Consider the following 57,671-nt stretch of genomic DNA (forward strand, 5'->3'; position numbering starts at 1 on the left):
CGATATAGTACCGTTTTGCTGTCATTGAGCGGCCCCGAAAAGTCGAAAGCACCCCTGTAGGAATTCAAGTTTCCCGCAGATGCTTCTAACGAGTAGTAAGGCTCTCTCAGTGGCTGTTTAGTCACATAGTTGACTACTCCTCCTAACGAACCTTGACCAAAGAGAACAGAGGCAGGCCCTTTAAGTACTTCAATCCGTTCGAGTCCTGCCGCTTCAAAACCGATGTACTGATTTGTGGGATCTTTCAACCCGTTTCTCAAGATATCGCTACCAGCACTAAAGCCTCGAATAACGGGTAAATCAAATGCTCCACGACCTGATGGATTCGAGCCTTGAGATACACCAGGGACATTTCTGAGCGCTTCGCGCAAGTTTGTCACCTGTTGATCTGTTAGTACTTGTCGGGGAACTACCTGAATTGATTGAGGAATATCGCGCAGGGGAGTATCGGTTTTAGTGGCACTTGACGAATCTCTAACGCGATAACCATCTTGCTCACCCGTCACCACCAACTCAATCGGCTCATCTTGTTGCGCTGTTGGCTCCTCTTGCGGTGTATCACTCGTCGGTTGCTCTGGTTTTGGCTGCTGTGGTGGCTGCATTGCCGTTGCCGCAGATGTCAAACCAAAAATCAAACCCTCATCACTGTCAAATAACTCAACTGTTGGTAATCCTGGTTCACCTACCACCGTCACCCGAATAGTATTGGCATCCAGATTTGTAACCGTTATCTCAGTAATCCCCTCAAGTGGGTTTTGGGAACTAAATGTAAACGCATCGCCATTGGGTAAACGCAATTGTGCATTAGGAATATCAGCAATAAAATTCTTATCAGCACTGCGATTGGTGATTTGCAGTTGTTCTCCTTGAGTAGTCTGTAAAATCAGCTCCACACCTTTTTCTGTGGGATTAGCTTTCACCGCAGTCACCTGGACAACTTGTGAGATGGGTGCTGCTTCTGGTATTGGCGACTGTACTAGCATGATTGCGCTAGTGCTGGGACGCTCAACCTCACTCAATTGCCGAATTTTTCGAGTTAGCAGAGGTTTGAAATTGCCCTGACTTTGGACTTCCTGGTTCTGATTCCCTGATTTAACTTCTGCCCATCCTGGGCTAATAGCAATAGCACTCAAACATCCCGATAGACTCAGTAAAAACCACACTCGCACACTACCAGACAAACACGAACGCTTCATCACAACTCCTAATACACCAGCTTCTTGCAGAACTTTACTGAATTAATCTGCTAGTAATGACCCTTTGATCACCAGGGAAGACAAAAATTAGTTCTCTCCTTGTTGAAGAAGAGTTCTAGAGTCAAATTCATCCAGAATTTGTGACTAAAACTGGATTATTGCAAATAGTTTCTAATTCAATGAAGCTGAGTATAGAGAATTATTAGCAACTGAGTCTACCCAAAAACCGCATCACTATCCCGAAAACGACTTTTTACCAATTAAACTTTGACTCGGCGTAATCCCGAACCTGCGCTTGAAAGCAGATGCAAAGTGTCCCAGATGAGAATAGCCGATTTTGTTACCAACCTCAGCAATAGTCATGTTTCCCTGACGCAATAACTGTTCTGCCCATTCCATTCGTTTGTTTGTCAGGTAGCTAAATGCTGTTGTACCAAAGAGTTCCTGAAATCCACGTTGCAGAGTGCGATCGCTTATTCCCACAATTTGCGCCAACTCCAGCAATGACGGGGGATTCTCCAAACGTGCCAGTAAAATTTCCCTAGCTAAATGAATCCGAGCGATGGTTTCTGGCTTCAGTCGCGGTGATGGTTGTAATCCATCCTCAGCAGATAATATGGGAGCTAACTGCAATGTCATTAGTTCCAACACTTTCGTTTGTAAATACATCTGCTTCGTGATTCTCTGGAAAGGACAGTTGATAATTTGTTGTGCTATTCCCTGAATAGCAGTTGTAGTTTCCGGGTAGAGCAAAGTCTGGGAATCATTACCCTTTCTCAAAAAATGCAACTGGTGGGGAATGTCTCCTGCTTCATCGGGGAAAAAGGTTGCTAGCAAGTCAGCAGATAAATGGATGTCAACGCCCACATATCGAGTTTTGGATAATTCCAGAGTGATTTGGCGCTGAACACCGCTACCAGAAATGCAAGTATATCCTTCCCCTAACTGTCCTCCGTATTCGTCTACGATCCTGCCTGAAAGTAGGATGCAAAATTGCAGTGGGTGATCCCATTCAGGAATTTTATATAAGAAATCATTGTGATATTCATAGTCCAAAATCGAAAGCCAGAGATGAGGATGCACCTCAATATGCCGTACATAGCCTTTGCCGAGTCGCGTAGGTAGTTCAGAGAGGATTTCAAATGGCTCTGCTTCTGCTTGTTGTGAACTGTTATAATTAGCTTCTGCCCACAGTTCCCGATTTTCTTTCTGCGTCAAGGTGATGGTCATGACTGATAGATATTGGAGAATTAATAATATTTATTCTCATTAGAGTTTAAACTAGTTAGCAGTACAAAACTCCAAACCACCTCATGATCCTGCAATTTGCTGTATTAAAACTTCAGGTTACTGAGGGTACTAAAAATCTGCCGTCGCTGGTCATTAAATTCTCTGCGACCATGCATGAATCTTGAATTATCAATCATTGCCAAATCGCCAGCTTGCCAGGATATATGCTCCATTAATCTGTCTGTGGTTTTCTCGATTTCTTCAATAACTTCATCAGGGATAATTGAACCATCTTCAAAAGCTACTTTTTCCATGATTGCGTGCAATGCCAAGACGCTGTTAGCAAACGCATCCTGATTACCATACTTGGTTTTAACTACAGCTGAATTAACATATTCCATCGAGACGGATTCATCTTCTTTAATCTGATATTTCACACCCTCAAGACCGTCGAGCATTCGCTTAACATCATCTGTACTAGCAGCCTCTGTGCTAGCCAATCTCTTTAATACAACAACAGGGATATCTTCATAATAAAACTTTAATTTTTTGGAAATAAATAACTGTCTCGTTTCTTCACTCAGTTCCTCCCACACTCGAATCCCATCACAGAATGTAGTTTCACCGCCCTCTGCTGCTGGAAAAGCACAGCAGAACCAAATAGCATCAGGGCGAAAAGGAGAATATGCATGTTCGCTATGAGGAACACAATTATCCATTCCTGCATCTACAAAATGGATAAATTTATCCGAATCAACTTGGGGCCTTTTATAATCTTGAATGAATTTAGAACTGAATATTGCTGCAAACTCTTTCATTTGCTCATGTGTAACTCCAAATCCACGAAAAATAATAACCCCAGATGGTTTGAATACATCTATAATTTTCGTTACAGGAAGGCGAAGAATATCTTGGCAATCGTCACTACTATAAATTATCTTGCCAGTGCTGGTGTTACCTATTGACTCGATTTTATTCGTCATGGCTGTAGTCCAAAAATTTTTAATTGAATTGAATTGAAATAGTTGCAAATTTGGATCATTCGATTGTGATTATTTGAAACAAACTCAGAAGAAAACGTAGTTTATGAGCTTTGGTTGTGTTGCAAAGACAGGCAATGCTCTGGTAGAAGTTGAAATACAGAGTATCAATTTATCCAAAGATTTATCAAACGTAGAATGTCATTTGCCTAATTCAACACTGCGTGTCGTCACACAAGCAATGTTTTTTTTTGAATTGCCGTTGGCAAATCTAAGTCATTAGTCTAGGGCTAGCCCTTTCAAGGTGCGTAAAAATTTTGGTAAATAGATTCCTCTTTAAGCTCTATACTCTGTGTCCTCTGCGCGGCAGTCGCTCATGGGGGAAACTCCCAAGACCGCGCTGCCTTGCCTCTGTGGTTAGAAAAAATACTTTTAAACCGCAGAGACACAGAGATCGCTGAGAAAAAATAAGAGATTTTACGAGTCACCTTGAAAGGGCTAAGTCTAGGGCTTACGGATTGACAGGAAAGACCAAGTATGGATGTTTTGAAAAACCACATTTGCCGTAGAGGCAATTCATGAATTGCCCCTATGGCGCTGATTTATTTATTATCAAAGAATAATTAATCATTGGTCATTGGTACTAATGATTTTGGAGACAGGCGGCTATCCCGGACAAACTTTGACTAAACGACTAACGCGATACTGTTTTACTGCTTTTAACTCCATTTCTTTCCCTGAATTCAATGTACTCATTACCTCACTATTGACCTCAACTCTCGCTTCATAGGCACCTGATACACTGCCATCTGAAGCCGCGAAATTAATGCGTACATCAGCCCAGTTGACATCCTGTTCTTCATTAATTTCCTCTTTTGCCAGCACTTCACCAGCTTTCAAATAGTCGAGCCAAGTCCAACCCAACTGCATCCAAATTTCGCGTTCAACAATTTGCTCAAACTTTCTTAAACCAACACATCCTCGGTAAAACTTACGCAACCCAGAGACTGAACCATCTCGCAATACTAGTAAATCGAGCATTTCTGGTTCTAAATGTCCCCATAAACATCCTTGGGGAAAATCGGCTAGAGTTGGAGCAAATTGATGACCGCCAAAGTGGGTTGTTTGCCACACTCTTAACTCTCCATTGGAAGCAGGAGCATATTCTTTGCGTAACCGACGATATATAGGAGTGCCAAATCTGCCGCAGGCAAGGTCAACTTGAGCATGGGTGCAAACCATGAGTTCGCGGATGTGATTAGTTTGTTGTTGATACTGCTGAAACGCTGATAAATCGTTAGGCTGTTGCATCAACTGCTGGAGTATTGCCGTTACCAAAGCAGTTGCTTTCTCCTCTGGGACAACAAACTCTTGCTTTTCAAACTGAGAAAACATCTCGGTTGAACGATAGTAGTACATTAAACGGGTGAAGCCAGGGTGGGAGTACTCGCGGTCAGGAGCAATTAACATTGGTCGCAACTGGACTCCATGCTTAACTGCTAACTCTTGGAACAGACCCAACAGCGGCTTTATTCTCGGATCTTCCTGAAAGATGTTTTGCGGCCAAGGTTGTGGAAGCTCCATAATTAACCAATGGTTGCAAGTTCCTGCTGTACCAATTGGATCTTCTCCGTTAGCTTTAGAAACCAATGAGCAAAAACGACAATCTATTGAAGGAAGTTGATCAGTTTGTTGGGTTTGCATATTTATGAGGCATTCTATTTACAAAAGTCAACATATTTGACCTTGATAGCAGCAACCTACTTAGCAGGAAAATAATTGATACCTCAAACTTGGGATTTTTCTACTCTTGTTTAATTGCTTCAATGATGCTTACTTCCAATTGTGTTTGGATAATTTTGGTGAGTTTGAATCCTGTAGATGTAAACAAATCTTGAAACTCAGCTTCAGTTCGTTCGCGTCCTCCAGGGCACATTACTAACATATTTATGTCCATAAATTTACTTAGATAAAAATCGTTACCAGCAGGAATTACGGAGTCTATTACCAACAGTCGTCCTTGTTCTTTCATAGCTTGATGGCAGTGCCTAAGAATCTCTTTTGCTCGCACATCATTCCAGTTATGAAGAACATTCTTAAGCAAATAAGTATCTCCTCCTGCTGGGACAGCCTCAAAAAAATCTCCTCCTACTAATTGACAGCGATCGCTGATACCTACTAATTCTAGTGAATCCTTGGCTCTATCAATCACATCTGGGTGGTCAAACAATACTCCTTTCATAGTGGGATAGGCTTGGAGAATAGCAGCGAGTAAGCGACCTTTACCACCACCAATATCAACTAGTTTGTCAATTGATGAAAAATCATAAGCCTCTATGAATTGGGCATGTGCGTATGCGTTTTTTGACGAAGATATAGCCTCATCAAAGATTTTTCCTCGGATAGGATTTTGCTCGTTGTACTCAAATAAATCCATGCCATACAAATCCTCAAAGGCATTTTCTCCCGTCTCTACGCTGTACATCAAATTTCCCCAGGATTTGTAGTAATGCTCTTCGCCACGTAAGATTGTCATGGCTCGTATTGAGCCAGGAATATCGCTTTGCAAACAATCAGCTAGTGGAGTTAGCTCAAAGTATCGGGATTGCGTCTCAGCAAAAATTCCGATACTAGCAAGAGCTCGTAATACGCGATAAAGAGAATCACTGTGGGTATTTGTTGCAGCAGCTAAAGCATCGCAGTGCTGGGAGCCGTCTTTGAGTAAATCAGCAATACCAAGTTTAGCGACGACATAGATCAATCGTGAAACCCAGTAGGCGTGTACCCATTGTGTCACAGTCATCGGAGACTCTATTTTGCTAGGCTTAAGGTCTGATAAAACCATAATTTTTAATGAAATTCGTTGAGTGTTGATAATCTGAAAGTGGGCTAACGGTAAGATTTCTTTAACCTTGTGCTAAGTAGAACTAGTAACAAGCTGTTGCGATCGCTCTGGAGGTGGACTTACTTCGAGCATCAACATTTTCAAGCCGCTAGCAGGCGGATAGTTAACACCTCTAGCCTTGGGTTTTTCTACTTTTTTTTCATCCGCTAGTGCCAGTTGATAGCGCCGGAGTATGGTTGCTAAGACTAGCTTCATTTCAAAAAATGCTAATACCTCGCCCGGACAGCGACGAGCACCACCACCAAATGGTAAAAATTCGTAGGGAGAGTATTGTCGCTCCAAAAAGCGTTCTGGCTGGAATTGCTTTGGCTCTGGGTATAAATCCTCACGCTGATGTGTTAGATAAATACAGCCTATGACTATTGTCCCTGGACTCAATTCGTAGTCCATCACCTGAATTGGTGATTCTACTAGTCGGGGAAATGTGACTACCTGAGTCGGATAAATTCGTAGCGATTCATTACAAACAGCACTGAGGTAGGGTAGTGCAACAATCCTCATCGGATCTGGGGATTCCCCAAGGGCATTGAGTTCTTCTAACAATCGTTCCCGAACAGCAGGTAAACGGTGAATCCAGTATAATGCCCAAGTTATGGCAGTGGCTGAGGCATCTTGACCACCCAATAGCAATGATGGGAAGATGCCCCGGATATCCTCATTGGACATTGGTTGACCAGTTTCATCTTGAGCAAATACTAGTTCAGAGAGTACATCGCTGCGTGTGGGGTCTGCTTGTGTTCGTCGTTCTGCAATTTCGGTGTAAAGTAGTTGGTCAAATTGTCGCTGCAAATCAAGCCAATATCCCCAAGGACTCCACCGACCTAAATCTCGTCTGAGAAAAGTATAGGACAAACATAACCTCAACCAACGAGACCGGGTAAAACTTAATAAATTAGAAAGGAGTTGCCTAAATTGTTCATAACGCTCTCCCTCATGCAAACCAAATAAAGCTTGCAATATCACCTCTAAGGTAATTTTTTGCACAGTCGGGTAGGCATAAAAAGATTTACCGTAGGCGTAGCCCAACCCAGGCATCGCCAGATCGTTCATAACTTGCTCTGTAACTTGACAGATACGCTGCCCGTATGATTTTACTCTAGTTCCATGCAGAGGAGGCATCAACAACTGCCGTCGATGTTTGTGGCGCAAGCCATCAAGCATGAGCAATCCGTTGTTTCCCAGTAATAAAGCGCTACCTTGGTTCAATTTACCAGAAGCTGTAATTTCTTTGGTACTCGTAAAAATCTGCTTTATCCCTTGTGGGTTACTGACGTACACTATCGGGGTAGAATCAGCCATAACAGTGAAAATATCACCATAGCGATCGCCCATAGCATCCAATAAGCGGAGGGGATCGGTCTTAAATTGACGACTCAGCAACCGGGTAGAAGTTTTTGGCCCTTCAGGTAGTTTCATTAGGATTTTTTATTGCTAATTGTTTAATAATCGATAGCTGTTAAATTGAACTCACAACCAATGGCTGCGACTGTGTGTGACGCCGACTATGTATGAGCATTTTCACGCCACTAGATGGATAACAAATTAGACCTTCAAATTTTGGTTTCTCTGGTCGTTTATTAACTAGTGCTAATTGATAATGTGAAAGAATCGTTGCTAGTATAAGCTTCATTTCAAACAAAGCAAAAGCTCCACCAATACAATTACGAGCGCCGCCACCGAATGGGAGAAATTCATAGCTCGAAAATTGTTTTCCTAGAAAGCGCTCTGGCTGAAATTGCTTTGGTTGTGGATATAAATCTTCACGTTGATGGGTTGAATAAATATTACCAATGAGTATTGTACCTGGACTCAATTCATAACCCATCACTTCAACTGGTGATTCTACCAATCGGGGAAATGTGAATAACTGAGTCGGGTAAATTCGCAAAGCTTCATTACACACGGCACTGAGATAAGGCAATGCCGCAATACTCATTGGATCTGGAGAATTACCCAGGCTATCGAGTTCTTGAAGCAATCGTTCGTAAACAATAGGTAAACTGTGAACCCAGTATAGTGACCAAGCGATCGCAGTTGCTGAAGCATCACCAGATGCGAATATGGGTGACAATAAGAGGTCACGCACCTCTTCATCACTTAGTAGTTCGCCTGTTTCATCATGAGCAAATAACAGGTCAGAGAGGATATCAGTGCGAGAGCGATCTGCCTGCTGACGGCGTTCTTGGACTTGAGCGTACAGCATTTGAAAAAGTTCTCGTCGGAGGTGAAGACGGTATCCCCACGGACTCCAGCGACCTAAATCCCGTTGCCCAAAGGGGAGTTTTGTCGTGAGTTTAAATAGAAGAGATTGGGTTTGTTTGTTGGCACAAGCAAATAGATGCTTAATTTTCTCATAGCGATCGCCTTCATTTAAACCCAAGACAACTTCTATACCCACCCGCAGAGTGATATCTTCGATAGTAGGGTAGGCAATGAAAGGTTTTGCAATTGCCTGTTGACTCATGATTTTTTCTGTGAGTTCGCAGATACGTTGTCCACAAGCTTGCATCCGCGCACCATGAAAAGCAGGCATTAAAAGTTTGCGCCGATGTTTGTGAGGTAAACCATCGAGTTGAAGTACTCCTTGCTTTCCTGTCATAAAAGCAAAATTTTGGTTCAATGCACCCCTAGCTGTAATTTCTTTGGTATTGGTAAAAATCTGCTTGATCGCCGAGGGATTGCTGACATACACTATTGGGTTAGAATCAGACATTAAGGTAACTAAATCACCATAGCGTTGGCTAATAGCATCCATATAGCCAAAAGGGTCAGTTTGGAATTGCTGATTCAGTAGCCAAGTGGGGGTTTGTGGCCCTGGAGGTAGTTTCATCGGTCTTTTTCACTCGCGTTCTTTAATATAAGAGTGAGCATCGTCAATACAAATTTTTAACTGATTTGCCAATTCCTGAATATGAGGTTCAACGAACATTGAGAAATGATCCCCTGGAAGTTCAATGACCTGTATAGATTGGCTGGAATATTTGCCCCAACCTAGTAAGGGGTCATCAGTATGAAATTCTGGACTTTGAAAGTCATGAATAATTGCCTCATTAGCTCGAAAGAGATTCATTTGATCAGGATAAACTTGTGGGACATAATCTCGCATAGCTTGGACATGAACTTTGAAAAGTTTGTAATAGCGGAGAAAATCCTTAATTTCTGTGTCACTAAAAATAAAGTTTGTTTTTTTATTTATCAAGTGAAATTGCTCATCTAGTGACAAATTTTGCAGTTCTTCAAAAGGAACTGAAAAGTCTATACTATTGTTAGTTTTAATCGATTCTGCCATGCGGAGTAAGAATTTTGCATCATCATCCTCTCCTGGTTTAATGGTAGTTTCAGGTAATATGGCGTCGATGACAACTAATAAACCTACCATTTGACCTTGCCTTTGTAATTGTTGTGCCATTTCAAAAGCAATCACACCACCGTAACAAAAACCACCTAAAAGATAAGGGCCATTTGGTTGTCGCTGACGAATTTCCTGGATGTAGCGAGCTGCTGTTTTCTCTACTGAAATTATTTCAGGTTCCTCTTGGTCAGGGATATGTTCTAAAGCATAAAATGGATAGTCTTCACCCAGTCTTCTAGACAAGTTGAAATAGTTACGAATACCTCCACCGGCACCATGTATACAAAAGAAAGGTATCCTAGAACCAGAAGACTGAATTGCTACTAGAGGAGAACTGGAGCTATCACGGAATGGCTGACTAACAATAGTCGCTAGTTTTTCAATAGTCGGGTTTTCAAAAAGATTAGATAGGGGAAGATTGTGCCCAAATCGATCGTAAATTTGAGCCATTAAGCGAACTGCTAAAAATGAGTGACCACCCACATCAAAAAAGTTATCTGTTACCCCAATCGGCTGAGTATTCAGAAGATTTTCCCAAATCTTCACCAAGCCTAATTCTGTAAAATTCCGGGGAGCAACAAAGGATTGAGTGACGTTTTGTCGGATAACCTGGTCGGTTGCAAGGGTAGACGCACTCAGAGATCGTTTATCTACTTTCCCATTAGGTGTTAGGGGTATTGCATCCAATACTACGAAAGCAGATGGAATCATATAATTTGGCAGCTTCTGTTGCAATTTGGGCAACAGTTCTGTCACTATGTCTTGCTTATCTGTCACTATATATGCAATCAGACGGCTTGAGTCTTGAGCCTGATCTTGGTTAATAACAACAGATTCTCGCACATCTGGATGTTGTGCGATCGCTGCAACAATTTCCCCCAGTTCCACCCGAAAGCCGCGAATTTTTACTTGGTCATCACGGCGACCCAAATACTCAAGATTGCCATCGTTGAGATAACGCGCTAAATCACCAGTTTTGTAAAGTTTAGTTCCTGGAACAAAGGGATTATTAATAAAGCGTTCCTGAGTTAATTCCAGACGGTTTAAATATCCCCTGGCTAATCCCTCACCACCAACATAAAGTTCGCCAATCACTCCTACAGGACTTGGTTTCAAATGACCATTCAATACATATATTTGGGTATTATCAACAGGGCGACCAATGGGAACACTAGTTGATTTATCTGTCAGTAAACTAGTGTCGTAGTAAGTGACATTCGCAGAAACTTCCGATGATCCATAAAGGTTGATTAGTTTTGCCGATGGCATTATTTTTCGGAAAGTTTGAGCTAAATCAATAGATAGTGCTTCGCCACTAGTTATCCAAAGTTTTAGATGTGATAAGTTTTTGATCAGATGACTATAGCTATTAAAAAATAAGCGCAGCAGTGAAGGAACAAGTACTATCCGCGTCACTTTGTAATTTGCCAGAGTTTCTATAAATAATTGTGGGTCTAGCACAATTGCATCAGGAATAATTGCAGTGGGAATTCCCTGAAGTAATGGTGCAAAAATCTCCCATACTGAATCTACAAAACTAATAGCTGTTTTTTGACAACAAACCTCCTCTGCTGCAAAGGGATAAGTTTTCCACAGCCAATGCAAACCATTGACTGTACCGCGATGAGTACCAAGAACACCTTTAGGAGTGCCTGTAGAACCAGAAGTGTAGATAATATAGGCGAGATGATCAGCTTTTGAGGTGTTGACAGGATTTTCCTGACTTTCTTGAATAATTTCGTCTTTGTGGATGTCTAAGCAAACAATTTTAGCTGAAGATACAGGTAGTTTTTCTAATATCTCTTGTTGGGTAATTAACACCGATACCTGAGAATCAGACAGCATGAATCCAAGGCGTTCTACTGGATAATTAGGATCGAGAGGAATGTAAGCACCACCAGCTTTGAGAATAGCCAGAATCCCCACAACCATTTCTACTGAACGTTCGAGGCAAATAGCAACAAGAGTTTTTTCTCCTACACCTTGTTTTTGTAAATAATGGGTAAGCTGATTAACCCTCTGGTTAAGTTGGGAATAAGTCAGTTCTTGGGTTTGATTAATTAATGCTAATTTATCAGGCGATCGCTCGACTTGCTGCTCAAATAATTGATGTAGAGAGGCATTTTGTGGATAATCTGCCTCGGTCTTGTTCCATTCAAATAATAGTTGCTCTCGCTCCTGAGCAGTTAGTAGTGATAATTGGGAGATGTGCTGTTCTTGATTAACAACAATGCTTTCCAATAAAGTTTGAAAATTACTAATGAATCGGGTAATTGTTGCATCCTCAAAAATGTCTGTGTTGTACTCCAAAAACCCTGTTAAACCTTGTTGAGATTCGGACATGGATAGAAAAATATCCAACTGAGCTGTACCGTTATCCAACTGCAAAGGACGCAAGGTTAAACCAAAAACTTCCTGGATAGATGTTGGCGTATTTTGCAGGACAAACATAACTTCATAAAGTGGATTCCGGCTTAAGTCTCGCTCTGGTTGCAATTGTTCTACGAGCTTCTCAAAAGGCAAATCTTGGTGTGCATAAGCGTCGAGAGTCACCTCACGGACTCGATGTAGAAGTTCGCAAAAGCGAGGATTACCACTGAGATTATTACGCAACACCAAAGTATTGACAAATAAACCCAGCATCCCTTCTAATTCGGCTCGGTTACGGTTCGCAATTGGCGAACCAACTAAGATATCTTCTTGATCTGTATAACAGTATAGTAATGTATTAAATGCTGCCAGCAAAGTCATAAATAAAGTGACATCTTCGCGCTGGCTTAATTGGTTAAGTGCATCTGTTAAGGTTTTAGAGAACGTAAAGTATTGCTTTGCACCAGTAAAAGTAGCAACAGCAGGACGCGGATTATCTGTAGGTAACTGGAGTAAGGGTAGTTCGCCACCCAGTTGTTGCTTCCAGTAATTGAATTGGGTTTCTAGTACTTTACCTTGTAAGCGATCGCGCTGCCAAATCGCAAAATCTGCATACTGAATGGGAAGTTTGGGTAAGGGAGAATGCTGATTTGTAGAAAATGCTGCATATAGCGTTGACAATTCCCCTAAAAACACACCAATAGACCATCCATCCGTAATAATGTGATGCATAGTCAAAAGGAAAATGTGTTCTTCCTCACCTAAGCGCAGTAAAGTTGCTCTAACTAGAGGCCCTTTAGCTAAATTGAAGGGTTTCTTTGCTGACTCAATTGCAAGTTTTTTAACATTAGGCTCCCAATTTTTACCAGATAAATGCTCAAAGTTAATAATGGGTAATTCCCAAGTTAATTCCGGTGCTATTTCCTGCACTGGTTGTCCATTAACAAGCGCAAAAGTTGTGCGCCAAACTTCATGACGCTTGAGGATTTCATTAAGACTTTGCTTCAGTGCCGTAATATTAAGCAATCCTTTTAAATGAAAGGCACTGGAAATATTATAGAAAGAACTCCCGTGATAAAGTTGGTCAATAAACCACAACCTTTGTTGAGAGAAAGATAGGGGAATATTGTTAGAAACCTGACGCTGGGGAATTGTATCAGATTGAAACTTTCCTCCCTTCCATTTTTCTAGAAGGGCTTTTTTTGCAGGTGATAAATTCGAGTATTGTTTATCCATTTTCAAGAGTTATTTGTAATTATTAATTGAGCATTACTCATTAACCAAAAGAGCTTCTACTTCTTCTTCAGATAATTCTTCAATTTTCTCCAACAGAAGTTGCTCAACCATTTCCGCTTGCTTGGCTGGTATCATTGCTTGCACCAAAAGGTCGCGCAGTGGTAACTCCACTGGAAACTTAGCTCGCAATCGAGAAACTAGTTGAGTTGCAATCAGAGAGTCTCCCCCTAACTCATAGAAGTTATCGTAAATACCTACTTGTGTAATCCCCAGAACTTCTTGCCAAACTTCGGCTATTTGTTTTTCTAACTTGTTAGTTGGAGCAACATAGGGATTACTCAGGTTATGTCTGAAGTAAGCTGAGGATGAATCTACTTGATTGGAAGACTTTGAATTTAGTAGAGGGTTAAGTTTAAACGTGCGTTCGTATCTCGCTTTAAGATCCACTGTGGACACAACAAACTGAGTTACTTCTCCTAAAGAGAATATCCGTTGAAATACTTCTAAACTTTCTGTTTCAGTAATTGCTAATTCTGTCTCAGATATCTGTTTAAATGTTTTTTGCTCTTGGCTGGTATTCAGTTGTAATTTATCCCAATTTATGGTGATCCAAGGTAAAGATTTATTTTGGTTATGTTTTTGAGTAAAGGTATCTGTTAACTGATTAACTCCTGAGTATAAAGCTAACCCAAATCCTCCTAAAATGGCAGATAAAGAAGAAAAATTGATCCAAAAATCTAACTTTATACTCTCGAAAACTTGTTCTAATGTGGTAATATTCTGACGTTGAAACTCAAGTATTTTTACTAGCTCTGTCTGAGCAATTTCTGGAATTGAGCAAAATAGATTTTCACGTATTTTTCCATTTGAATAGATAACCCCATGAATTTGACCAATCTTCTCAGGTGCAAGGCTTTGGTACATTTGTTCATAGTTAGTTGTATCTGTACGGACTACCAAAACTTCTGTACCTAATTCCTTTAATGCTAAGAGTTTTTGGATTTTGCGACTCACTTCATCTTCTTGAGAATGAATTTTAAGCCATTGCGAATATTCATCTTTTTCTGGAAAAACGGAATCTTCAATAAATATGAGTTTTGCTTGTAAGGTTTTTGCTAAATATTCTGCAAGTACAACTCCAAAACTTTCTAATCCGCCTGGAAAGAGGTAAACACCTTCTTTTCTCAGCAGAGTTTTTTCTACAACTGCTGACTCTAAATGTACTGGTTCAAATGTTTGAACCCAGCGGTAACGATCGCGATATGCAACAACCAAGTCAGGCGACAAAGCATCAATCTCGCTAATGATTTGGTCTACGATGTAACTGCGATCATCTCCTGTTATTCCCTCTTCGGCAAAGATATTTGGGCGTTTATTTAAAACAAAATCTATACTCCGACAAACAATATTAGGATACTCTTGAGGAATAACCTTACATAAACCTAATACAGTTGCCTTTTCTGGGTCGAGAGTTTCATTACCATTAACTTCTTGAATCTGGTTTGATACAACCAATATTTGCAGGAAATCGCTAAGTTTTAGCTTTTCAATACTTTGAGTTAAAAACAGCAAACTGTTGAATTCTAGATACTGAGCTATTGGACGATTTTCAAAGCGATTTAAACTCCATAAATGAGCAATATTTTGGGGAATTTTACCAAGTGTAAGCAGTTCTTTGAGCAATGTTTCATGGTCATCTCGACTTTGCAGATTAATCGCATAAGTCCGCTCACTGAGTTTGCTAAACTGTTGTCCTAGCTTCACCACAATGACATCTTGACCATTCTGTTCCAGTTTGTTAACTAATTGGGAACCCACACCACATTCATCAACAAACAACAGCCATTGTTCATTCTCTAATTCTGGGCGAGATGGAGGTAGTAAAGAACGTTTCCATGAAGGTATATAAAACCAGTTAGTAATGTCTCGTTTTTTATCTAAATTTACAGAGTTATTACTTGTAGAAACTGATGGTGATTTAGTATCAATCCAGTATCTTTGTCGCTCAAATGGATAAGTAGGTAAAGGAAGACGATGACGCCGTTCATGAGTATAAAATCCTGACCAATCTATTTCTACACCAGCCAACCACACCCGCCCTAATGTTTGTAACAAAAAGCCCACATCTGATTGTTCTTCCTTAGCATGACGCAAGGAAGTCAACACCTGTTGTTTGGCATCAGATTTGAGATGCTGTGTTGCGAATGTGCTTAAGGTTCGTCCCGGCCCCACCTCCAGAAAAACACCTTCAAACTGTTGCAAAAGTTGAGATATACCATCCGAAAATCTTACAGTTTGCCGCAAATGCTGACTCCAGTAGTTGGGATTTGTGGCTTGCTCGTCTGTAATCCAACTGCCAGTAACATTGGAAATGAAGCGAATTTCTGGCGGCTGAAGTTTGACTTTTTTCATAGTTTGCACAAATGCCTCCAACATGGGTTGCATCATCACAGAATGAAAGGCATGAAATGTATGCAACAGCCGACATGCAATCCCTTGAGAGGATAATTGGTTTTGGAGTGTGGCGATCGCTTCAACAGTACCAGAAACAACGCACGAAGACGGACTATTAATAGCTGCTATCTGTAAAGACCTAGTATAGAACACGTTCACATCTAAAATAGATTGCACATCTTTTTGTGGCAGTGGAATCGCCAGCATCCTCCCTGTGGGCAACTGTTGCATTAGTTGTCCCCTTGTTGCCACAATCGCCAAAGCATCTTCTAAAGAGAACACACCTGCGATCGCAGCTGCGACATATTCCCCAATGCTGTGACCAATCATCGCCTCTGGATGCACTCCCCATGACATCCACAACTTAGCGAGGGCATACTCAATGACAAACAGTGCTGGTTGAGTAATTGCTGTTTGTTGTAGTTGCTGTGAAGCTTTTTCGATTTTGTCTTCGCTAGGATAGAGTACATGGCAAAGATCAAGCCCTAAATGGGGTTTGAGAATTTCTGAGCAAATATCTACTTGTTCCCGAAATGTCGGCTCAACCTCATAAAGTTCCCGCGCCATATTTACGTATTGTGCCCCCTGTCCAGAAAACATAAACACGACTGGACGGTTACAGGGCTTCTGGTAGTGGGTAAAAACTCGTTGCGGATCTTGCGTAGTCAGTGCTTTGAGCGCGTCGCCGAGGTCTTGGCAAACCACCATCAAGCGATGGTCAAAAGCCCGACGACCTACTTGTAAAGTATGTACGACATCAGCAAGAGTAATATCAGAATGCTGCTTTAAATGCTCAACTAGATTAGCTGTTGTAGTTTCTAAGGCTGTGGTTGTCTTGGCTGACAACACCAGCAATTGCCAAGGGCGGGATTTTCCCGAAGGTTTGAGGGTTGGGGGTTCTTCCAAGATGACATGGGCATTAGTACCCCCAACTCCGAAAGAACTAACCCCAGCGCGGCGAGGAATTCCGTTAGTTTTCCACTCCGATAACGTATTATTCACGTAAAAGGGGCTGTCGGCGAAGTCTATTTTCGGATTTAGTTGTTCAAAGTGTAAGCTGGGAGGAATTAATTTGTGCTTGAGCGCCATCACCGTTTTAATTAAACCAGTCACACCAGCAGCTATATTTAAGTGTCCGACATTAGCCTTTACCGATGCGATCGCACAGAAACCTTTTTGGTTGGTACTGGTTTCAAACGCCTCCTTGAGGGCACTAATTTCAATCGGATCTCCCAAAGCTGTACCAGTTCCGTGAGTCTCAATGTAGCTAATTGTTTCGGGGGTAACTCCTGCGATCGCCTGAGCCTCGGCAATCACTTTAGCTTGACCATCTACACTAGGAGCCGTGTAACCCACCTTTGCCGCACCGTCGTTATTAATCGCTGAACCTTTAATCACTGCATGAATGCTATTTCCATCCGCCAAAGCATCCTCTAATCTCTTGAGTACAACAATACCCACGCCATCGCCGAAAATAGTTCCCTGAGCTTTAGCATCAAAGGGGCGACAGTGACCATCAGGAGAAGTTATACCCCCTTCTTGATAGAAATAACCTTTATTTTCCAATGACTGTATTGAAATACCACCTGCCAAAGCCAAATCGCACTCGTAATTTAGTAATCCTTGACAGGCTGAATGAACAGCCACCAATGAAGTAGAACAAGCTGTGCTGATATTGAGACTTGGGCCTTTCAGATTTAACTTATATGAAACTCTGGTTGCGGCATAGTCCTGACCATTGCTAAATAAAATTGAGGAACCCATCGATTTAACTAAATCAGGGTTGGAAGTCAGTATATTTAGCATATACATACTCAAGTTACTTCCCACGTAAAAACCAGTCAACTCTTTGTCTGCTCTAGGGTCATAACCAGCATTTTCCAGCGCTTCCCAAGCACACTCTAGGAGAATACGGTGTTGCGGGTCCATGATTTCAGCTTCCCTTGGTGATAAATCGAAGAAGGGAGCATCAAACATCTCAATATCAGACAAACGAGCAGCAGCTTTGACATAGTTAGGATCGCGCAACCATGCCGAATCTACGCCTGAAACTTCTAATTCTTCATCACTGAAAAAAGCAATAGACTCCTTGCCATTGCACAAATTCTCCCAAAATTCACTAACACTTTTGGCTCCTGGAAAACGACCAACCAGACCAATGATGGCTATACCTTTGATGGAATCGTCGATTTCATGATTATCCATCTGCTTTCCTCCTTTGTTGCATTAATTGTCTTTTTTCTTGTATAGCCAATTCTTTTTTGCTGGCACGTTCGTTAACTTGTTGAACTTTTGCGGTTTTAACTTTTTTCTCACTGAGATGTTTTGTTAAGGCACTGATGGTTGAATATTTAAATAAATCAGCAATTGAAAGGTTTTTATTCAGCGTTTTTACAAGTTGATGATGAACCTGAATGATTAATAGTGAATCTCCCCCTAATTCAAAAAAGTTATCATAAAGACCAATATCTTTTATCCCTAAAATTTCTTGCCAAATGTTAGCAATTGTTTGTTCAATCTCATTTGTGAGAGGAATATATGGGTTTTGTAAATCGGGTCTAGGATGGAGTGCTAATAAATTTGTTGATTGCTCAGATGCTTGTTGTTGAAAAGATTCAAGCTTAATCCATTGGTCAATCCTAGCTTGTAGCTCTCCAGTTGAAACAACTAGATGATTGAATTCACTACAGTTTAAAATTCTTTGAAAAGCTTCTATACCTTCTTTGGGACTAAACCCAAATTCGGTTAGGCTTGTACCCACAGATGTACTCTGGTTACTTTCTTTTTCCAGTTGCCAGCTATCCCAGCTTATGCTGCTCCAGGAGACAGAATGCTTCTGATTATGTTGGTGTACAAAAGCATCCATGAAGATATTCGCTGCCGAGTAAGCAACATATCCTAATCCTCCTAAAACAGATGATAAGGAAGATAGTAATAAACAAAAATCAAGCTCTTTATCTTGCAAAATCTTGTTTAATACTAAGAGTCCGTGTACTTTTGGCTGAAATTGCTGTTCACAATCTATTTGAGTGATATTTTCAATAGCTGCAAAAGACTTATCTTTGAGAATTCCAGCGGCGTGAATAACACCATTTAGCTGACCAAACTTTGACTGAGCTTGAGCGATCGCGGCTTGCATTTGTTCTGTGTTGCTGACATCAGCGCTCACCACTAAAACTTCTGCACCCAACTGTTCGAGTTCTTGCACTTTGATAATCTTGCGACTAATACTATCAGTCTCATTGTGAGTTGCTAACCACTGTTCCCAGTCGTCTCGCTTAGGCAAAGTTGAACGACCAATCAACAGCAGTTTTGCTTGTACAGTTTGAGCTAAGTATTCTGCCATCACAAGTCCAATACCTCCAAGTCCACCTGTAATCAGATAGACTCCACCTTGCTTTAATCGCGGTGTTCCGATCTGAGTTTGCTCAAAGCGTACTGGCTCAAAACTTTGCACCCAGCGATTCAGACCTCGATAGGCAATCACTTTCTCAGAATTATCAACTGTAAATTCTGCCAGCAATTTTTCTACAAGTTTTTCTTCTTGGCGACTTCCTGGTGAGGGAAGAATCACATCAATACTATGACAGTTTATATTTGAGTATTCTTGGGATATGACTTTAATAGGGCCAAGTAAAGTTGCTTTTTCTGGACACAGTATTTCACTTCCTGTAACTGGCTGGAGGTTGTTAGATATAACTGTAATTTTTACTGCGAAAGATGTTTCCTGTTGTCCCAACGCTTGGGCAATAAATAACAGGCTGTAAAATCCTGTTTTTTGAGCTTTCTTAACTTCTTCGATTTCTAACTCTTTCTCAATAACAGGTGTGACGTTCCACAAATGAATAATGCTTGTGGGTAATTTTTGTTGTGTTAAAAGTTCTTTGATTAAGGTATTATAATTGTGATTGTGATCGGGATTGAGGGTATACTGATAATCGTCTATTTTTGTGAAATTTGCCCCAATTTTTACGGTAATAACATCTTGTTTTTGTTGTTCCAGTTGTTTTACCAGCTTAGTACCCAAGCCACACTCATCAATAAATACCAAAACACACGATTTTGGAGATGCTAATTCTTTAGGTTTTAGCGGTGTTGGGGGTAAAGATGGTTTCCAAAACGGAATGTAAAACCAGTCAGCTATATCAGGTTTTTTGCCCAGTAACGCTGGAGTAGGATGGCGATCAATTTCTTGTTTTTGGGGTTCAATCCAGTATTTTTGTCGTTCAAAGGGATATGTCGGCAAAGGCAGACGATGACGCTGTTCATGAGTATAAAACCCAGACCAATCTATTTCTACACCAGCCAACCACAACTGACCTAATGTCTGCAATAAGAAGCTAACATCCGATTGTTCTTCTTCGGCATGGCGTAATGAAGTCAGCACTAGCTGTTTTGTATCAAATAGATGCTGTGTTGTTAATGTGCTTAAGCTTCGTCCTGGCCCAACTTCTAAGAAAATTCCTTCAATCTGTTGTAACAGTTGAGATATCCCATCTGAAAACATCACAGATTGCCACAAATGCTGACCCCAATAACTGGGATTTGTAGCTTCCTCGTTTGTAATCCAATTGCCAGTGACATTAGAAATAAAGCGAATTCGTGGCGGGTTGAGTTTCACTGTTTTCACAGCCTGGACAAACGCCTTCAAGATGGGTTCTCCGATCGCACAATCAAAGCTACCAGATGAAGGTGAAATCGCCAGCATCCTCTCTGTGGGCAACTGTTGCATTAGTTGTCCCCTTTTTGCCACAATCGCTAAAGCATCTTCTAAAGAGAACACACCTGCGATCGCAGCTGCGACATATTCCCCAATGCTGTGACCAATCATCGCCTCTGGATGCACTCCCCATGACATCCACAACTTAGCGAGGGCATACTCAATGACAAACAGTGCTGGTTGAGTAATTGCCGTTTGTTGTAGTTGCTGCGAAGCTTTTTCGATTTTGTCTTCGCTAGGATAGATTACATGGCGGAGATCAAGCCCTAAATGTGGTTTGAGAATTTCTGAGCAAATATCTACTTGTTCACCAAATGTCGGCTCAACCTCATAAAGTTCCCGCGCCATATTTACGTACTGTGCCCCTAATCCAGAAAACATGAATACAACTGGACAGTGACTTGGCTTGTGGTGGTTAGTAAAAATCCGATCTGGGTTTTGGGAGGTCAGCACTTTCACCGCATCATCTATATCATGGCAAACCACTATGCAGCGATGTTCAAAAGCCCGACGACCGACTTGTAGGGTGTAAGCTACATCCGGTAGGGTAATATCGGGATGTTGCTGGAGGTGAGCAACTACATTAGCTGTAATACTTTCTAAAGCTGTGCTGGTTTTGGCGGAAAACAGCAACAATTGGTAAAGGCGAGAAGTTCCAGATGGTTCAAGAACTGGAGCTTCTTCCAGGATGACATGAGCATTTGTCCCACCAATACCAAAAGAACTCACTCCAGCGCGGCGAGGAATCCCGTTGGTTTTCCACTCAGATAATTGAGTATTGACGTAAAAAGGACTGTTGGCAAAATCTATTTGAGGATTGGGCGCTTCAAAGTGCAAACTGGGCGGTATTTGTTTATGTTTTAAGGCTTGGACAGTTTTAATTAAGCCACTCACACCTGCTGCTGTATTTAAATGTCCGATATTAGTTTTAACTGAACCAATGGCACAGAAGCATTTTTTGTTTGTGCTGGCACGAAATGCCTGTGTGAGAGCGGCAATTTCAATCGGATCTCCTAAAGAAGTTCCGGTTCCGTGTGCCTCAATATAAGTGATAGTTTCAGGTTCAACTCCAGCTAAAACAAGCGCCTCTAAAATTACCTCCCTTTGACCATCCACGCTGGGAGCCGTATAACCAACTTTTAAAGAGCCGTCATTATTGATAGCCGAACCTTTGATTAGTGCATGAATACAATCACCATCTGCGATCGCATCCTCTAGTCGCTTCAACACCACGACACCCAAACCATTACCGAAAACAGTTCCTTGAGCATTAACATCAAAGGAGCGGCAATGTCCATCAGGAGAATTAATTCCTCCTTCTTGATATTGGTAGCCAACTTTTTGTGGCACTTGTATCGAAACGCCACCAGCCAGAGCAATATCACTTTCGCCATTCAGCAAACTTTGACAAGCTAAGTGAATGGCAACTAATGACGTAGAACAGCTAGTTTGAACATTGATACTTGGCCCTTTAAAGTTTAACTTGTAAGATATTTGTGTAGGTAGATGGTCTTTATCATTTCCAATAGAAATTTGCAAACTGTCTGTAGATTTGAGCAAATCCTGGTTTGGATAGAGGTTTGAGAATAGATAGCTACTGATATTTCCACCAGCGAAAAGGCCAATTTGACCAGCATAATTTTCTGAATTATAGCCAGCATTTTCTAACGCTTCCCAAACAGATTCGAGAAAAAGACGGTGTTGTATGTCAGTAATTTCTGCTTCTCTGGGAGTAAAGCCAAAAAATGCCGCGTCAAATGATTCTATATCTTCTATGACAGTGCCGGCTTTGACATAATTGGGGTCATTTAAAACCGTAGAATCTATCCCCGCAGACACCAGTTCTTCATCAGTAAAAAAAGAAATAGTCTCCAACCCATCTCGGATATTATGCCAAAACTTATCGACGTTCCCCCCCCCAGGGAAACGTCCTGCCATACCAATTATGGCTATTGCATCTTGGAAATTTAAGGTATTAAAATCATTTGTCATATTTAAAAACCGATCATGTTTTATTTAGGCCTGCTCTCTAAACTAAGTATTTTTCTAATCAATAGAATATGACTCCTGTTCGATTTTTAAATAAAACTTCCCCATTCCCTATTCCCTATTCCCTATTCCCTAGCAATGTGAATCTGATCGTTTAAAACGGCGTCAATATCATCTTCAGTAGTTAGGGGATTAGCAATCACCGCACGCAGGGCCAAAATAGAAATTTCTGTGCCAAAGCAAGTAGTTGTTTTCGTTGTCCGTGAAATAAAAGTACGACCAGCTTGCCGCTGGTTTTTCTGAAGACGCTCATTCCATTGATCGATTAGTTGATTATCAGTTTCACTCAACTGATTTATGCTACTAAGCCCTCTCAATGACTCCGGGATGTAGCGATAGATTAGAAGGTTTATATCCGGTTCTGCTAGCAACTCAAACTCTGGCATAGCACGGATACGCTCTGCCATATATTGAGTTTTCCGAATTCCTTCATCAATCAAAAATTCATATCCCTTAAGTCCGATTAGATTTAGTCCAGCATGTAAAAATAAAGCCATACCAGGTCGAGAACCTTCTAGGGCACGTTTACCTAAATCGAATGATCCCTCCCGCATAGTGTAGCTAGCTTGTTTTTCGATCGCTTTCGCTAAATGCGGATCGCGTAGAAAAACCATACCAATTCCCATTGGTAGATAAAGTTGTTTATGTCCATCAATAGTTACTGAATCAGCCTGTTCAATACCAGCAAGTTTATGGCGATGTTGTTCAGAAAAAATTAGTGGCCCGCCCCAGGCAGCATCTACATGAAAGTGAACATTAGCATCTTGTGCAATCTCTGCGATGTCTGCAAGGGAATCCACCCCACCGGAGTCTGTTGTCCCAGCAATGCCTACGATCGCAATAATATGTAGTTTCTTTGCACGACAATCGGCAACAGTTCGGCGCAGTTCTTTTATATTAACTCGATTGTTACAATCAGTAGATACTCTAATTAAACTATCCCTACCAATGCCTAAAAAGTCCGCAGCTTTATCAAAAGAGTAATGCATTAAATCTGAGCCAATAATCACCGCTCCTTTGTAGCCATAGAAATCTAAGGCTGCGGCTAAACCTTCTTTTTCTACACCAGAAAAGCCATATTTTGCTCCCAAGGAAGCATTACGGGCACACCAGAGGGCCGTGATATTTGCTACTGTTCCTCCCGAAACTAAGATTCCTAATGTACTTTGACTATTTTGAATATACTGTGTGTAGAAATTATCAGAAAAGTTGTAAATCAGTCGATGCATCATTGCCAAAGCTTCACGTTCATAGAAGCTTAGGGCTTTAGCGGTTTCTATCTTAACAGCGTTTTGATTCATCGCCGTCATCAGTTTCGCTAGAGGCCCCACAAAACTAGGGAGTGCAGAGGTCATGTGACCGATAAATCGTGGGGAAGATGTATGTATTGAATGGGCGACAACGTTGTTAGCTAAGTAATTGAAATAGCTTTCAAAACTTGAAGGATCAACAGGGGCTTTACTATTACTGAATTTTTCCACTAAACAATCAAGCTTAATATCAGTATTAGCATTGATTTCGCCTAAAAAATCATCTACTAAAGTAGCAACTTGCCTATCCATCTTTCCCTCTACTGAGGATGATTGACTTGATGGATCAAATAGTTGCATTACTTTTTTTTCTATCCCATAATGCAATGTTGGCTCCGTCATCAACAAGTTATTTTGACTAGGCATTTCTTGTTTACTCAATGTCATGTTTTATCCTTGAATAATCTAATATTTTTACTCTTTGAGGCAATGATTTGATTATCTATAGGAATCCGGTTTGATTCCTGAAATTATTTGCGTAGGGAGGGAACAGGGAACAGGTAACGGGGAACAGGGAAGAAGGAATAAAAGTGTACTGAGTTTTTTTCAAAAATCAAATACGAGTCCTATATGAAACTAACTTTCAATAGTCAAAGAATAGTCTCTTTGAGCTATTGAGATGGTAATCCTTTTTTATTTGCCGCTGCCCGATGATTTTGTCTGGCTTGTTTTTGGCGCTTTATTGAAACTGTCCTGTTTTCAGTTCGGTGAGAATGTTGTGAAAAAGCAAGTTGCTCACTTTGCTCTTGGCTTAAATACTTAGACATCTGGCTGATCGTGGGATATTGAAACATTTCAACATAGGATAAATCTCGCTGAAATATTTTTTGCATCTTGCTATGAACCTGAATCAAGAGTAAGGAATGACCACCAAGTTCAAAAAAGTTGTCATGGATGCCTAAATCCTGAATATGAAGTACTTCTTGCCAAATATTTACAACGGTTTGCTCCACTTCATTTCTAGGAGCAACATATACTGTATGTAAGTTTGGTCTTTGATAGGTTGAGAATAAATTTCCCTGGTTCGAGAATTCTGTATTTCGTAAAGATTCCAGCTTAATCCATTGGTCAATTCTAGCTTGCAAGTCTCCAGTTGAAACAACAACCTGAGAGATTTTAGACATTGATAACACACGTCTAAAAGTTTCTACACCTTTCTTTGGCGTCATGAAAAATTTAGGCAAAGTTTGTTCAATCTCTGTATCTTGTTGTTCTTCCCTAATGCCCCAATCATCCCAGTTTACACTAAACCAGGGACAAGAATTAGTAGTCTGATTATGCTTATGAACAAAGGCATCCATAAACAAGTTTGCTGCGGTATAGGAAATAAATCCTAAACCTCCTAACACAGATGCTAAAGAAGAGGTTAATAGACAAAAATCAAGCTCTTTTCCTTGGAAGAGTTTATCTAATAAAAATACTCCATATACTTTGGGTTGAAATTGCTTTTGAGCTTCAGCTTTAGAAGTCTGTTGAATAGAATGAAGTACAGCTTTGAGATTGCCCGCAGCATGGATGACACCATGAATTTTACCAAAGCGCTCAGTAGCGATCACGATCGCATTCTGCATTTGTTGTTCATCTACCACATCGGCGCTGATTACCAAAACCTCAGCACCTAAAGCCTCAAGTGCTTGCACTCTGCGGATCTGCTGGCTGACACGATCTTGTTCATCATGATTCGTCAACCATTGACACCACTGGTTTTTCTCAGGAAGACCCTTTCGCCCCAGCAAAATCAATTTAGCTTGTACTGTCTCGGCTAAATATTCCGCCAGTGCTAAACCAACCTTACCAAGTCCACCAGTGATTAGGTAAACGCCTTCTTTCCTCAACCTGGTTTTGCCAGCGGTCCTCTCTTCTAAGCGAACGGCTTCAAAGGTCTGTACCCAGCGATGATGTCCCCGGTAAGCAACTATTAAGTCTGTTGGCTGGGCTGTAAATTCTGCTAGTAAGTGGTCTATCAGTTTTTGTGATCCGGTGGTTCCAAATTCTGGAAGCACGACATCAAAGCTATAGCAGGCGATATTGGGATATTCCTGTGGAATCACCTTGCATGATCCTAACACCGTGATTTTCTCAGGACATAACCTCTCATCGCCAGTTACGTCGTGTACATCGCTGGTAATGACCATCAACTTGATAGGCTCAGTCATATTCCGTTGTGCCAGTGCCTGTGCCAAGAACATTAGACTGTAAAAACCGAGATTCTGGCAATCTTCAAAAAACTCATCCGGTGATTTGTTGCTGGGCAAAGTAGCGTTGGGTGTAACGCTCCAGAAATGGGCGAACGCTTGGGGGGTCAAATCTTGAGCTTGGAGCGCTTCCAATAAGGCATTATAATCACCCGGTTGCTGGGGATTAATAGTATATTCCCGGTCATTGAGTTGGGCAAATTGCTCTGCTACCTTGACAATAATTAGATCATGACCATATTGTTCCAATCGGTTTGCGATTTCGGCTCCAACTCCATAGGCATCAACAAAGACCAACCAGCATGACTTTTGTTTTACTAGTTCTTCTTGCTGAAAAACCTCAAGGGGCATGGATTCTTTCCAACGAGGAACATAGAACCAATCGGCAATATCTGGCTTTATGTCTAGCGTTTCTTGCGGCACCGTTGCTAGGGCAGCTTTTGGGTTTGCCTCAATCCAGTAGCGCTGACGCTCAAAAGGATAGGTTGGTAAAGGAATACGATGGCGTCGTTGATTGGCGTAAAAACCTGACCAATCCACTTGCACCCCCACAAGCCACAGGCGACCCAAGGTGTTAAGGAAAAATGCTGCATCCGACTGTTGCTCTTGTGGATGGGGAAGTGAGGTGAGCGCTGTCAATTCTTCTATCCAATGTTGTTTGGCAAAAGTGGTCAACGTCCGTCCAGGGCCTACTTCCACTAGGACGCGTTCATGTGCTTTAGTTAACTCAGCAATCCCCTCACTAAAACGCACAGGTTCTCTCAGATGCCTTGCCCAATAGTTGGGGTCTGTTGCTTCGGCTGTTGCGATCCAAGTCCCAGTCACATTAGAGATAAATGGAATTTGGGGAGAATTGAGTTTGACTTTTTGTAACGACTGGATGAAAGGCTCAACGATGGGTTCCATCATCTGGGAATGAAAAGCATGGGAAGTATGCAGCCGCCGACATCCTACGCCTTTTGTTTGTAATTGCTGTTGCAATTGTTCCACCGCTGCTGTTGGGCCCGAAACCACACAGTAGGAAGGGGCATTGATTGCAGCTAAAGATAATTCCTGCAAGAGCAAAGGTTGCACTTCCTGTTGCGGAAGTTGAATTGAGAGCATTCCCCCACTGGGGAGTTGCTGCATCAGTTTTCCTCTGTTCGCCACTAGTTCTAAGGCATCTTTGAGTGAGAAAACTCCGGCTAAAGTTGCGGCAACATATTCTCCAATGCTGTGACCAATCATCGCTTCAGGACGCACACCCGACGCCATCCACAACTGAGCGAGGGCGTATTCAATGACAAATAGTGCTGGTTGGGCAATAAAAGTCTGTTTTAGCTGCTCTGCTGCCTGTTGTTTCTGCACTTCAGTGGGATAAAGTACATGGCGCAGGTCGATATTTAGGTGTGGTTTCAGCAGTTGACTACAGTAATCAATTTGCTGTTTAAAGATAGGTTCACTCTGGTAGAGTTCCCTGCCCATATCTACGTACTGTGTCCCCTGCCCGGAAAACATAAACACTACAGAACGATTACGGGGTTCTTCGTAGTGGGTGAAGATTCGTTGTGGATCTTGAGTGGTTAGCACTTTTAGTGCATCTTCCATATCTTGACAAACCACCATCCGGCGATGCTTGAAAACCCGACGACCCACACTTAGAGTGTAAGCGACATCAGCCAGGTTTAAATTTGGATGCTGTTGCAGGTGAGCAAGTAGATTAGCTGTAGCAGTTTCCAGAGCTGTACTAGTCTTGGCAGAAAGCTGTAACAACTGCCAAGGACGAGCAGGATCAGATGGTTTAACGGCAGGGGCTTCTTCCAGAATCACATGAGCATTGGTGCCACCAATCCCAAAAGAACTAACTCCTGCCCGGTGAGGAATGCCATTAGTTTTCCACTCAGAGAGTGTGGTGTTGACGTAAAAAGGACTGTTGGCAAAATCTATTTCTGGATTAGGTTCTTGAAAGTGCAAGCTAGGTGGTATTTCCTTGTGTTTAAGTGCAAGGATAGTCTTGATGATACTTGCAACACCAGCTGCCCGATCGAGATGTCCAACATTGGTTTTTACCGAACCGATCGCACAGAAATTTTTATTTTGGGTGCTGGCACGAAAAGCTTTAGTCAGAGCTTGAATTTCAATCGGATCTCCTAAAGATGTCCCTGTTCCGTGGGTTTCTATATAGGTGACAGTATCGGGATCTACTCCTGCGTTAGCGATCGCCTCTACAATTACTTCTGCCTGACCATCGACGCTGGGTGCTGCATAACTAACTTTTAAAGACCCATCATTATTGATTGCAGAGCCTTTGATGATGGCATGAATACAATCACCATCTGCGATCGCATCCTCTAATCTTTTCAAGACTACAACTCCTACACCGCTACCGAAAATAGTTCCCTCAGCTTTGGCATCAAAGGCGCGGCAGTGACCATCAGGCGAAAGGATATCATTTTCTTGATATTTATAACCACTTTTGTGTGGCAAATTTATAGAAACGCCACCAGCTAAAGCCATATCACATTCGCTATTCAGCAAGTTTTGGCAAGCAATATGTATAGCAACTAATGAAGTTGAGCAAGCAGTTTGAATCGTGCAACTTGGCCCCTTCAAATTAAGTTTATAGGATACGCGTGTGGACAAATGATCTTTATCATTGCCAATTATCAGCAGTTGACCCGCTGATTCAACAACGTCAGGATTTGAATAAAGATTAAATAAGTATGCACTTATACTTGAGCCAGCATAAACTCCAATGGAACCTTCAGCATTGGCGTAACCAGCATTTTCTAGAGCTTCCCAAGCGGACTCTAAAAACAAGCGATGTTGTGGATCTATGACTTCTGCTTCCCTTGGATTAAAGCCAAAGAATGAAGCATCAAACAATTCTATATCTTCAATGATGGGTTTTGCTTTTATATAGTCAGGGTCACTCAGCACCGTAGCTTCTATCCCCAATTTTTGCAATTCTTCATCACTAAAAAAAGTAATTGACTCTATCCCATTTCGCAGATTTTGCCAATATTCATCAATATTTTTAGCTCCGGGAAATCTGCCAACCATGCCAATGATTGCGATGTCTAAGTTGTCAATCATTTAATTAATCCTAACTAATTTTTTTAATTACGAATTACGTTAGCGGAGCGGGGCGTTAGCCCATTACGAATTACGAATTATTTTAATGGCGCTGTTGCTGTAATTTTTTCTGTCTACGTTTTTCTCCACGAGACTTATTTTGATCAAAATGATTGATTTCGTTGGAATCAGAACTGAGAATTTCGGCAAGAGAATTTATAGTTGGTCTTTCGTAAATACTGACGATAGGAATCTCAATATTTAATTCTTCTTTTAACTTAGAAATAATCTGAACACTAATTAGAGAATTTCCTCCCAACTCAAAAAAGTTGTCATGGATACCTACTTGTTGAATACCAAGGATTTGTTGCCAGATGTTAGTGATTATTTGCTCTACCTTGTTCCGAGCAGGGATGTAATCATTCCCCAAATTAGGGCGAGAATGGAGTACTTGAGGCAGACTTGCTGATGCTAATTCCTCTTCTAGAAACTTGAAAGAATTACTCTGCTGAATTTGAGCCTGGATATCTCGTGTTGATACAACAACTTGAGGTAGTCTACTTTGGAGAATGCGGCTAAATGCATCAACACCCTCTTCAGGTGCTATCCCTTCTTTAAGGTATTCTTCACGTTCTTTCTTTAATTCTTCGTTCACCACTCCTGTATTTACTGCCATTCCGACCTCTTGCCAAGCACCCCAGTTAATAGATTGGGTGAACGTAGTACGCGTGGAGGTATTGCAGTGAGCAAAGGCATCAAGAAAAGCATTAGCAGCACAATAGTCTACCTGCCCAAATCTACCGAGAATTGAGCCTGAACTTAAGGCAGAACAAAGGATCAGAAAATCTAATTCAACGTCCTTGAAGATGCTGTCAAGGACTAATGTTCCTTGGACTTTGGGAGCTAAAACACTTGCCGCTACTTGGGGCGTTTTTAGTTGCATAATGCCTCCCCCAGCAATTCCGGCGGCATGGATGACACCATGAATTTTACCAAAGCGCTTAGTTACTGATGCGATCGCTAACTGCATTTGTTCAAGGTTAGCGACATCTGCCTTCTCTACTAAAACCTCAGCACCTAACCCTTTTAACACCTGCACTGCTCTGATTTTCTTGCTTACAGGATCTTGCTCATCATGAGTTATTAGCCATTTTTCCCACTCATCTGCTTGAGGAAGACCAGAACGTGATATCAACACTAGTTTAGCTTGCACTGTCTTGGCCAGATATTCTGCTAGTGTCAAACCAATACCTCCCAAGCCACCTGTAATTAGGTAGACTCCCCCTTGCTGTAATCGGGCTGTCCCTGGGCTAGCCTCTTCTAAGGAGACTGGTTCAAATGTTTGAACCCAGCGATGATGCTTACGATAAGCAACTACTGAGTCAGTTGGCTTGGTTGTAAATTCTGCTATTAGTTGATCGATCAATTTCTCCTGTTGCGATATTACAGATTCAGGAATAACAATATCAATATTGCGGCAAGTCATATTCGGATATTCTTGGGGGATTACTTTGCACGGCCCTAGTACCGTTGCCTTTTCGGGGCATGGGTTTTCCTCACCAGTCACATCGTGTATGTTGTTAGTCACCACTAGAATTTGCAGAGCATCTGTAATACTTTGTTGTCCAAGTGCTTGACTCAGAAAAAGTAAGCTGTAAAAGCTAACAGCCTGACTTGTTGCCAACGATTCAATTCCTGAAGATGTCTGATTGTTTGGCGTAATTACCCATAAATGAGCAATCATTTGTGGCATCAAATCTTGGCTACGAAGAACTTGGAACAAGGCTTCATAGTCATCTTTTTGTTGAGGGTTGATGCAATAAGAGCGATCGCACAGTTTGGTAAACTGCTCTCCTAAGCTGACAGTAATCACGTCTTGCCCTTGCTGTTGCAGACGTTTTACGAGGAGTGAACCCACTTCACATTTATCTACAAAGACTAACCAGCACAATTTCTGTTTTGACAGTTCTGTATTTTCAACAGATTCAAGTAGTCTGGACTGTTTCCAAACTGGGATGTAGAACCACTCAGCAATATTTGGCTTTTTGTGTAACGCTTTTTGGGGCGCAGTCACAAGGGCGTTTGATGATTGTGGTTCAACCCAGTATCTTTGTCGCTCAAATGGGTACGTCGGTAAGGGGATGCGGTGACGACGTTCAGTCGCATAAAAGCTAGACCAATCTATTTTTAAACCAGCAAGCCAGAGTTTACCCAGTATGTTGAGCAAAAAGGCAACATCCGATTGTTGTTCTTGGGGATGGCGCAAGGAAGAAAACACAATCGGTTGAGCAGGTTGTTCTGAATGCTGTCTAACTAAAGTACTTAATGTCCGTCCTGGCCCAACTTCCAGAAGGATTCGCTTTGGCTGTTGCAGCAACTCGGTAATTCCCTCAGCAAAGCGCACAGTTTGCCGTAGATGCTTTGCCCAATAGCTGGGATCAGTTGCTTCTGCGGCAGTAATCCATGTACCAGTGACGTTGGAAATAAAAGGAATTTGGGGAACTTTTAGGTTGATTTTTTGCACCAGTACCATGAACGGCTCGATGATTGGGTTCATCATCTGGGAATGAAAAGCACCAGAAGTATGCAGACGTCGACAATTAATCCCTTGCTTAGTTAATTTGTTGTGCAACTGATCAATTGCCAATTTTGATCCCGAAACTACGCACAATGATGGCCCGTTAATTGCAGCTAGGGAAAGTTCTTCGCCTAGCCAAGATTGCACTTCTTTCTCAGATTGAGGCACTACTAACATATCCCCAGAGGGCATCTGCTGCATTAGTTTTCCTCGCGCAGCTACCAGCGCCAATGCATCTTCTAGAGAGAATACGCCAGCAAGACAAGCTGCTACATACTCGCCAATGCTATGACCAATCATGGCTTCAGGATGCAATCCCCATGACATCCACAACTGAGCTAGGGCATACTCAATGACAAATAGGGCTGGTTGGGTAATATAAGTCTGCGTCAGCTGCTCCACTGCTGCTGTTGCTTGCTCTTTGCTGGGATATAGAATATTGCGTAGGTCTATCCCAATGGAGAATTTGAGTAATTCTGCACAATAATCAACCTGTTTTCGGAAAATTGGCTCATTTTGGTAGAGTTCTTTACCCATCTCCACATACTGGGCACCTTGACCAGGAAACATAAATATAACTTGTCGCTCACTGGGTTCGGTGAAGTGGCTGAAGACCCTTTGTGGCTCTTGGATTTCTAAAACTTTCACTGCATCGTCAATGTCTTGGCAAACTACGATTCGGCGATGTTCAAAGGCTTGACGACCCACCCCAAGGGTGTAAGCGACATCTGCCAAGTTGAGTTGAGGATGCTGCTTTAAGTGGTTAACTAAGTTTATTGTGGCAGTTTCTAGTGCAAAGCTAGTTTTGGCTGAAATTACCAATAAATTCTGTGAGCGTCCAGGACTAGATGGTTCCAGAATTGGGGCTTCTTCAAGAATTACATGGGCATTAGTGCCACCAATTCCAAAAGAACTAACCCCAGCGCGTCGAGGTTGTCCGTTCGATTTCCATTCTGAAAGCTTGTTATTAATATAGAATGGGCTGTTGATGAAATCTATCTGCGGATTGGGCTGCTGAAAGTGCAAACTGGGTGGTATTTGCTGGTGTTTGAGCGCCAGAACTGTCTTGATTAAACCCGCAATCCCAGCCGCAGTATCTAAGTGTCCAATGTTTGTCTTTACCGAACCAATAGCGCAGAAACCTTTTTTGTCAGTGGTAGCACGAAAAGATTTGGTTAGCGCTGCAATTTCAATGGGATCTCCGAGAGCAGTTCCGGTTCCATGAGCTTCTACATAACTAATCATGTCGGATTTCACCCTCGCTACGGCAAGAGCCTCGGCAATTACCTGAGCTTGACCATCGACGCTGGGAGCTGTGTAGCCAACTTTTTTAGAACCATCATTATTAATAGCTGAAGCCTTAATAATAGCGTGAATAAAATCTCCATCAGCGATCGCATCCTCTAATCGCTTTAAGACTACAATACCTACACCTTCGCCGCTGACAGTTCCCTTTGCCTTGGCATCAAAGGCACGGCAATGTCCATCGGGAGACAAAATTCCCCCTTCTTGATAAAAATAGCCAGCTTTTTCTGATCCAGATATGCAAACTCCACCCGCTAAGGCCAGATCGCATTCACGATCTAGCAAACTTTGACAGGCTAAATGTACAGCGACTAATGAAGTAGAACAACCAGTTTGGACAGTGATTGCTGAACCATTTAGATTTAATTTATAGGCGACTCGTGTAGCTAGGTTATCTGGGCGATTACTATGTCTAATTTCATCAAAACCAACAAGTTTTATTAATTCAGGGTTAGAAAAAATATTGAATAAAAAGTAACTGCTAACGCTGGCTCCACCATAAACACTAATTCTACCTTCATAGGTTTCAGAATTGTAGCCAGCACTTTCGAGCGCCTCCCAGGCAACTTCTAAGAAAAGCCGTTGCTGCGGATCGATGAGTTCTGCCGCTCTGGGAGAATAATTAAAGAAGGAAGCATCAAATAATTCTACGTCTTCCAGTTCAGCGTTTGCTTTAACATAGTTAGGGTTATTTAGGGTACTTTTGTCTACACCCGCAGACTCCAGTTCTATATCTGAAAAAACCGAAATTGATTCCACCCCATTCTGTAAATTCTGCCAAAACTCATCAAGATTTTTGGCTTTTGGGAAACGCCCATTTATACCTACAATGGCTATCTCATTAAAAATTTCTGAAGCCTCTAAATTGTTTTTCATTTTTCACTCCAGATTTTTTAATTTAAAGTTTTTGCCGAAACTGTGTTCTTAGTTGTCTTTCATTCATCCGACTTTTAGCTCTGTTATGGCTTTCTTCTAAAGAAGATTCTTCGCTTTTTTCTGGATTCAAGAACTTTACTAAAGAACTGATAGTAGGATGTTCAAATAAATCAGTTATGGATAAATCTTGATTAAAAAGTTGTCTCAGTTTGCTATGAATTTGCACAATGAGTAATGAATGTCCACCGAGTTCAAAGAAGTTATCATTAATACCAACTTTTTGCACATTCAGCGCCTCTTGCCAGATAATAGTGATCGCTTCTTCAATCTCTGTTTGAGGTGGCTGATAAGTTGCTTCTAATTCTGGGCGATAACCATCTGGTTCTGGTAAGGCACTGCGGTTCACCTTGCCATTTGGCATTAGTGGCAGCACTTTGAGAATCACGAAAGCCGAGGGCATCATATATTCCGGCAGTTTTTCTCTCACAAACCTGTGCATATTACTAACACTGGGTGTCTGTTTTTGCTTAGGAATAATATAGGCAATCAACCGCTTGTCTTCTCGCAGCAAAACCACAGCTTGTTGTACTTCTGGATGCTGACACAGCACCGTCTCAATCTCGGAGAGTTCAATCCGAAAGCCCCGGATTTTTACCTGATTATCTAGCCGTCCGATAAATTCAATGTTGCCATCAGGTAGGTAACGTGCTAAATCACCAGTTTTGTAAAGGCGATCGCATTTTGAATTTCCAAAGGTGTTGGCTATAAATCTCTCTGCGGTTAGTTCGGGCCGATTTAAATAACCCCGAACTAAAGAGGCTCCACCGATATACAATTCACCTGGCACACCAATGGGTACGGGTTGCAGCTGCTGATCTAACAGATAAATCTGTATATTCCCCAGTGGACGACCTAGTGGAACTGTTTTTGAATTATGACTAGCTTGGTTATTCTGAACGGCGAAGGTAGTAACACCTACGGTAGCTTCTGTTGGGCCGTAGTGATTGAAGATTAAGCAATCTGGTGCTTGCTGCTGAATCTGCTCGATTAAATCCCAAGTTGCAACTTCACCTCCCAGGATCAGTCTTTGGCGAGGCAGAATGGACTGGGATGGAGCGGATGCTAGGAGACTGGCAAGGTGGGAGGGGACAATTTTCAGACAGTCGATGGAATGTTGGCGGTTGTATTCAGCTAAGGCTGCTGAGTCAGCAACTCGCTGGGAGGATATGATATGCAGAGTGCCACCTGTACAAAGAGAAGGAAAGATAACGGTGTTACCCAAGTCTGCGGCTAAGGTAGAAACACTAGCGAAATTAGCTGCTGTGGGTAGATTTAATCTTTCTGTGATGCTATTGAGGTAATTAACTAGTTGCTGGTGTTCAATGGCTACTCCCTTTGGTTTGCCAGTGGAACCAGAGGTAAATACTACATAGACTAAATTTTCAGTCGTTACCTCACTGCTGGGATTATCATCGTCGTACTGAGAAATGATGTTCCAATCAGTATCTAAATTAATCACCAATGACGCTTGAGCATCCTGCAACCGGAAATCAAGACTTTCCTTTGGTAATGTTGGATCTAGTGGTAAATATGCTCCACCAGCCTTGAGGATGCCCAAAAGTCCAATAATCATTTCGAGCGATCGCTCTACACACAGCCCAACTATAACTTCCGGCTTGACTCCCAATGTTTGCAAGTAACGAGCTAGTTGATTAGCTTTGCGGTTCAGCTCTGCGTATGTTAGTTGCTGGTCTTCAAAGACAAGGGCAATGTTGTTAGGTGTTTTTTCTACTTGTTCTTCAAAAATCTGATGTATACATTTGTCTTTTGGATAATCAATCTGCGTTTGATTAAACTCAACTAGTAATTGTTGGCGATCGCTTTTACTGATTATATCTAATTGACTAATTTTTTTATCTGGATTGTTCGTAGCATGATTTAATAAAGTTTGAAAATGTCCAGCTAAACGTTGAATACTATCAGGTGAAAAATAATTGACATCATAGTAAAATTCTGCATTTAAAGTTTCACCATGCTGAGTACAAGTGAGTTTAACTTTAAATGGCTCAATACAGCTATAGTATTTTTCTAGCGAAAATGACACACTATTCGCAAAATGTTTTTCTGGTAGTTGCTCAAACTCAAAACCAATAGGAAATACTAAATTGTTTTCATTCCCTACAGATTCAGGAGTGTAATAATCTTGCCATTCTGTGTTATTAGTTAGGGTGTTTTCGTTAAGTTTTAAGACTTCTTGGAAGCATAAGTCTGGTGTGAGTTGACTTTTAATGGGAATCCAGGTGGCAATCAGTCCCAGTACTTCATGGAGTTCTTCATACTCCCTGCGATCGCTAGCCATACCGATGATAATTTCTGACTCTCCAATGAGCCGCCAAATTAGGGTTTGCCAACAGGCTAGTAGAACTACAACCGTTGAAGTATTATGCTTTCTAGCTAGGGTTGCAGCCTTTGCTGTGACATCAGGTGCGATCGTCAATCGAAAAGAGTCAAGCTGGAATTCTGTTTGTTTTGCAGCTTGGCTTTCAAAAGGCAGTCTTAATATAGTTTGGGAAGGCAACTTTTGCTCTTGCCAATATTTATGAGCTATTTCCGCATTCTCATCTTCGAGCAATTGATTTTGCCATTCTGAGAATTGGAGGTATTGTACAACTTCTTCTGATACTATTTCACTTTGTAAGCAAGCAGAGTATGAATAGCTGATTTCAGCTACTAAGTTTTTGAGTGTCCAGGTATCAGCACAAAGGGAAGGTAAACTGATTATTAAAATATATTTGTGCAGTGACAGCGTTAGTAGAGATGCAGACAAGAGCGGATCTTGCTCAAAGTCGAAATTTTGGCGTCTCTGTTGTTGAAAAATAGCTTCAAATTTAGCTTCTTGTTCCTGTGGTTCACAATCACTCAGATTGATTTCGTGCCATACCAGAACACTACTATCTGCTATAACCATGACTGGAATTTTGATACCTGACAAGCGACGAAAACTTGTCCGAAGAATTCCATGTCGATTGATGACTTGTTGTAAAGCGGCTTTTAAAACCTCTGGGTTGAGATTGCCTTCAAGGAAAATAGCACATTGAGTACAATAAGTTGAATTATATTGCTGTAATAACCAAAGACGCTTTTGTAAAGGGGAAAGCTGAAATCCGCTAACAGTTTTAGTAGGCATAGACTTTATTTATAATATGTTCAATATCTTCAAATACAAATCATTTTATCTGTCGTTGTACCATCTTAACCTAAACATATATGTATTAACTTTTTGCTATTGCTAAGAATAATCTATTTTGTTCAGTTTATATTTAGTAAAATAGCTATTGAAGTTTGCAAGTTTCTATTCGCATATTTAGTAAGCAAGAATTTTCAAAAAAGTATTCTATTGCCTCATTAAATAATTTCTAAAAATCAATTTATTCTTTTGAATTAGCTGATATTCTTAAATAAGAATTACTAATAAATATGAAATTGGATCAATTTCAATATGTCTTGATTTCGTATTATTTGCTGAAAAGTCAGTTTAGGAGAAAATTTTATCACAAACAAAAGTGATTTTAACAAATATTTACAACCATATTAGAGAAAACCAATAGCAAATAGAGCATTGCCTAACCAGGGAAATTTTATCATTAATGGTATCAGATAACCAACTTTTGGGCTATCTTGAATATAACTTTGGAAAACTATTTCTGAGTTCCATTTATCTGCCCAATGGTGTTGCAAGGTTATGCTGTCTTCAATGTTCTTCACATGATGCCACCAATCTGGTGGGATATTAATGATTTCTCCTTGGGTTAGTGTAAATTCTATTGGTTTTGCATTTGCGTAAAGTGGGAACTTTTCTATGTCCGGGTTGAACGTATCAACTTCTCCATCGTATACAAAATCTCCTTGGTCTGGTGAGAGCAAGACAACTCGCTTTTTCCCAGAAATTACTGCTATCCAAGCATTTAAATGATGAGAATCATAGTGAAGACCTATGGATGTATCTTTATGACCTATAAGGATATGACCTGGATAATAGTTGTATTTATTGCGAACCTCTTGTGGTATCTTATCAAGAATGTCCAGAAAGTATATTGGAGCTTTGTAGTCTTGTCGAAGATCAAGACGATTCTCAATTACCAGGCGTTCCAAGCATAGCAATTTATCACGTTCCTTAAGAGTCATGTAATCTAGGTAATCAGCAATAGTCATGGGAGATTTAGTTAGAGTCGCGCAATCCATCACTTGACCCACAGATGATCCGTACTCTGTCCTGAAGAAATCCATAGTCCACTTGGTTGAAGCTTTCCAGTCTTTCATCGCGTCAGTGATAATCACAGGCTTTCCAACAGATGCATATTCTCGAACGAACTCATCATAAGAGAGGTTGCAGCGACGATCAATAGAAGAAATAGGCGTCCATATCAACTTACTTTTTTTCTTGCGCCACGTGAGGTACATGACTAAACTTATGACAGCAGTTAACGTAATTAGGGCAAAAATAAGTTCCATAATATTGGGGAAGAAAAAAGATGATTGTATAGTCATAATCAAATGCAATTAATTAGTGATTTTATAATTTGTGGTTGAAGAGATAATATTTTACTTCGCTAGTATAGTTTCTTCACTATCTTCAACTACAAATCATTTCCCCCATCGCCACTACAATCTTGCGTTGCCCTACATAAGGATAACGTCCGTGTGCAGCCAGCATATTATCTAGCATCAAAATATCTCCTTGCTGCCAAGAAAAGCTAGTTTCTGCCTGATGATAAACTTCATTAATTTCTGCAATAACTGAGTCTTCTATAGAAGTTCCATCACCATAATAAACATTACGTGGTAGCCTCTGTTCTCCAAATAAAGACAACAAAGATTCTCGAACTTCTACATCCAAATAGGCGATGTGATGTAACTGGATTTGATTGAAAAATACTCTGTCACTTGTTTTCGGATGTACCGCGATCGCTGGACGAATTTGGCGAGTTATTAAACTCTTATTATCATACCATTCACAAGTCACCCTAGCCTGACGACAGTAATTTTCTACTACAGATTTATCATTGGTATGGAAAAAGTCTTGCCAGCTTACATCTAAATCATCGGTGTAGTTGCGGACGTACATTAATTGTTTTTCAGCTAATCGTTCTCGCAACTGAGGATTGAGTATTTGGTAAGCTTGGCGACAGTCGATAATCGGCGTTTCTCCACCTTGTTGTGCTGGTTGTACACAGAAGAACCAAATTTTTAAAGGCCAGCAATGTAAGTGAGAACTTTCATTATGGAAGAGGATAGCTTTATCGGCTGGATAAGGAGTGGAACCATAAACTTTACTCCCTTCTACAGCACGAGGTAAATCGCCATATTCACTAAATAATTCTGGACAAATCCCTTGAGCAACGCTTTCAAATACCGAAACGGAATTTACATGAAAATTTCTAAATAGAATAGCTCCGTGTTTTAACAATTCTGTCTCTATAAATTTCCGATTCGTTTTAGCCCAATCTCCCAAATCAATCTCGTCAGTATCAGGCTGAATTACTAGAGGAAATGTTTGCCCAGTTTGCAGATAGGATGTCTTAATTAATTTTTCTGGTGATAGGGTGACAGCCTTGGGAGCAATACTAATAAATTTTTCTCGATTGAAAGCTTTCCGCTCTTGTTTTTGCATAGTTTGTTGCTTGTTTTCAGCTTCGGTCAGCATTTCTAGACTGTTGATTCGGGCATCAGGTTCGGAGATAATGCTATTGAGTAATGTCTTGAAATGATCTGTCATGCGAGTTATGATGCTGGTTTCAAAAAGGTCAGCATTGTATTGCCAGTTTCCGACGATACCTTGATCTGTTTCTGTCAGAAATAGTGCTAAATCAAACTTTGCTATTTCGTTTTTAACCTCCAATAAACTTAATGTCAGTCCTGGCAATTCTAATGGTGGCATCGGAGCATTCTGAAGGACAAATAACACCTGAAATAGTGAGGGTGTGTTGCTCAAATTCCGCTCTGGTTGCAATGCCTTCACTAATTGATCGAAGGGCAAATCTTGATGAGTGTATGCTCCTAATGCAACTTGGCGCACTCGTTTAAGTAACTCTCGAAAACTGGGGTTTCCAGCAAGATCAGTGCGTAAAACAAGTAGGTTGACAAAAAAACCAATTAATGATTCAGTCTCAGGTTGGTTACGGTTAGCGACATCAGTACCTACAACGATGTCATCCTGATTTGTATAGCGTTGTAGCAACACTTGAAAACCTGCCAGCAGAGTCATGAACAAAGTGACACCCTCTTGACGCGAGAGTGCTTGAAGTGCTTTGAACTCTTTGGCGGGAATTAAAAAAGATGAAGTGTCACCTAGATTAGTTTTCACTTCTGCACGGGGACGAGTTGTAGGCAATTTCATTACAGGGAGATTACTTAATTGCTTCTTCCAATAGGCGAGTTGGGTTTCTAAAACATCACCTTGTAACCACTGTCGTTGCCACGCTGCAAAGTCTGCATACTGAATAGCCAATTCTGGAAGCGGGGAGGGTTTTCCAGCAGAGAAGGCTTCATACAGTGCTACTAATTCCTGAACAAACACGCCCATTGACCAACCATCTGAAACAATATGGTGGATGGTGAACAATACTATATACTCTTGCTCGTGAATATGCAGGAGAGTGCATCTTAGTAATGGGCCTTGAACTAAGTCAAAGCAGTGTTGCGATTCTTCTATGATTAGTTGTTGAACAAGAGCTTCTCTCTGTGCTTCTGGCAATTCCCGCAAATCCACTACTGGTAGTCTAACTCTTAGGCTGGAAGCGATCGCCTGAAAGGGTTGTCCATTTACCAGATGGAAGGTAGTACGTAAGGCTTCATGGCGATATACGATTTCAGCAAAAGCTTCCTCCAGCGCAGCCACATTCAACAAACCAACGAAGCGCACGGCAATTGGTATGTTGTAAATAGCGCTGCCTGGTTGTAATTGCTCCAGCAACCATAGTCTGGCTTGAGCGAAGGAAAGAGGTAGATTTTTGGCTCTAGAGACGCGCCCAATGGTAGGAGACTGTTGTCCCAATTCTGCTTTGATCACCTCCTCGATACTTTTGGCTAATTCAACCACTGTCGGGGACTCAAATAAGCGATGTAGCGATAGGTTTATCTCGAAAGCTTTATTTATGCGAGAAATTACTTGTGTCGCCAACAAGGAATGCCCGCCTAACTCAAAGAAATTGTCATAAATACTTATTTGTTCCCGATTCAGAACTTGAACCCAAATGCCAGCTACCACTTCTTCAAATGGATTCTGAGGTGCGACAAAAACTTTTTCTAGGTGGGATCTACTAATATCAGGTGCAGGTAGCGCTTTCCGGTCAACTTTACCATTGGGTGTGAGTGGTAGGGCTTCTAACATCACAAAAGCACTTGGCATCATGTAGCTTGGCAACTTCGACTCTAAAAAGTTGCGTAGCCCCGGTGATATTTGACGCTGTGAAATTTGCTCAGTTTGCAATTTCGTCGTCTCCTCACCCGATCGCTGATGTTCTGGGTTCTGCACTAAATAAGCTACCAAGGACTTCCCTTCAGAGGAGTCTTCTTGAGCTATAACCACACTTTCTCGCACCTCTGGGTATTGGCTGATGACAAACTCGATTTCTCCCAATTCAATGCGGAAACCACGGACTTTTACTTGGTTATCAATACGCCCCAAGTATTCAATGTTGCCATCAGGTAGATAACGGGCTAAATCCCCAGTTTTGTACAGACGTGCAGACTGTTGAATACTAAAAGGGTGAGGGATAAATTTTTCTGCTGTCAAATCGGGACGGTTTAAGTAACCTCGTGCCAATTGGACACCACCTACATATATTTCACCGATTACACCTAGAGGAACAGGTTGCTTATTGGTATCTAGTATATGTATCTGGGTATTAGCAATTGGGCGACCAATTAAAACAGATGCCGTTTGGGGTGTTTGTGGGGTAATCTTGCCACAAGTAACATCCGCAGATACCTCCGATGAACCGTAAAGGTTTAACAAGGTACTATCCGGTAAACTCTGCTGAAATTGTACTAGGAGATCGGTAGATAGTGCTTCACCACTGCTAACCCACAACTTTAACTTGGGTAACTGCAACTGTAAAAGATTATATGTATTTAATAATATACGTAATAAAGAAGGCACAAGTACTAATCGTGTTACATTGTTGTTTGCAAGACTAGTTACAAACTGTTGTGGATCTTTAACAACTTGCTCTGGCACAATTACTGTGGTTATTCCTTGAAGTAAAGGGACAAAGATTTCCCAAACTGAATCTACAAAGTTTAAGGATGTCTTTTGACAACAAACCTCTTCTTCAGTGAAGGGATGAAATTTCCACATCCAATGAAACCGATTGACTGCACCTTGATGAAGACCAAGCACTCCCTTGGATTTGCCTGTGGAGCCAGAGGTATAAATTACATAAGCTAAATTATTAACTGTATTCGTATTTATCGGGTTAGTTTGGCTTTCTTGAGCAATCTGATCCCAATGTGTGTCTAAGCAAACTATATGTGCTTTATGTGTTGGTAATTGTTCAACTAAGGACTGCTGAGTTAGCAGAATTGGTAGTTGAGTATCAAACAACATATAAGCCAAGCGTTCTTGGGGATAATTAGGGTCTATAGGTACGTATGCACCACCTGCTTTCAGGATAGCTAATAGACTAATGACCATAGAGAGCGATCGCTCTACACAAATCCCGACTAATACCTCTGGTTTTACTCCCAGTCGTTGCAGGTAGTGTGCTAGTTGGTTAGCTCTAGCATTCAGTTCGTAGTAGGTTAATTGTTTATCCTCAAATACTACTGCTACTGCATCAGGTGTGCGTTCTACTTGCGCTTCAAACAACTGATGAATACATTGTTGTTGAGGATATTCAACCTGAGTGTTATTCCACTCCACTAGCTGCTGATGTAACTCATCTGCCGTTAATAGTGGTAAATCAGATAATTTTGCTTGTGGATTTGCAACAATCCCTTCTAGCAAAGTACAAAAATGCTCTACTATCCGAGTAATAGTTTCAGCATCAAACAAGTCGGTATTGTATTCTAAGCAGCCCCTCAACTTTGGCTGTGCATCCACTAAGTACAGAGTTAAATCAAATTTGGCAGTCTGACCGTGCGTTGGGAGCCAATTTAGAGTCAAACCAGGTAGTGTCAGTTCCTTTTGAGTATCTTCCTGCCAAGCAAACATCACCTGAAACAAAGGCATCTGACTGAGATTTCTATCTGGCTGAAGTTCTTCCACTAATTGCTCGAAAGGTATATCTGCATGAGCATAAGCACCCACGCATACCTCGCGCACTCTATTCAACAATTCTAAAAAACTTGGATTCCCAGAAAGATAAGTCCGCAGCACCAGGGTATTTACAAAAAAACCAATCAGCCCTTGAATCTCACTTTGGTTGCGGTTAGCAATTGGGGAGCCAACGCAAATATCTTCTTGCCCTGTATAACGGTACAGTAAAGCTTGAAATGCTCCCAGTAGCGTCATAAACAAGGTTACTCCTTCCTGATTGCTCAGGGATCTGAGCATATCAGTTAGACTTGCTGATAACTCAAAAGAAGCAACTGCGCCTCGGAAGCTTTGGACTGGTGGTCGTGGGCGATCTGTGGGCAAAGCTAAAGTTGAAGCACCTGTCAATTGTTGCTTCCAATAATTAAGTTGCGTCTTTTGTAATTCCCCTTGTAACCACTGACGCTGCCAAATAGCAAAGTCTGCGTATTGAATAGAGATATCAGGCAAGGTAGATGCTTTGTCGGTGGAGAAGGCTTCATAGAGTCCTGCTAGTTCACGGATTAGCACTCCTATAGACCAACCATCAACGGCAATGTGGTGGATTGTGAATAGCAGCAAGTATTCTTCGACGCCTGTTTGTAGCAGCATAGCTCGCAGCAACGGGCCAGTCACTAAATCAAAAGGTTTTTGAGCTATCTCTGTTGTTAACCGTTCAACTTGTGCTTGCCGTTCCGCTTCTGGGATCGAGAGCAAGTTTACCAGTGGCAGCGTCACAGTTACAGCAGGATGAATAATTTGAATTGCTTGTTCCTCAAGCATCTCAAAAGTAGTACGTAACGCTTCATGGCGTCGCACAATCTCGTTGAGACTTCGCTCTAACGCATCTACGTTAAGCGCACCTACAAGCTGTACACACGCTAGTTCGCTATAGTAAGGATTGTCGATATCTAACTGTTGAAGAAACCACAGCCGTTGTTGGGCAAAAGATAGGGGAGCAGGACTAATTTGAGAACGTTTTGAAATAACTTCTAATTGAGAGCGAGAGTCAACTTCACCGCGCAATCGCTTTGTGAGAAGCTCCTGTTGAGCGAGTGAAAGCTTTGATCGTCGTTTTAAAATTTCATCTTTTTTTATATCCATAATCCCCCCTATCAAACTACGAGAACTAGCAATGCTTTTTAATCTATAACTTTGACCTTTACATAATCAGGGATAGGCTGTATTCGCGTTAGCTGATTTTCTAAAATTAGCAAATTTCCACTTTTATCAATTTCTTGAAACCCTGCAAACTTATAAGATATATACATCATCCGATTACGATTATTAGAAACAAACTCAGCCCGTAAGCGAACATTATTCTTCTTAGCCAATGTCATAATATGATTTAGCATAATTGTGCCAACACCTCTGGACATAACCCGACAAGACATCAGCAAAAGCTTTAGAGTCCACACAACCTCTGCACATTCTACAAGAGCTAACCCAATTTTTCCATAACTACCATATTTATCTTCTAAACTAGCAATCAGTATTTTATGCCGATCAGATTTTCGGAAATGATTCAATTCGTTATATGAATATGTATAACCAGTTGTATTTAATTGATTAGTTCTTACTGTTAACTCTTCGGCTCTTTGTAAATCATCCTCTTGAGCAGTGGAGATAGTAAAAGTCATATTAAGTGTAGCTAAAAATTCATCTTGAGTCCCAATAAATTCTTTTTCAGAATTATTTCGCTCAATATCACTAATATACATTAGTCTTCTCAGTTTAGAATCCTCTGTAATAAAACGAGGATTTATTTCTGGTTTATCTAAAAGATGCGTTAGATCAGTTACATTAATACAAAGTACTTCAGGAAGTGAGAAATTGACTTCTTCAAGTTCAAATAACTGGTCATCGATAAAGGCAAATGTATCTATACTCAGATTAAGTGACTTAGCAATTTCTTGAATAGAACTCGATTTGGAGTTCCAATTGATTTGGGGATAGAGAAAATATTCGTCTAGCCCAAACTCCTGGATTTTCTCCATTGCTCTGGCATGGTCATTTTTACTGGCAATCGACTGCAAAATACCTCGGACATCTAATGTTTTGATAATATCGACTACCTCGTTTCGCAGGTAAACACAGTCATCCTCTAACAAAACACCATCCCAAAGGGTATTATCTAAATCCCAAACTACGCATTTAATAGCTTTTTGATCGACTTGCCGATCATTTAAAATTTCAATGTTTGTGCTAATCATATTCTCACATCATTGCCAATGAGTTTTGAGAATTGACGGTGGAAGCAGGTTTTGAGATATATTCCTGATAACCATAATCAGCGATGGTAATCTGTTGTATTTGTGTGCTTCCTTCAATGATTTCCATAATTTTGGCATCTCGCAAATATCTAGCAACCGAATATTCGTTAGTACAACCATTCGCTCCATGAATTTGTACGGCATTATTTGCCACTTTCGTTGCTGTTGTAGATGCAAAATATTTGGCGATTGAAGTCTCTGTTATCGAATTTGGATCGCCAATTTCTTTGAGATAGCCAGCTTGATAGCACAGTAATCTTGCTGCTTTCACATTGACTATCATCTCAGTAATCATTTGCCGAATTAATTGGTGTTCTTTCAAATAAACATCAAACTGCTTTCGTTCGCTTGTGTACTGAATGCAGGCTTCTAGACAGGCTTGAGCAATACCTACAGAACCCCATGCCACACTATATCTTCCATAATCCAATGCAGAATAAGCGATATAAGATAAACCAAAACCCAATCTGCCTAACAGATTTTCTTGAGGAATTTGACAATCTTGAAAGTTTAATTGAGCAAGCATTGAAGCCCGAACACCCAACATCCCCGAAATTGGTTGTATTAAAAGTCCTGGACTATTTTTTTCAACCAAAAAAGCAGAGGGTTTTCCTGAACATTGGGCAAATACCAAAAAGATATCAGCAATTTGTCCGTAGGTAATCCATTTTTTCTGTCCATTCAAAATATAAGAGTCACCAGAAAGTGTTGCTGTGGTTTCTATACTTTTGGCATCACTTCCTACGTCAGGTTCACTTAAAGCAAAAGCAGCTATAACTTCACCAGATGCTAATTTTGGCAGCCAATACTCTTTTTGGGACTTATTACCCCATCGACAAAGAGCAGAAGCAACCATGCTATGAACTGTAAGCAAACTCCGTAAAGAAGAACATCCCCGTCCAATTTCTTCATTCAGAAGACCATAGGTGATCATATCCATACTTTTGCCACCAAATTCTTCGGGTATTACAGCACCAAAATATCCATGATGAGCAAACTTTTCTATAAGTTTTGGGGAGGTATACTCTTCTTGGTCGGAGGAATTTGCTTGAGGTACAACTTCTTTGTTGACAAAACCTATAAATTTAGATTTATCATCTTTTTGTTGAGATGTCAACTCAATTTTCATGATGATTACTTGGTTGTTGAAAATAGTTGTGAATTTTATATTTGTTCATTTTTGGGCAACAAAAGCTGTCTTGCGTTCAACTAAACGAGTCATAGAATTTATAGTTCTGAAGTTATCAAGCTCCAGGTCTTCATTGTCAATATTAATTTGAAATGTTTGTTCGATAAATAAGACGAGTTGCATAGCAAACATGGAATTGACAAAACCAAGTGCAAAAATATCTTCATCTAACTGCAAATCATGATTTCGGAAGAATCGTGATAAAAATTCTCTAAATTTTGCTTGTATTTCTGACATTTTTTAATTCCCCTTGACTTTCAGGATGACTAGGGAGTTTGTTTTAATATCCAATTTCAAATTGCTCCATTGTAAGTATAAAAACCTTGCCCATTCTTGCGACCAAATAAACCAGCATCTACCATTTTTTTTAGCAATTGGCAGGGTCTATATTTGCTGTCGTTGAAACTTTCATACAAAACTTCGATGGAAAAAAGAATCGTATCCAATCCAATTAAGTCAGCAGTTTCTAGGGGGCCCATTTTATGACCGAAACAAGTTTTGAAAATTCTATCCACTTCTTCCACTGAAGCAACTTGGTCTTGTAGCAAGAAAATTGCTTCATTAATTGTCAACATCAGAACTCGGTTAGAAACAAAACCTGGCGAATCATTGACGAGGATACTTTCTTTACCCATCTGAGCCAGTAATTCTTTAGCTGTTGAGATTGTTTCATCAGATGTGTGATACCCGCGAATCATTTCAACCATCGGCTTCATGGGAACCGGGTTCATGAAATGCATACCAATCACTTTATCAGCACGCTTAGTTAATGAAGCAATACGAGTAATAGGAATTGCAGATGTATTAGCCGCAAATATAGTTTTTTCTGGACAAATCGCATCAATTTGTGCGTATACTCCCTTTTTAATATCCCACTTTTCGGTGACATTTTCAATCACAAATTCTGTATCTTCAAGAAATTTATAATTTGTGGAAAATTTAATTTTATGCAGAATGCGATCGGGATTATCTACTTTTTCATTTTTATTGAAAAAGCTTTGAAAACGGATATTATTTCTGATTTGCTTGTTGGCAGATTCCAGAATTTCTTCGGAAATATCTACTAAAATTACGTGATGACCACTTTGGGCGAGATTTTGGGCTAACCCAATTCCCATCACACCTGCTCCGACAACACCGACAGTTTGAATTTTCATAATTTTATCTTGCAATGACTAACTTTTGCGATCTAGTTTGACAATTGCACATCAAGAGCTTTGTTAATCTCTCCAGTTACACTTGCTTCGTTTCTAGATAATTGTTCTAACTCTTCTATGAGAATTTCTTCAATCACCAAAGCTAATTCATCAATAGTGGGAGCTTCAAAAAGAGAACGAACAGGTAGTTCTATTTGAAAAGTTTTGCGAAGCTGAGAAATAAGTACAGTTCCCGTCAAAGAGTCTCCCCCTAAAGCAAAAAAGCTGTCATGAATACCTACTGGCTCTATACCCAGTAACTCTTGAAAAACTTCAACTAGTTTTTGCTCTACATCATTACTAGGAGCAATGTATGCATTTTTTAAGTTTGGTCTAGAGTGACGAGAAGATAAATTAACTTTTTTGGCAGTAGTTTTTTGTTGTAAAGGCTTTAATATAATCCATTGGTCAATTCTAGATTGTAAATTACCAGTTGAGACAACTATTTGATGATATTGACTCCATAAAAGAATCTGTTCAAGGGCATTAATACCTTCTAAAGATTCGATGGCGAATTCAGCCAAACTTGTATTAGCAGGTATTTGTGAATTGTCTCCTGCAAATCGCCATGTATCCCAGTTAATGCTCATCCAAGGAATAGGATTTATCTGATTATGCTGGTAAGCGAAAGCATCCATAAACAGACTTGCTGCTGAGTTGGTAACAGAGCCTAATCCGCCTAAAACTGAGGTTAATGAAGACATTAATAGACAGAAATCAAGCTTTTGAGACTGCAAAACCTTTTCTAATACTAAGAGTCCCTGTTGCTTTTGTTGAAATTGTTGTTTACACTGTGTCGAGTCTATCTCTGTAATAGGAAAAAATGAATTTTCTAGAGCTATCTTGACTGTATGAAACACCCCGTTGAGTTGACCAAACTGTTCTTGTGTTTGAGCGATAAGCCAGAGGCTTGACGCTTCGCGTATCGCACTTTGCATTTGTGCTACATTTACTACATCAGCACTCTTGATTAAGACTTTTGCGCCCAGATTCTCCAGTTCTTGCACTTTCCGAATTTTGCGACTGATGTTATCTTGCTCATCGTGAGTTGTCAGCCACTCTGACCAATCCGGTCGGTTGGGAAAATCTTCAGCTTCTAAAATCAGCAGTTTTGCCTGTACTGTCTTTGCTAGATGTTCAGCTATTACAAGTCCTATGTCTTCAAGCCCACCAGTAATTAAGTAGACTCCTTTTTCTCTTAATCTGGGTGCATCCGAGGCGTTTGCATCTAATTGGACAGACTCAAAGGTTTGCACCCAACGTTCCAAACCACGGTAAGCAATAACTGAATCAGAGGAATTGGCTTTAAGTTCTGTCAGTAGTTGTTCTACAAATTTCTCTTCTTGCCAACTTCCTGCTGAGGGAATAGCAATATCAATGCTACAACATTTTATATTTGAATATTCTTGTGGGATGACCTTAACAAGTCCAAGAAGGGTTGCTTTTTCTGGGCAGAGATTTTCGACTCCGGTTACTGCTTGCATATTGTTGGAGATAACTGCAATCTGTAACTCATTAATAAAGTTCTGTTTTTCTAGCGATTGTGTCAACAATAACAAACTTTGGAATCCTTCTGCTGTGTTATAATCTGCAAATTCTGACTGGGTTACACTCCACAGATGAATAATTCTTTGTGGTATTAAGTCTTGGGTGTGGAGTTCTTTAAGAAGGGTGTTGTAATCATCCTGTTGTTGAGGCGCTATTTTATATGCACGCTTGCCCAGAGGCTTCTGGGAAGATTCGTTTTTGCTGGCAAATTGCTCTCCAATAGTGACAGTAATCACATCATGACCTTCAAGTTCGAGTCGCTTCACGATTTGAGCGCCTAATCCATACTCATCAACAAATATCAACCAGCATTCAGGTTGTTTCACCTGACCATTTGACTGTGGTGGTAGCGAACGTTTCCATGAAGGGATGTAGAACCAGTCAGCAATGTTGGGCTTTTTGCCAAATGAAACTTCTTCTTGTTCATTAAGCAAGGCTGTAAATGCTGCTGGTGTTTTGTGCGTTGCTGGCGAAGATGCTTGAGCGACAATAACATGTTCCCTGAAAGCTTCAAATTCAGAGAAAGCTGCTACTTCAACAAAACCATGAGATTTGAGTTTTTCTTGCCACTTATCCTTTGAGATGAAAGGATTACCCATGTTTCGGGTGCTTTTTTCATCCTTGATCGGATTCATAAGCAAACCATCTATTAAGTCAGCTTCCAATCTGCCTTGAGTTATCTCCCAAAGCAGGAGTAAACCTCCAGGAGCCAATAAAGAACGAACACGATCAAGAGTTTCTCCTATATTTTGAGCTATGTGTAGGACATTGTAAGCTACTACTACATCAAAGCTATGGCTCTCGTATCCTTGTTCAATTGGAGATTGCTCTATGTCTAGCAACCTATATTGGATAAATGGATAATCGCTAAATTTATTCTGAGCTGCGTTCAGGAAAAAACCGCCTATGTCAGTAAAAGTGTAATTGGTTTGTTTTGACGGTAATAAAGGTAACAATTGTGATGTAACAGTACCACTTCCAGCACCAATTTCTAACAGCCTCAGATTGACTTCTGATGATAATGATTCGACCACCTGTTTCATGCAGACCTGCATGATAGAGTTGTAGTAATTATGTGAAGGCGAGCTTTGAATTGAAAATTCTCTTTCCTTTACAAAGATAGAAACATTCAATTCCAAAGGTTCTTTTTCACCAGTTAATATGGCTACCATATTTTCGCCATAAAGTTGAAGTAAATCGATTTGTTGTAGTATGTCTGTCCATCTGGCTCTCACCTCTGCTGAAAGCTCATTCACAGCATCTGTTGAAAGTGGCATTAGGTTAGCAAACGTCCCTTCTTCTTGATGTAACTGACCTTGCTCTACCAATATTTCCAACCATCGACCCAACAATTCTTGATAGCGAGGAATAATCTGACATTGCTCAAACAATTCTTGCAAAGAATACTTTTTGGAGGGATTGTTAAAAGCTCCTAAACGTCTTAAGGCAAGGTTAATGTAAGCAGTGCATAAACGATCTAACCATTCTCTTTTCTCTTGATAAATTTGCTCGTCAAATTCCAAAGCCCCTATGCTAGCTTGGAGTTGACCCGCTTCTACCAAAGATTTCCAAAGCTCTGATGTTGTTAACTTGGGCTGAAAATTTGTTTGTGCTGGAGATAATTTTTGTGGTTCAATCCAATATCTTTGTCGCTCAAAGGGATATGTTGGCAAGGGAAGGCGATATCGGCGCTCATGGGCATAAAATCCTGACCAATCTATCTTGATTCCCTCAAGCCATAGTTGTCCTAATGTGTTGAGGATAAAAGCAACATCTGACTCTCGCTCATAAGCATAGCGCAGTGAGGATAATATTGTTTTATTATCATCAGGAACATTATCTAAACATTGCATTGCTAAACTGCTTAAGGTTTGTCCTGGCCCCACCTCTAATAAAATTGGACTGTGTTTTGTCCACAAGTTATTTACTCCATCAGCAAAGCGCACGGGTTGGCACAGATGCTGTGTCCAGTAGCTTGAATTTGTAGCTTGCTCTGCTGTAATCCAAGTTCCGGTGACGTTTGACAGATAAGGAATTTGGGGTGGTTTAAGACTGATAGTTTGCACTAGTTCGGTGAAAGAGTCTGCGATCGCTGACATCATGTAAGAATGAAAGGCATGGGAAGTCTGCAATTGCCGACAGGCTAACCCCTTAGCACTCAACTCACCTGCCAATTCCTCTACAGCCTGTGTAGTTCCCGCAAGTACACATTGGAATGAGCCATTGACTGCTGACAAGGAAAGGTTTTCATTCAAGAAAGGTTGCACTTCTTCTTCTGTTAAGGGAACTGCTAGCATTGCTCCCCCTGGCAATTCTTGAATCATTTGCGCTCTTTTGGCAACAAGAGTAATTGCATCTTCTAGAGACAATACTCCTGCTAGAGTCGCAGCCGTATATTCACCGATGCTGTAACCAATCATTGCTACTGGACGAATGCCCCAGGATATCCATAATTGAGCTAAAGCATACTCAATGGCAAACAGTGCTGGCTGAGTGAGATAGGTTTGATTTAATTTTTGGGCGGCGGGATCTGGTGATTGGGAATCGCGACCAAGCATTTGGCGTAAATCGATACCCGATTTTTCTTTGGTTGCTTCTTGCTTGGCGGAAGAAGTAGGATAAATAACTTCTTTGAGATTAAGACCCAACAGAGGTTCAAATAAAGAGCAACAGCGATCGATCTGTTCGCGAAAAGTTGGTTCTGATTGGTATAATTCAGAACCCATGTTGACATAATGAGTTCCCAAACCAGTAAACATAAAGGCTACTGGGCGCTCATTCATGTCCTGAGTGCTAGTGAGGACTCGTTTGGGATTTTGGAGGGCTGCGATCGCATCTTGAGTATCTTGACAAACAACTGTCCGCCGATGGCTCAAACCATGTCGCCCGACTTGCAATGTATAAGCGACATCTGCAAGGTTAAGTTCTGGGTGCTGTTGCAGGTGATTAACCAAATTTGTAGTTGCTGTCTCTAAAGCTGAATCTGTTTTGGCAGAAAGTACCAGCAATTGAGACTTTCTCCCCTGCTCCCCTGCCCCTCTGCTCCCCTGCTCCCCTCCAGGGGCTTCTTCTAAAACAACATGAGCATTAGTCCCTCCAAGACCAAAAGAACTAACCCCAGCGCGGCGTGGTGTGCCGTTTGTTTGCCATGCAGATAGTTGGGTATTAACGTAAAAAGGGCTGTTGGCAAAGTCTATTTCGGGATTGGGTTCTTCAAAATACAAGCTGGGTGGTATTTGTTGATGCTTTAGAGCCAAAGCTGTTTTAATTAAGCTCGTCACTCCAGCAGCAGTATTCAAATGGCTAATATTGGGTTTGACCGAACCGATCGCACAAAAACCCTTCTTACTGGTTCCGGCACGAAACACTTTATCTAGCGCTCGAATTTCGATTGGATCGCCCAAGGCTGTACCAGTGCCATGAGTTTCAATGTAAGTAATAGTATCAGGATCAAAGGAGGCGATCGCTTGAGCTTGAGCAATCACTTCTGCTTGACCTGCAACACTTGGTGCTGTGTAGCTGACTTTCACTGCACCATCATTATTAATAGCTGAACCTTTAATTACTCCATAAATATAGTCGCCATCTGCTACGGCATCTTCTAATCTCTTCAGAACAACAATACCTGCCCCTCTACCAAAAGGGCCACCAGTAGCTTTGGCATCAAAGGCACGAGTGTGAGCATCAGCAGAAGCCATACCACCAGCTTGATAAAAGTAACCTTCTATTTGGGGAGTTTGGATGGCAACACCTCCAGCCAGTGCCATATCACATTGGTAACTCAATAATCCTCGACACGCAAAATGAACAGCTACTAAAGAAGTAGAACAAGCAGTACCAACATTTACACTTGGCCCTTTCAAATTCAATTTGTAGGACACTCGTGTAGGTATAAAGTCTTTATCATTGCCAAGGGTAATTTGCAGATTTAGCGATTGCAGCAGGTCAGGGTGTGAAGCAAGGTTGTTGAACAAGTAAGTACTTAAGTTTCCCCCAGCATATAAACCGGTTAAGTTATTGTCTGCTTTTGGGTTATAACCAGCATTTTCCAATGCTTCCCAAGCACATTCCAAAAAAACTCGCTGCTGAGGATCGAGAAGTTCTGCTTCTCTAGGAGAAAAGCCAAAAAATGCAGCGTCAAACATCTCAATATCTTCTAGCACAAACCCTGCTTTCACATAATTACGATCGTGCAAAAAAGCTGGATCTACACCTGAAGCTAACAACTCTTCATCACTAAAGTATGAAATCGACTCGACACCATCACACAAGTTTTGCCAAAACTGAGCTACGTTTTTAGCTCCAGGAAACTGACCAGCCATGCCAATAATAGCTATGCCTTTTAATTTATTATTCATATACTCTCCTTCTTTGCTTCATCAGCTGAATTTCTTCGGCAATTGCCATATCTTGCTTCTTGGCACGTTCCTGGGCTAGCTCAAAAGCTGGTTGATCATTCTTTTGCCTGCTGAAATATTTTGATAAGGTACTAATGGTGGGATATTCAAATAATTCAGCTGTTGAAATATTACAATTAAAAGCTGCTTGTAGCCGACTCCGCACTTGCACCATGAGCAGTGAATCACCGCCCAACTCGAAAAAGTTGTCGTAAACACCTACTTGTTCTGTCCCAATGAGTTCTTGCCAAATAACAGCAATCTTTTGCTCAATTTCATTTCTAGGGACAATATAGGAATTGCTCAGTTGTGGCCTTGGATGCTTTGGTTTAGAGATGTTGTGTTTATCTATAACTTCTGAAAAATTTGGTGAACCATCAGCCCAATTCATTTTGAGCGGAATCAAATCATGGGTCGATACTATAACCTGGGGAAATCTATTCGCAAGAATGCGACCAAACGCTTCTACTCCCTCTGCTGGTAATAATCCTTCTTGAAGTAACTGTCTTTGATATGCGTTGGCAGATATAGCAAGTTGTTTATTGAGTTCATTGTCAGCAAAAACTGAGGTGACTGTTTGTTGGTGACTGATTTTGTTTTCTACAACCACTTGTGTACTCACCAAATCTTGAGATTCGCCGAATAAAGGATTGTTCACTACTTGAAATTGTGGTTTGGAAATATTTAGGGTTTGGGCAGAATGCTTCACTGCATATGCAGCCATGCCCACTTCTTGCCAAGCAGACCAGTTGATAGATACGGTGAATACACCATCTCGATTAGTCTTATAGTGAGCAAAAGCATCAAGAAAAGCATTGGCACTGGCATAATCTACCTGTCCGAATTCCGCTTGAATAGCAGTCATAGAAGAACACAGCACAAAGAAATCTAATTGAGTATACTGAAAAATACTATTGAGAACTAGTGTTCCTTTGACTTTAGGGGCTAGGATACTTGCCGTCTTTTCTGGTGTTTTTCGCTGAATCACGCCACCTCCGGGAACCCCAGCAGCGTGGATTACACCGTTAAAGTTGCCAAAGTGTTGCTGCGCCTTTTGAATCGCCCAAAGCATTTGTTCGTGATTGGCGACATCAGCACTCACCACCAAAACTTCTGCACCCAGTTTTTCAAGTTCCTGTACTTTGAGAATCTTGTCGCTGGTGCTGTCTTGCTCGTCGTGATGACTTAGCCACTCAGTCCACTTGTTTCGTTCTGGAAACTCTGAACGTCCTACAAGCAACAGTTTTGCTTGTACTGTCTTTGCTAAATATTTTGCTAGTGTAAGTCCAATTCCTCCTAGTCCACCTGTTATTAAATAGACTCCTTTTTCCTTTAGTATTGTTGTTTTTGCACTATGTTTATCCAAAGAGATAGGTTCAAAGTGCTGCACCCAGCGATGATTTCCCCGATAGGCGATAACTAAGTCTGAAGATTGAGCTTCTAGCTCATTCAAAAGTTGGTCTATAAGTTTCTCACCTTGCCAAGTTTTTACTAACGAGGGAATCACCACATCAATGGTTCGACAACTGATTTCGGGGTATTCTTGTGGAATAACTTTAACAGGCCCAATGATGGTTGCCTTTTCTGGACAGAGTACTTCTTCACCTGTCACTTCCTGCATGTTGTTGGAGATGACTGCTATATGCAGTTGCTCGGTAAGGTTGTGTTTTCCAAGTACTTGAGCAAGAAATAATAGGCTATCGAACCCCAAATCTTGTACTTTGTCTACTACTGCTGGGTTTAATTGTGCATTATCAACAGGTGTAACATTCCATAAATGCACAATTGTGTTTGGAAACTTGTTCTGTGCTATGAGTTCCTTTAACAAAGTATCATAGTCATCCCGTTGTTGAGGATTTAAAGTGTAGTGGCGATCGCTTAGTTTTCTCAACTGTGATCCAACGCTGAGTGTGATCGCATCTCGACCTTCCAGTTTCAATCGTTTCACTAATTCTTCACCCAATCCGCACTCATCGGTAAATACCAGAGTGCAGGCCAAAACCGATTTTTCACTCTTGGGCTTTTCGGGTAGTGGAGAGCGTTTCCATGATGGGACGTAGAACCAGTTAGCAATATCTAACTTTTTACCTGGTAGAGAGGTGACAGGCTTCTGTACACTTGTCTTGACAGTTGCGGCTGGTTTTTGGTCATGAATCCAGTAACGCTGGCGCTCGAAGGGATATGTCGGTAAGGGAAGACGATGACGGCGCTCATGAGCATAAAATCCCGACCAATCCACATTTACTCCAGATAGCCAGAGCTTGCCTAATGTGTTCAATAAAAACGCTACATCTGAATGTTTTTCTTGAGGATGTCGTAATGAAGATAATGCGATCGCTTCTGAATGCTTTTTGGCAAAGGTAGATAAAGTATGTCCAGACCCAACCTCTAGCAGGATGCGATTTGGCTCTTGTAGTAATGCAGAGATTCCTCCCGAGAAGCGAACACAGGAGCGTAAATGTTTCGCCCAATAATTTGGATCTGTGGCTTGCTCTGCCGTAATCCAAGTGCCTGTAACGTTGGAAATAAAGGAAATTTTCGGGGGATGTAGTCTGACTTTACAGACTTCCTTCTCAAATGCCTCCAAGATGGGTTCCATCATCGGAGAGTGAAAAGCGTGGGAGGTATGCAAACGCCGACATTCTATCCCTTGAAGCTGGTTTTGCAACGTATTTATAGCCTCATCAGTTCCCGATACTACACACAAATCTGGTGCATTACTAGCAGCTAAGGATAAATTTTCATTCAGTAAATCTCTAACTTCCGCTTCTGGCAGGGGGACAGAGAGCATCGCACCAGATGGAAGTTGTTGCATCAGTCGCCCACGAGCAGCTACCAGCCTTAAAGCATCTTCAACAGACATTACACCAGCTAAACAGGCAGCGACATATTCTCCGATACTGTGCCCTATCATCGCCTGGGGAGAAATCCCCCACGATATCCACAATTGAGCCAAAGCGTATTCTATGACAAACAATGCTGGTTGAGTGATGTCAGTTTGTTGCAGTTTTTCGGCTGCGACTTTTGACTCAGACTCGTTGGGATAAATTAGTGAACGCAAATCCAACCCCAAATTAGGTTGCAGCAATTTACAACACAAATCAACTTGTTCTTGAAAAATCGGCTCAGTTTGGTAAAGTTCTTGGCCCATATCCACATACTGAGCGCCCTGTCCGGGGAACATGAAGACGATGGGGCGATACTCCTGCGGAGTCACTTCTCTGCGAGAGGCTGCGCCAACGTGAACGCCATTTTCAACTAAGCGAGTGAAAATTCTTTGCGGATCTCGTAACTGCAAGGCGCTGGTTGCATCCTCGATATCTTTGCACACCAGCACACGACGATGATTAAATTCAGCCCGCCCCACTTGCAGGGTATGGGCAACATCCGCTAAGTTTACATCGGGATGTCGCTGGAGGTGATTAGCCAGATTTTCTGTTGCAGTTTCCAAAGCTGAGTCAGTTTTGGCAGAAAGTACTAACAACTGCCAGGGGCGAGAAGGGCTAGACTGTTCCAGCACTGGCGCTTCTTCTAGAATCACATGAGCATTTGTCCCACCAATACCCAAAGAACTCACACCAGCACGACGAAGGGTACTTCCCGCTTTCCATTCTGTGAGGGTTGTATTCACATAAAAAGGGCTGTTGGCAAAATCAATTTGGGGATTGGGTTGCTCAAAATTTAAGCTGGGTGGTATTTGCTGATGTTTCAGGGCTAGAACTGTTTTAATCAGTCCCGCAATACCAGATGCTGCGTCTAAATGACCGATGTTTGTCTTCACTGAAGCGATCGCACAAAAGCCTTTTTTGTTGGTACTACTACGAAATACTTCAGATAGTGCGGCAATTTCAATGGGATCGCCTAAAGCTGTACCAGTACCATGAGCTTCAATATAGCTGATTGTCTCAGGCTCAACTCCCGCCAGCATCATCGCTTCAGCAATCACTGCTGCTTGACCATTCA

At 41.2% G+C, this 57,671-nt stretch carries 22 protein-coding genes (2 of these 22 cut by a window edge); all 22 read right to left on the reverse strand.

From position 1 onward, the window contains the following. On the reverse strand, positions 1-1,196 hold the start of the coding sequence (locus RM049_RS15165; RefSeq protein ID WP_322704794.1) for a TonB-dependent receptor. The gene continues 1,492 nt to the left of window position 1, outside the view; the window shows 1,196 of its 2,688 coding nt (coding positions 1-1,196); the start codon lies at positions 1,194-1,196; its stop codon lies beyond the left edge, outside the window. 234 nt (positions 1,197-1,430) lie between these two features. Next, positions 1,431-2,426, reverse strand: coding sequence for an AraC family transcriptional regulator (locus RM049_RS15170; RefSeq protein ID WP_322704759.1), 996 nt, complete (start codon positions 2,424-2,426; stop codon positions 1,431-1,433). Positions 2,427-2,530: 104 nt separating this feature from the next. Beyond that, positions 2,531-3,409 (reverse strand): TauD/TfdA family dioxygenase, encoded by an 879-nt coding sequence (locus RM049_RS15175; RefSeq protein WP_322704760.1) that lies wholly within the window; start codon positions 3,407-3,409, stop codon positions 2,531-2,533. A gap of 663 nt (positions 3,410-4,072) precedes the next feature. Beyond that, a complete protein-coding gene (locus RM049_RS15180; protein ID WP_322704761.1) occupies positions 4,073-5,110 on the reverse strand; it encodes a sucrase ferredoxin in 1,038 nt (345 codons plus the stop codon). A gap of 100 nt (positions 5,111-5,210) precedes the next feature. Continuing rightward, positions 5,211-6,209 (reverse strand): methyltransferase, encoded by a 999-nt coding sequence (locus RM049_RS15185; RefSeq protein WP_322704762.1) that lies wholly within the window; start codon positions 6,207-6,209, stop codon positions 5,211-5,213. Positions 6,210-6,323: 114 nt separating this feature from the next. Continuing rightward, the gene (locus RM049_RS15190; RefSeq protein WP_322704763.1) at positions 6,324-7,727 is read right to left on the reverse strand and encodes a cytochrome P450; all 1,404 of its coding nucleotides are present in this window, start codon (positions 7,725-7,727) and stop codon (positions 6,324-6,326) included. 40 nt (positions 7,728-7,767) lie between these two features. Next, complete coding sequence (locus RM049_RS15195; RefSeq protein ID WP_322704764.1) at positions 7,768-9,141, reverse strand: cytochrome P450; 1,374 nt, start codon at positions 9,139-9,141, stop codon at positions 7,768-7,770. Positions 9,142-9,150: 9 nt separating this feature from the next. Next, a complete protein-coding gene (locus RM049_RS15200; protein WP_322704766.1) occupies positions 9,151-13,269 on the reverse strand; it encodes an amino acid adenylation domain-containing protein in 4,119 nt (1,372 codons plus the stop codon). 33 nt (positions 13,270-13,302) lie between these two features. Continuing rightward, on the reverse strand, positions 13,303-17,928 hold the full coding sequence (locus tag RM049_RS15205; RefSeq protein WP_322704767.1) for a polyketide synthase: 4,626 nt from the start codon (positions 17,926-17,928) through the stop codon (positions 13,303-13,305). Beyond that, positions 17,921-22,435 (reverse strand): type I polyketide synthase, encoded by a 4,515-nt coding sequence (locus tag RM049_RS15210; RefSeq protein WP_322704768.1) that lies wholly within the window; start codon positions 22,433-22,435, stop codon positions 17,921-17,923. Before RM049_RS15210 ends, RM049_RS15205 begins: the two co-directional genes overlap by 8 nt. Before the next feature lie 122 nt (positions 22,436-22,557). Beyond that, complete coding sequence (gene panP / locus RM049_RS15215; RefSeq protein WP_322704769.1) at positions 22,558-24,189, reverse strand: pyridoxal-dependent aspartate 1-decarboxylase PanP; 1,632 nt, start codon at positions 24,187-24,189, stop codon at positions 22,558-22,560. Positions 24,190-24,413: 224 nt separating this feature from the next. After that, the gene (locus RM049_RS15220) at positions 24,414-29,072 is read right to left on the reverse strand and encodes an SDR family oxidoreductase (protein ID WP_322704770.1); all 4,659 of its coding nucleotides are present in this window, start codon (positions 29,070-29,072) and stop codon (positions 24,414-24,416) included. Between the two features lie 82 nt (positions 29,073-29,154). After that, positions 29,155-33,810: a polyketide synthase gene (locus tag RM049_RS15225; RefSeq protein WP_322704771.1), complete on the reverse strand. Its 4,656-nt coding sequence runs from the start codon at positions 33,808-33,810 to the stop codon at positions 29,155-29,157. A 22-nt stretch (positions 33,811-33,832) separates the two neighbouring features. Then, entirely contained in the window at positions 33,833-36,997 is a 3,165-nt protein-coding gene (locus tag RM049_RS15230) for an amino acid adenylation domain-containing protein (RefSeq protein WP_322704772.1), read from the reverse strand. Between the two features lie 404 nt (positions 36,998-37,401). Further along, entirely contained in the window at positions 37,402-38,358 is a 957-nt protein-coding gene (locus RM049_RS15235) for a cupin-like domain-containing protein (protein WP_322704773.1), read from the reverse strand. An 85-nt stretch (positions 38,359-38,443) separates the two neighbouring features. Then, positions 38,444-44,209 carry a non-ribosomal peptide synthetase gene (locus RM049_RS15240; RefSeq protein ID WP_322704774.1) on the reverse strand — a complete coding sequence of 1,922 codons (5,766 nt, stop codon included), beginning with the start codon at positions 44,207-44,209 and terminating at the stop codon, positions 38,444-38,446. 38 nt (positions 44,210-44,247) lie between these two features. Then, on the reverse strand, positions 44,248-45,318 hold the full coding sequence (locus tag RM049_RS15245) for an HAD-IIIC family phosphatase (RefSeq protein ID WP_322704775.1): 1,071 nt from the start codon (positions 45,316-45,318) through the stop codon (positions 44,248-44,250). 4 nt (positions 45,319-45,322) lie between these two features. Next, a complete protein-coding gene (locus RM049_RS15250) occupies positions 45,323-46,507 on the reverse strand; it encodes an acyl-CoA dehydrogenase family protein (RefSeq protein ID WP_322704776.1) in 1,185 nt (394 codons plus the stop codon). A 45-nt stretch (positions 46,508-46,552) separates the two neighbouring features. Beyond that, entirely contained in the window at positions 46,553-46,804 is a 252-nt protein-coding gene (locus RM049_RS15255; RefSeq protein WP_322704777.1) for an acyl carrier protein, read from the reverse strand. Between the two features lie 56 nt (positions 46,805-46,860). Then, a complete protein-coding gene (locus RM049_RS15260) occupies positions 46,861-47,724 on the reverse strand; it encodes a 3-hydroxyacyl-CoA dehydrogenase family protein (protein WP_322704778.1) in 864 nt (287 codons plus the stop codon). A gap of 32 nt (positions 47,725-47,756) precedes the next feature. Beyond that, the gene (locus tag RM049_RS15265; RefSeq protein WP_322704779.1) at positions 47,757-53,669 is read right to left on the reverse strand and encodes a polyketide synthase; all 5,913 of its coding nucleotides are present in this window, start codon (positions 53,667-53,669) and stop codon (positions 47,757-47,759) included. After that, a protein-coding gene (locus RM049_RS15270) for a type I polyketide synthase (protein WP_322704780.1) crosses the window boundary here: on the reverse strand, positions 53,662-57,671 show its 3' portion. The gene runs 868 nt beyond the window's last position; the window shows 4,010 of its 4,878 coding nt (coding positions 869-4,878); the start codon falls outside the window, past its right edge; it ends in the stop codon at positions 53,662-53,664. Before RM049_RS15270 ends, RM049_RS15265 begins: the two co-directional genes overlap by 8 nt.

It is taken from the genome of Nostoc sp. DedQUE04 (genome assembly GCF_034530995.1).
In the GTDB taxonomy this organism is placed as follows: domain Bacteria; phylum Cyanobacteriota; class Cyanobacteriia; order Cyanobacteriales; family Nostocaceae; genus Nostoc.

Bases quoted from the DNA above. Each gene is read 5' to 3' on its own strand.
- panP (WP_322704769.1), bottom strand. From the start codon at position 24,189: ATGACATTGAGTAAACAAGAAATGCCTAGTCAAAATAACTTGTTGATG.
- RM049_RS15240 (WP_322704774.1), bottom strand. From the start codon at position 44,209: ATGGATATAAAAAAAGATGAAATTTTAAAACGACGATCAAAGCTTTCA.
- RM049_RS15185 (WP_322704762.1), bottom strand. From the start codon at position 6,209: ATGACTGTGACACAATGGGTACACGCCTACTGGGTTTCACGATTGATC.
- RM049_RS15235 (WP_322704773.1), bottom strand. From the start codon at position 38,358: ATGACTATACAATCATCTTTTTTCTTCCCCAATATTATGGAACTTATT.
- RM049_RS15225 (WP_322704771.1), bottom strand. From the start codon at position 33,810: ATGAAAAACAATTTAGAGGCTTCAGAAATTTTTAATGAGATAGCCATT.
- RM049_RS15210 (WP_322704768.1), bottom strand. From the start codon at position 22,435: ATGACAAATGATTTTAATACCTTAAATTTCCAAGATGCAATAGCCATA.
- RM049_RS15190 (WP_322704763.1), bottom strand. From the start codon at position 7,727: ATGAAACTACCTGAAGGGCCAAAAACTTCTACCCGGTTGCTGAGTCGT.
- RM049_RS15250 (WP_322704776.1), bottom strand. From the start codon at position 46,507: ATGAAAATTGAGTTGACATCTCAACAAAAAGATGATAAATCTAAATTT.
- RM049_RS15220 (WP_322704770.1), bottom strand. From the start codon at position 29,072: ATGATTGACAACTTAGACATCGCAATCATTGGCATGGTTGGCAGATTT.
- RM049_RS15200 (WP_322704766.1), bottom strand. From the start codon at position 13,269: ATGGATAAACAATACTCGAATTTATCACCTGCAAAAAAAGCCCTTCTA.
- RM049_RS15175 (WP_322704760.1), bottom strand. From the start codon at position 3,409: ATGACGAATAAAATCGAGTCAATAGGTAACACCAGCACTGGCAAGATA.
- RM049_RS15260 (WP_322704778.1), bottom strand. From the start codon at position 47,724: ATGAAAATTCAAACTGTCGGTGTTGTCGGAGCAGGTGTGATGGGAATT.
- RM049_RS15205 (WP_322704767.1), bottom strand. From the start codon at position 17,928: ATGGATAATCATGAAATCGACGATTCCATCAAAGGTATAGCCATCATT.
- RM049_RS15170 (WP_322704759.1), bottom strand. From the start codon at position 2,426: ATGACCATCACCTTGACGCAGAAAGAAAATCGGGAACTGTGGGCAGAA.
- RM049_RS15195 (WP_322704764.1), bottom strand. From the start codon at position 9,141: ATGAAACTACCTCCAGGGCCACAAACCCCCACTTGGCTACTGAATCAG.
- RM049_RS15180 (WP_322704761.1), bottom strand. From the start codon at position 5,110: ATGCAAACCCAACAAACTGATCAACTTCCTTCAATAGATTGTCGTTTT.
- RM049_RS15245 (WP_322704775.1), bottom strand. From the start codon at position 45,318: ATGATTAGCACAAACATTGAAATTTTAAATGATCGGCAAGTCGATCAA.
- RM049_RS15255 (WP_322704777.1), bottom strand. From the start codon at position 46,804: ATGTCAGAAATACAAGCAAAATTTAGAGAATTTTTATCACGATTCTTC.
- RM049_RS15230 (WP_322704772.1), bottom strand. From the start codon at position 36,997: ATGCCTACTAAAACTGTTAGCGGATTTCAGCTTTCCCCTTTACAAAAG.
- RM049_RS15265 (WP_322704779.1), bottom strand. From the start codon at position 53,669: ATGAATAATAAATTAAAAGGCATAGCTATTATTGGCATGGCTGGTCAG.